General features: G+C 73.9%; 48 protein-coding genes and 2 pseudogenes (2 of these 50 cut by a window edge). 25 read left to right on the top strand and 25 right to left on the bottom strand.

From position 1 onward, the window contains the following. The 3 genes from AB0G84_RS20585 to AB0G84_RS20575 form a co-directional block, all read left to right on the top strand. Positions 1–310 carry the final stretch of a VOC family protein gene (locus AB0G84_RS20585; protein WP_361322382.1) on the top strand. 482 nt of this gene lie to the left of the window's left edge, so 310 of the gene's 792 nt are visible here — the last part of the coding sequence; its start codon lies off the left edge, out of view; the stop codon is at positions 308–310. An 86-nt stretch (positions 311–396) separates the two neighbouring features. Next, positions 397–1,500, top strand: a complete 1,104-nt coding sequence (locus AB0G84_RS20580; protein ID WP_361322379.1) for a DUF1266 domain-containing protein — start codon at positions 397–399, stop codon at positions 1,498–1,500. A gap of 407 nt (positions 1,501–1,907) precedes the next feature. Then, positions 1,908–2,852: a YihY/virulence factor BrkB family protein gene (locus AB0G84_RS20575; protein WP_361322376.1), complete on the top strand. Its 945-nt coding sequence runs from the start codon at positions 1,908–1,910 to the stop codon at positions 2,850–2,852. A 15-nt stretch (positions 2,853–2,867) separates the two neighbouring features. On the opposite strand, the gene AB0G84_RS20570 is transcribed toward AB0G84_RS20575, so the two are convergent. Further along, the gene (locus AB0G84_RS20570) at positions 2,868–3,179 is read right to left on the bottom strand and encodes a 4a-hydroxytetrahydrobiopterin dehydratase (protein WP_361322373.1); all 312 of its coding nucleotides are present in this window, start codon (positions 3,177–3,179) and stop codon (positions 2,868–2,870) included. Between the two features lie 112 nt (positions 3,180–3,291). On the opposite strand from AB0G84_RS20570, the gene AB0G84_RS20565 reads away from it, so the two are divergent. Beyond that, on the top strand, positions 3,292–4,104 hold the full coding sequence (locus AB0G84_RS20565; RefSeq protein WP_361322370.1) for a helix-turn-helix transcriptional regulator: 813 nt from the start codon (positions 3,292–3,294) through the stop codon (positions 4,102–4,104). Positions 4,105–4,206: 102 nt separating this feature from the next. Here the strand turns inward: AB0G84_RS20565 and AB0G84_RS20560 are convergent, their stop codons facing one another. After that, positions 4,207–4,599 (bottom strand): nuclear transport factor 2 family protein, encoded by a 393-nt coding sequence (locus tag AB0G84_RS20560; protein ID WP_361322367.1) that lies wholly within the window; start codon positions 4,597–4,599, stop codon positions 4,207–4,209. Positions 4,600–4,851: 252 nt separating this feature from the next. Between AB0G84_RS20560 and AB0G84_RS20555 the strand changes: the two genes are divergently transcribed. Then, complete coding sequence (locus AB0G84_RS20555) at positions 4,852–5,355, top strand: NUDIX domain-containing protein (protein ID WP_361322364.1); 504 nt, start codon at positions 4,852–4,854, stop codon at positions 5,353–5,355. 124 nt (positions 5,356–5,479) lie between these two features. Here AB0G84_RS20555 and AB0G84_RS20550 read toward each other — a convergent pair whose 3' ends face one another. The 5 genes from AB0G84_RS20550 to AB0G84_RS20530 form a co-directional block, all read right to left on the bottom strand. Further along, positions 5,480–7,570 carry a serine/threonine-protein kinase gene (locus tag AB0G84_RS20550; RefSeq protein ID WP_361322361.1) on the bottom strand — a complete coding sequence of 697 codons (2,091 nt, stop codon included), beginning with the start codon at positions 7,568–7,570 and terminating at the stop codon, positions 5,480–5,482. A gap of 53 nt (positions 7,571–7,623) precedes the next feature. After that, complete coding sequence (locus AB0G84_RS20545; RefSeq protein WP_361322358.1) at positions 7,624–9,813, bottom strand: protein kinase; 2,190 nt, start codon at positions 9,811–9,813, stop codon at positions 7,624–7,626. A gap of 4 nt (positions 9,814–9,817) precedes the next feature. Next, a complete protein-coding gene (locus AB0G84_RS20540) occupies positions 9,818–10,690 on the bottom strand; it encodes a serine/threonine protein kinase (protein WP_361322355.1) in 873 nt (290 codons plus the stop codon). A gap of 154 nt (positions 10,691–10,844) precedes the next feature. Continuing rightward, positions 10,845–12,290: an amino acid permease gene (locus AB0G84_RS20535; RefSeq protein ID WP_361322352.1), complete on the bottom strand. Its 1,446-nt coding sequence runs from the start codon at positions 12,288–12,290 to the stop codon at positions 10,845–10,847. Between the two features lie 84 nt (positions 12,291–12,374). Continuing rightward, positions 12,375–14,537, bottom strand: coding sequence for a phage holin family protein (locus AB0G84_RS20530; RefSeq protein ID WP_361322349.1), 2,163 nt, complete (start codon positions 14,535–14,537; stop codon positions 12,375–12,377). 225 nt (positions 14,538–14,762) lie between these two features. On the opposite strand from AB0G84_RS20530, the gene AB0G84_RS20525 reads away from it, so the two are divergent. Continuing rightward, positions 14,763–15,539: an MBL fold metallo-hydrolase gene (locus AB0G84_RS20525; protein ID WP_361322346.1), complete on the top strand. Its 777-nt coding sequence runs from the start codon at positions 14,763–14,765 to the stop codon at positions 15,537–15,539. Further along, a complete protein-coding gene (locus AB0G84_RS20520; RefSeq protein ID WP_361322343.1) occupies positions 15,536–16,231 on the top strand; it encodes a VTT domain-containing protein in 696 nt (231 codons plus the stop codon). The genes AB0G84_RS20525 and AB0G84_RS20520 overlap by 4 nt, the downstream gene beginning before the upstream one ends. A 9-nt stretch (positions 16,232–16,240) precedes the next feature. Here the strand turns inward: AB0G84_RS20520 and AB0G84_RS20515 are convergent, their stop codons facing one another. The 3 genes from AB0G84_RS20515 to AB0G84_RS20505 form a co-directional block, all read right to left on the bottom strand. After that, a complete protein-coding gene (locus tag AB0G84_RS20515) occupies positions 16,241–17,359 on the bottom strand; it encodes an MBL fold metallo-hydrolase (RefSeq protein ID WP_361322341.1) in 1,119 nt (372 codons plus the stop codon). A gap of 68 nt (positions 17,360–17,427) precedes the next feature. Next, positions 17,428–18,630, bottom strand: coding sequence for an aminotransferase class I/II-fold pyridoxal phosphate-dependent enzyme (locus tag AB0G84_RS20510; protein ID WP_361322338.1), 1,203 nt, complete (start codon positions 18,628–18,630; stop codon positions 17,428–17,430). A gap of 115 nt (positions 18,631–18,745) precedes the next feature. Beyond that, the gene (locus AB0G84_RS20505; RefSeq protein WP_361322335.1) at positions 18,746–19,192 is read right to left on the bottom strand and encodes a GNAT family N-acetyltransferase; all 447 of its coding nucleotides are present in this window, start codon (positions 19,190–19,192) and stop codon (positions 18,746–18,748) included. 47 nt (positions 19,193–19,239) lie between these two features. On the opposite strand from AB0G84_RS20505, the gene AB0G84_RS20500 reads away from it, so the two are divergent. The 4 genes from AB0G84_RS20500 (at position 19,240) to AB0G84_RS20485 (ending at position 23,674) form a co-directional block, all read left to right on the top strand. Next, positions 19,240–20,718: a phosphatase PAP2 family protein gene (locus AB0G84_RS20500; protein WP_361322333.1), complete on the top strand. Its 1,479-nt coding sequence runs from the start codon at positions 19,240–19,242 to the stop codon at positions 20,716–20,718. A 124-nt stretch (positions 20,719–20,842) separates the two neighbouring features. Beyond that, entirely contained in the window at positions 20,843–21,658 is an 816-nt protein-coding gene (locus AB0G84_RS20495) for a class I SAM-dependent methyltransferase (RefSeq protein WP_361322330.1), read from the top strand. A 405-nt stretch (positions 21,659–22,063) separates the two neighbouring features. After that, the gene (locus AB0G84_RS20490; RefSeq protein WP_361322327.1) at positions 22,064–23,278 is read left to right on the top strand and encodes a CapA family protein; all 1,215 of its coding nucleotides are present in this window, start codon (positions 22,064–22,066) and stop codon (positions 23,276–23,278) included. Positions 23,279–23,314: 36 nt separating this feature from the next. Then, positions 23,315–23,674, top strand: coding sequence for a VOC family protein (locus AB0G84_RS20485; RefSeq protein ID WP_361322324.1), 360 nt, complete (start codon positions 23,315–23,317; stop codon positions 23,672–23,674). A 39-nt stretch (positions 23,675–23,713) separates the two neighbouring features. Here AB0G84_RS20485 and AB0G84_RS20480 read toward each other — a convergent pair whose 3' ends face one another. The 6 genes and pseudogenes from AB0G84_RS20480 to AB0G84_RS20455 all read right to left on the bottom strand — a co-directional run bounded on the left by AB0G84_RS20480 (position 23,714) and on the right by AB0G84_RS20455 (position 28,486). After that, entirely contained in the window at positions 23,714–24,637 is a 924-nt protein-coding gene (locus AB0G84_RS20480; protein WP_361322321.1) for an NADP-dependent oxidoreductase, read from the bottom strand. Positions 24,638–24,801: 164 nt separating this feature from the next. Beyond that, positions 24,802–25,116, bottom strand: a pseudogene (locus AB0G84_RS20475) (arginase family protein); the annotation flags it as partial. 51 nt (positions 25,117–25,167) lie between these two features. After that, complete coding sequence (locus tag AB0G84_RS20470; RefSeq protein ID WP_361322318.1) at positions 25,168–25,548, bottom strand: glyoxalase superfamily protein; 381 nt, start codon at positions 25,546–25,548, stop codon at positions 25,168–25,170. 4 nt (positions 25,549–25,552) lie between these two features. Next, the gene (locus AB0G84_RS20465; RefSeq protein ID WP_361322315.1) at positions 25,553–26,116 is read right to left on the bottom strand and encodes a GNAT family N-acetyltransferase; all 564 of its coding nucleotides are present in this window, start codon (positions 26,114–26,116) and stop codon (positions 25,553–25,555) included. A 47-nt stretch (positions 26,117–26,163) separates the two neighbouring features. Beyond that, entirely contained in the window at positions 26,164–27,573 is a 1,410-nt protein-coding gene (locus tag AB0G84_RS20460; RefSeq protein WP_361322312.1) for a CoA transferase, read from the bottom strand. A 25-nt stretch (positions 27,574–27,598) separates the two neighbouring features. Then, complete coding sequence (locus tag AB0G84_RS20455) at positions 27,599–28,486, bottom strand: DUF2867 domain-containing protein (RefSeq protein WP_361322309.1); 888 nt, start codon at positions 28,484–28,486, stop codon at positions 27,599–27,601. Positions 28,487–28,537: 51 nt separating this feature from the next. On the opposite strand from AB0G84_RS20455, the gene AB0G84_RS20450 reads away from it, so the two are divergent. From AB0G84_RS20450 to AB0G84_RS20425, 6 genes are all read left to right on the top strand, one after another. Further along, entirely contained in the window at positions 28,538–29,155 is a 618-nt protein-coding gene (locus AB0G84_RS20450) for a TetR/AcrR family transcriptional regulator (RefSeq protein WP_361322306.1), read from the top strand. A 169-nt stretch (positions 29,156–29,324) separates the two neighbouring features. Further along, positions 29,325–30,512, top strand: coding sequence for a cytochrome P450 (locus AB0G84_RS20445; protein ID WP_361322303.1), 1,188 nt, complete (start codon positions 29,325–29,327; stop codon positions 30,510–30,512). Between the two features lie 40 nt (positions 30,513–30,552). Continuing rightward, positions 30,553–30,747, top strand: a complete 195-nt coding sequence (locus AB0G84_RS20440) for a ferredoxin (RefSeq protein ID WP_361322300.1) — start codon at positions 30,553–30,555, stop codon at positions 30,745–30,747. 136 nt (positions 30,748–30,883) lie between these two features. Beyond that, on the top strand, positions 30,884–31,186 hold the full coding sequence (locus tag AB0G84_RS20435) for a trypco2 family protein (RefSeq protein WP_361322297.1): 303 nt from the start codon (positions 30,884–30,886) through the stop codon (positions 31,184–31,186). Further along, positions 31,183–34,107 (top strand): NACHT domain-containing protein, encoded by a 2,925-nt coding sequence (locus AB0G84_RS20430; RefSeq protein ID WP_361322294.1) that lies wholly within the window; start codon positions 31,183–31,185, stop codon positions 34,105–34,107. The genes AB0G84_RS20435 and AB0G84_RS20430 overlap by 4 nt, the downstream gene beginning before the upstream one ends. Positions 34,108–34,149: 42 nt before the next feature. Next, positions 34,150–35,010 (top strand): DUF6801 domain-containing protein, encoded by an 861-nt coding sequence (locus tag AB0G84_RS20425; RefSeq protein WP_361322291.1) that lies wholly within the window; start codon positions 34,150–34,152, stop codon positions 35,008–35,010. Positions 35,011–35,099: 89 nt separating this feature from the next. On the opposite strand, the gene AB0G84_RS20420 is transcribed toward AB0G84_RS20425, so the two are convergent. The 5 genes from AB0G84_RS20420 to AB0G84_RS20400 form a co-directional block, all read right to left on the bottom strand. Further along, positions 35,100–36,917 carry a CocE/NonD family hydrolase gene (locus tag AB0G84_RS20420; RefSeq protein WP_361322288.1) on the bottom strand — a complete coding sequence of 606 codons (1,818 nt, stop codon included), beginning with the start codon at positions 36,915–36,917 and terminating at the stop codon, positions 35,100–35,102. 177 nt (positions 36,918–37,094) lie between these two features. Continuing rightward, entirely contained in the window at positions 37,095–38,036 is a 942-nt protein-coding gene (locus AB0G84_RS20415) for an LD-carboxypeptidase (protein WP_361322285.1), read from the bottom strand. Further along, entirely contained in the window at positions 38,033–40,063 is a 2,031-nt protein-coding gene (locus AB0G84_RS20410; RefSeq protein ID WP_361322282.1) for a prolyl oligopeptidase family serine peptidase, read from the bottom strand. The genes AB0G84_RS20415 and AB0G84_RS20410 overlap by 4 nt, the downstream gene beginning before the upstream one ends. Positions 40,064–40,115: 52 nt before the next feature. After that, positions 40,116–41,480: a M20/M25/M40 family metallo-hydrolase gene (locus AB0G84_RS20405; protein WP_361322279.1), complete on the bottom strand. Its 1,365-nt coding sequence runs from the start codon at positions 41,478–41,480 to the stop codon at positions 40,116–40,118. Next, the gene (locus AB0G84_RS20400; RefSeq protein WP_361322558.1) at positions 41,473–42,306 is read right to left on the bottom strand and encodes a M55 family metallopeptidase; all 834 of its coding nucleotides are present in this window, start codon (positions 42,304–42,306) and stop codon (positions 41,473–41,475) included. Before AB0G84_RS20400 ends, AB0G84_RS20405 begins: the two co-directional genes overlap by 8 nt. Before the next feature lie 359 nt (positions 42,307–42,665). Between AB0G84_RS20400 and AB0G84_RS20395 the strand changes: the two genes are divergently transcribed. From AB0G84_RS20395 to AB0G84_RS20385, 3 genes are all read left to right on the top strand, one after another. Next, positions 42,666–43,547 carry a helix-turn-helix domain-containing protein gene (locus AB0G84_RS20395; RefSeq protein ID WP_361322276.1) on the top strand — a complete coding sequence of 294 codons (882 nt, stop codon included), beginning with the start codon at positions 42,666–42,668 and terminating at the stop codon, positions 43,545–43,547. Positions 43,548–43,667: 120 nt separating this feature from the next. Then, positions 43,668–44,546 (top strand): serine hydrolase, encoded by an 879-nt coding sequence (locus tag AB0G84_RS20390; protein ID WP_361322273.1) that lies wholly within the window; start codon positions 43,668–43,670, stop codon positions 44,544–44,546. A gap of 639 nt (positions 44,547–45,185) precedes the next feature. Beyond that, positions 45,186–45,575 (top strand): hypothetical protein, encoded by a 390-nt coding sequence (locus tag AB0G84_RS20385; protein ID WP_361322270.1) that lies wholly within the window; start codon positions 45,186–45,188, stop codon positions 45,573–45,575. 19 nt (positions 45,576–45,594) lie between these two features. Here the strand turns inward: AB0G84_RS20385 and AB0G84_RS20380 are convergent, their stop codons facing one another. The 3 genes from AB0G84_RS20380 to AB0G84_RS20370 all read right to left on the bottom strand — a co-directional run bounded on the left by AB0G84_RS20380 (position 45,595) and on the right by AB0G84_RS20370 (position 50,008). Further along, complete coding sequence (locus tag AB0G84_RS20380) at positions 45,595–46,545, bottom strand: alpha/beta hydrolase (protein ID WP_361322267.1); 951 nt, start codon at positions 46,543–46,545, stop codon at positions 45,595–45,597. A 247-nt stretch (positions 46,546–46,792) separates the two neighbouring features. Beyond that, complete coding sequence (locus AB0G84_RS20375) at positions 46,793–49,153, bottom strand: MFS transporter (RefSeq protein ID WP_361322555.1); 2,361 nt, start codon at positions 49,151–49,153, stop codon at positions 46,793–46,795. 411 nt (positions 49,154–49,564) lie between these two features. Beyond that, a complete protein-coding gene (locus tag AB0G84_RS20370) occupies positions 49,565–50,008 on the bottom strand; it encodes an SRPBCC family protein (protein WP_361322264.1) in 444 nt (147 codons plus the stop codon). 183 nt (positions 50,009–50,191) lie between these two features. On the opposite strand from AB0G84_RS20370, the gene AB0G84_RS20365 reads away from it, so the two are divergent. From AB0G84_RS20365 to AB0G84_RS20355, 3 genes and pseudogenes are all read left to right on the top strand, one after another. Next, positions 50,192–51,334, top strand: a complete 1,143-nt coding sequence (locus AB0G84_RS20365) for an Rv2578c family radical SAM protein (RefSeq protein WP_361322261.1) — start codon at positions 50,192–50,194, stop codon at positions 51,332–51,334. A 186-nt stretch (positions 51,335–51,520) separates the two neighbouring features. Further along, positions 51,521–52,063, top strand: a pseudogene (locus tag AB0G84_RS20360) (GNAT family N-acetyltransferase); the annotation flags it as partial. A 320-nt stretch (positions 52,064–52,383) separates the two neighbouring features. Further along, positions 52,384–52,971: a GNAT family N-acetyltransferase gene (locus AB0G84_RS20355; RefSeq protein ID WP_361322257.1), complete on the top strand. Its 588-nt coding sequence runs from the start codon at positions 52,384–52,386 to the stop codon at positions 52,969–52,971. Between the two features lie 318 nt (positions 52,972–53,289). Here AB0G84_RS20355 and AB0G84_RS20350 read toward each other — a convergent pair whose 3' ends face one another. Continuing rightward, positions 53,290–54,000 (bottom strand): HEAT repeat domain-containing protein, encoded by a 711-nt coding sequence (locus tag AB0G84_RS20350; RefSeq protein ID WP_361322254.1) that lies wholly within the window; start codon positions 53,998–54,000, stop codon positions 53,290–53,292. A 387-nt stretch (positions 54,001–54,387) separates the two neighbouring features. Between AB0G84_RS20350 and AB0G84_RS20345 the strand changes: the two genes are divergently transcribed. Beyond that, on the top strand, positions 54,388–56,208 hold the full coding sequence (locus tag AB0G84_RS20345) for a 3-hydroxybutyryl-CoA dehydrogenase (protein ID WP_361322251.1): 1,821 nt from the start codon (positions 54,388–54,390) through the stop codon (positions 56,206–56,208). 136 nt (positions 56,209–56,344) lie between these two features. Beyond that, positions 56,345–56,642, top strand: the start of a protein-coding gene (locus AB0G84_RS20340) for a TetR family transcriptional regulator (protein ID WP_361322248.1). It continues 503 nt past the right edge of the window; the window shows 298 of its 801 coding nt (coding positions 1–298); it begins with the start codon at positions 56,345–56,347; its stop codon lies beyond the right edge, outside the window.

Below are 56,642 nucleotides of genomic sequence, written 5' to 3'. Positions count from 1 at the left end.
CCGCTCCGCCCTCGGCATCGAGAGCAACCCCATGGAGGGCGCCGAGAACTACTACGCCCTGACGGTGAACGACCGCCCCGTGGGCGGCATGCAGCCGATGTCCGAGCAGATGCCGCCGGACACCCCCTCACACTGGCTGGCGTACTTCTCCGTGGCGGACGCCGACGAGACCGTCGCCAAGGTGACCGCGGCCGGCGGGGCGGCGCTCCAGCCGCCCTTCGACATGGTGGCGGGCCGGATGGCCGTGGTGACCGACCCGCAGGGCGCCACCTTCGCCGTCATCAACCCGAAGCCGATGAACGAGGGCTGAGACCCCCGTCGGGTGGGCATCGGGGGTTGCCGAGCCGGCAACCCCCGATGCCCACCCGCGCCGCGGTGACCGTAGGGTCTTGGCCCGTGGCTACTCCGGGATGGATGCCGCCGACGGACACCGAGCGGCGGCTGTACGAAGCGACGGCACGTGGCGACCTGGACGGACAGGTCGCGGCGATCGCCGGTGAGGATCTGTATTTGGCGGCGCCGCAGCCGGGACAGGACCCGCTGCCCGTCTACGACGACCCCGCGACGGGCGGGAGGTGCATCCCGGTCCTGACACGCGGCATGCTGCCGCCGTGGCAGCCGCAGCAGTTCTTCGACCGGATCTCGCTGGAGGAGCTCGCTGAGGACTGGCCGAACGACAAGTGGCGGCTCGCGGTGAACCCCGGGACGCCGTGCGCGGCCCTCCTCTCCGCGGTCCCGGCCCGGCGCACCGCCTGGCGGCGGATCCGCGCCCAGGTGGGGGTGCGCCCCGGCGGGCTGCTGGTCACCCACTTCGGCGGCCCGCTGCACGGCCCGCTCGCCCAGGGGCTGGCGTGCGGCGCACCGCTCGCGGTGCACCACAGCCTGCCCTGGAACGAGCTCGGGACGGCCTTCCTCGACCATGCCTCGGACGCCCGGACGCTGCACGAACAGTGGTCGGTGACCGACCCGGCCACCTGGCAGCAGCGCCTGGACCAGCTGCTCGCCGGGCAGTTCGTGCCGGCCGGCACGGAGGCGGCGCTGCGGGCCCGGTCCGGCGGGCCGGACGCCGACGCCGGGACCTCGGCCGCGCCGGAGACCGGCGGGCCGCAGGAGACCGGCGGGACCGCGGAGTCACCGGAGCTCCCCGAGCTGGTCACCGCCTACGAAGAACGGTTCCGCACCGCCGGTGTGCTGCCGGCCGAGGGCCGGGTGACGTCCCTGGTGGCGCTGGACCTCGCGCACGCCGTCGGCCTGGTCCGCTGGGGCCTGGGCGCCCGCCTGTGCGCACCGCAGCAGGCGGAGCAGGCGGTCATGCGGGTCGGCGTGCGGGCCCGGGAGGCGTACGGCTCCTGGGAGGAGTTCGGCGCGGGCTATGCGCTGGGACGGCTGCTGGCCTTCGACAACGGCTGGTTCGGGCCGCAGTACGCGGAGACCCTGCACCTCCACCAGGTCCTCACCAAGGACCCGGCCTCGCCGTGGCAGGGACTGCCCTTCGCCTGACGGACGGGGGCGGACCGGCCCAGATGCGGCGGACCGCGCTCCGGGTCGTACGTGCACCCCCCCCGGCGCCCCGCACGTCCCGCCCTGCGACGCCTGCGACGCCCTACGGCGCCCCGCGGCGTTAACGGGCACCCCCTCGTTCCCTCGTACGGGTGATGTGGTCACCGGGATCTGCCGGGTGACGGCCGTCTGCGGAAGCCGGGCCACCGACCGGCCGGCGCCGGGGCGGCACCGGCCGGTCAACCGTCACCCGCCTCCACGGCGGACGCCCCGGAGGCGGTGCCCTCGCCCCTGCCCGGGCAGGAGGACCCGGCGAGGGCGGCCGCCGTCCCCGGTACCCACCGTGTCGTGGACGGCCACGGCGGCGGGGGATGATGCAGCAGGTAACGAAAGAGGACGGAGACGACATGAGCGACAGCGGTATGCGCCGCGGGCTGGACCGGACGCTGCTGGACCGCGCGCTCGGTGCGGCCGGGCCGCGGAAACCGCTCGGCCGGCCGACCTGGGCCCAGTGCCGCACCGCGCTGCGCCGTACGCCGCTGTCCGTGTGGCACGACGATGTGACGGACTGGGCCGCCAGCCTGACGTACTACTCGGTGCTGGCGCTGCTGCCCTCACTGATCGTCACGGTGTCGCTGATCGGCCTGGCGGACCCGCCGGCCACCGAGCAGCTCATCAACCAGATCAGCGCGATCGCCCCGGCCGACTCGGGCCCGACCGTCCACCGTGCGCTGGTCAGCATGGCGCGCCAGAGCACCGCCGCCTGGGTGGTGATGGTCGGTGCCCTGGTCAGTGCGCTGTGGTCGTCGTGCAGCTACCTGGCGGTGTTCCGCCGCGCGCTGCACTCGATGCACCGCGCGAAGGACGACCGGCCGCCGTGGCGGAAGGCGCCCCGGATACTGATGACCGCGCTGCTGCTGATGGCGCTGCTGATCAGCAGCGCGGTGGCGCTGCTGGTGAGCGGGCCGATCGCGGCCTGGGCAGGCCGGGCGCTGGGGCTCGGCGACGCGGGCGAGGCGACCTGGAACCTCCTGAAGTGGCCGCTGCTGATGGTTTTGGCGACGGTGCTGGCGATGGTGCTGTTCCGCTCCGGCCCGCCCAGTTCACGCGGGGTGCGCCGGGCGGTGCCGGGCGGTGTGGTCGCGGTGCTGCTGTGGCTGGTGTCGTCCGCCGGCTTCGCCTTCTACGCCTCGTACGTCGGCACCTTCAACCGCCTCTACGGCTCGCTCGCCGGGTCCGTGGTGTTCCTGATCTGGCTGTGGTTCTCGCACCTGTCGCTGCTGTGCGGCGCCCAGTTCAACGTCGAGCTGGCGCGCGCGGGGCGGGTGGTGAAGCCGCGCTCGGGCGACTGAGCGCGGCCCGCCGGGTCAGCGGGCGCCGTGCGCCGGGGCGATCTCCTCGATACGGCGGGCCAGCCCGAAGTCGAGGTGGGTGATCCGGCCGCCGATGCTGTGGGTGTTCACCGCGACCCCGAGCCGGTTGTACCCCAGCGCCAGGTCCGCGTGGTGACCCAACTCCTCCTGGATCTGGGCGATGTGCATGACCATCACGGCCGCCGGGAGGTGCCCGTGAAAGGCGTAGCTGCGGCGCAGCAGGTCGCCCTCGGCGGACCAACCGGGCAGGTCCGCCAGCCGCTCCTCGATCTCCTGCGCACCGAGCGGTTCCAGCTGAGCGTTCATGGTATTCACCTCTCGCCGTCTGCCGATGACTCCCCGTATACCGGACGACTCCCCTGGAGCGACACCACCCTTCGATCGTACGGCGCGCCGCGCATCGACTACCGTCCCTCCCATGACGACTGCTGCCGCGCCCTCACCGACGACCGCGGGCGTGGGCGGGCTGCTGCGCGCCTGGCGGGACCGACGCCGGATCAGCCAGCTCGAACTGGCGCTGCGCGCCGATTCCTCCGCACGGCACATCAGCTTCATCGAGACCGGCCGCTCCCGCCCCAGCCAGGAGATGGTGCTGCGGCTCGCCGAACACCTCGACGTGCCCGTGCGGGAGCGCAATGCCCTGCTGATCGCGGCCGGCTACGCCCCCACCTTCCCCGAGACCCCGCTGGACGACCCCGCCATGGCCGCCCTGCGCACCGGCATGGAGCGCCTGCTGACCGGTTACGAACCGTTCCCGGCGCTGGTGGTCGACGGCGTCTACGACGTGCAGGCGGCCAACCGCGGTATCACCCTGCTGCTGGAGGGCGTCGATCACTCGCTGCTCCGCCCGCCCCTGAACGCCATGCGGATCACCCTGCACCCGGACGGCCTGGCCCCCCGCATCCGCAACTTCCGTGAGTGGCGGGCCCATCTCCTGGCCCAGATGGACCGCCAGCTGGCCCTGATGCGGTCCGCGCCGCTGCGCGCCCTCTACGACGAGGTGAGCGGCTACCCGCTGCCTCCGGGCGGGCGCGAGGAGGCCGCGGGCTCCGGCCAGGCGCCCTTCGCCCTCCCCATGCGGATCGAGCACCACGGCACCGTGCTGTCCTTCATCTCGACCATCGCGACCTTCAACACCCCCATGGACGTGACCGTCTCCGAACTGGCCCTGGAGACCTTCCTCCCGGCCGATCCGGAGACGGCGGCGTACCTGCAGACGACCCTCACGTAGCAGGCGACCCTCACGTAGCAGGAGACTGGGCCCCGCTGCGGCCGCCCCGACGAGCGGCCACCAGCGGGGTGCACGGTCGCCCCTCTCCGCCGAGACCCGGGCCTACCGGGCGGCGGCCTCCGTCCCCGGCACCCGGTCCAGGAACCCCAGCACGGACCGGATCCGCCCGTCCTCCCCCAGCCGCGCCACATCGGACCCGGCCACCGGCGCCGCCCCGTCCGCCGCGCTGACCAGCTCCCACCGGAACCGCACCAGGTCGTGGTGCCCGTCCACGTCGCCCACCTGCCGGAACTCATGGCCGGGGAACTGCCCGTGCGCCCCGGCGATCAGCGCCGTCAGCCCCTCGTGCCCCGCCACATCGGCCAGCGGGTCGGTGTAGCCGGCGCCCTCCTCGAACGCCGCCGCCACGGCCTTCCCCAACTCGCCCTCCCCCACGGCGTTCCACGCCTCGAAGTACCGCGCCACCGCCAGCTCGTACCGCTCGCCCTGCTGCATGTCACTGCCTCTCTTCCTCATGCGCCTCGTCTGCGCGGGGAACCTCAGGTGCGGTGCCCAACTCAGGCACCGTTCGCCCCGCTCCAGCACTCCAACGCTCCGACACCGGCCCACGGGCCGGAGTGCGCCGGCCCGTGAACCGATGCCTTCAGCCTGCCGTTTCGGGGGACGGGGGGCGATTACGCGGGAGGTAATGGCGGCGCCCCCAGGAATACGGGGGCGAGGGCGGCACCCGAGGAATACCGTGGGGCCATGACGGATGAACAGTTAAGTGTCGTCGTGGACAACGGCGTTGAGGTTCCGGTGCCCGCCGAGGGGGAGGTCTGGACGGTCGGGGCGATCATCCTTGACCGGGACGGCAGGGTGTTCGTCCAGAAGCGGAGCGCCGACCGGCGGCTCTTCCCCGGCTGTTGGGACATCGTCGGCGGACATGTCGAGCCCGGCGAGTCCCTTCTGGACGCCCTCGGCCGCGAGATCGCGGAGGAGACCGGCTGGCGGCTGCGGCGGGTACGACACCTGCTCGGGGTCATCAGCTGGACCGGAGACGACGGCCGCGGGAGGCGGCGGGAGGCCGACTACGTCGTCGAGGTCGACGGGGACCTGGACCGCCCCGCGCTGGAATGGTCCAAGCACACCGCCTACGACTGGTTCGGCCCCGACGACCTGCCGCGCCTCAAGGAGAGCCGGGCCGCGGGCGACACCATCATCCACGATGTGATCGCCGAGGCGCTGCGGGTACGACCGGACGGGCTCTAGGCAGGGGTCCGGCAGGGTGGTGCGGCGCTACGGGTGCGGCGATCCCGGCGGTGACGGTGTCGGGGCAGCCGTACCCTCGCCCGTCAGGTCGGGGGGGGCGGCGGCTCTGAACTGCTTCGTCCGGTCAGTACACCGGAAGGGCCAGCAGCGTTGACCGGTTGAGGACGAAGAGGCGGTTGTGGTCGGCGGTGGCGGAGCGGTACTGGCCGTCGGTGAGGGGGTAGGTCTGCGGGCGGCCGGTTCCGGAGCGGGGGATTCCTGAGCGGGGGAAGCCGCTCACCCCGGTTTCCTCGCTCTCGACGATCCAGACGCTGTTCCCCTGGACGACCGGGGGGCGCCAGGGCGGGACGACACCGGCGACCATCATCGGATCACCGGCCTGCTTGCCGTTCCGGTCCAGCGACCGCAGGGCCTCGCAGTCCAGGGCGTAGATCACCCCGCCGGCCACCGCGGGCGGGCCCCACCCGTCGGTGCTGCGGTCCCGCCGGGGCGGCCGCAGCGGCTCCTGGGCCCACCGCTCCCGGCCAGTGGCGACCGCGACCGCCGCCAGGCTGCGGCCGCCGAAGTAGACGGTGCCGCCATCGACGGCGGGCCGCAGGGGTCCCGCTGCCTGCCCCTTGCGGACCCAGGCGCGGGCACCGTCGTCGGCGCGGACGGCGGCCACGTCCCCGGCGGCGTTGCAGAGCACCAGGTGGCCGGAGCCGAGGGCCGCGGCGGGGTGGCCGCCGGAGAGCGTCACCGGTGGCTTCCGGGTCCAGCGCACCTTTCCGTCCGTGCCCACGCAGCGCAGCCGGCCGTCGGTGGTCAGCAGGTGGACGGCGTGGGCGTCGGCGGCCAGCAGTACGGCCGCCTGCGCATCCACCGTCCACCGGGGGGATCCGGTGGCGGCCACATAGGTGCGCAGGGTTCCCTCGGCGTCGGCGGTGGCCACCAGCCGGTCTCCGAGGGACAGGTAGCCGGCGTCCGCCTTCGCCTCGCGGGCCCGCCACCGCTCCCGGCCGTCGGTGACCCGGCGGGCCGCGATGCCGCCCCCGGCGGCCCCGTACACCACCACATCGCGCACCGGCAGCGGGGCCGGCGACCTGGCGTCGGCCACGTCCGGGAGCGGGCCCCACAGCGGTCGCGGGGATCCCCCGGCGGAGCCGAGCGGCGCTTGCTGCACCCGTGCGGCCGGGGGGATGTCGAAGGGGTCGGGCGCGGTGTCACGGCTGAGCCACCAGGTGGTGCCGCCCGCCGCGGCCAGCAACGCGCCGCCGCCCGCCGCGCACAAAACCGTCCGCCGGGTGAGGCAGCTGCCTTCGGGTGCGGTGGCCGGCCCGGCGCCTGTCGTACCGGACGTCAGGCGTCGGGCCGTCGCCTCCCGTTGCCGGATCTCCTGCCCCAACTGCCCTGCCCGCCACAGCCGTTCGGGCTGTCGCGGGGCCGCGGCCGCCTCGGCGAGCTGGGTGGACAGCGGGCGGGCCGCCGGATCCTTGGCGAAGCAGGGCGTGACGAGGTACCGCAGGCCCTCCGGAACGGCCTCCAGGTCGGGGCTGCCGTGCACCACCTCGTACAGGACGGCGGTGATCTCCGCGCCGGTGTACGCCGGCCGGCCGCCCGCGGCGAAGGCGAGCACGGCGCCGAGCGAGAAGATGTCGGCCGGCGGCCCGACGCGCTGCCCGAGGACCTGTTCCGGCGCGCCGTAGCCGGGTGTGACCGGGATCTGGCCGGTACGGGTGAGGGTCAGGCCGTGTTCCGGGCGGGCGATGCCGAAGTCGATCAGGCGGGGACCGTTCGAGGTGAGCACGACGTTGGGGGGCTTCACATCGCGGTGCACCAACCCCCTGGCGTGCACGTCCTGGAGCGTGCCGGCCAGGGAGCGCGCCAGCTCCCGCACGGCGGCCTCGTCGAGCGGCCCGAAGCGCGCGACCGCGTCGTCCAGCGTGGGGCCGGCCAGGAACTCCGTGGCGATCCACGGCCTGCCGCCCTCCAGTTCGGCGGCCAGCACCCGGGCCACGCCGTTGCTGGTCACCGCCTGCGCGGTGTGCGCCTCACGCAGGAAACGCTCTGCCAGGTGCCCGTCGTGGGCGAGCTCCGGCAGCAGCACCTTCACCGCGGCGGGGCGTTGGGAGGCGTCCTGGCCGAAGTACACCTTGCCCATGCCGCCCTCGCCGAGGACGCCGTGCAGGCGGTAGGGGCCCAGGCGCAGCGGATCTCCCTGGCCGAGGGGTTTCACAGGTCGTCGTCCTTCTGGATCGGGAAGCTACGGGATCGGGCCCGCGGGGGCCGTCAGGTGAGCGGGAGGGCGAGGGTCCGCTTCTCCTGACGGACGTAGAGCCGGCCGCCCTTCGGATCGGCGGTCAGCACGAGGGGGGCGGTCTCGTACGTCCAGACGGCCTGATGGGCGCGCATGTCGAGGGCGCGCAGCCCCTTGTCGTCGGCGCAGTAGGCGAACCGCTTGCCGATTGCCGGGGCCACATCGGGTTTGCTCTTGCGGCCGGAGAGCCCCTTCTCCTGCCAGTTCAGCGTGCCGGAGGCGGCGTCCACGGCGATCAGCCCCTGATCGCCCTCCGTGCAGTAGACGACGCCGTCGTGCAGGGTGGCTGCGCCGTACCGGCGGGTCGTCCCGTCCGCGCCGCCGGCCTTGCTGCCGTTGCGTCCGTTGCCGAACAGCCAGGCCAACTCGCCGTCGGAGAGCCGGCGGGCGGTGAGGTACTCGCCGCTCAGGTAGACGTGCTGGTCGTCGACGACCAGCCGGGTCGGCGGGGTGCCGTCGAACGTCTCGGCGTTCAGCCAGAGCCGGCGGCCGCTCTTCCGGTCGTACGCGGACAGGTCGATGAAGTGCGAGCCGTCGCTCGGGCTCCCGCACAACACCACCCGGGACCCCGTCACGGCGCCGCACAGGGCGGGCGGGCGGCCGGTCAGCTGCGGCCCCTCCACCGGGCTGCGCCACCGCTCCTTGCCCGAGTCCAGGTCGGCCGCCACCAGGTACCAGCGCTTGCCGGACGCGGCCCGGGCCACCAGGTAGGCGACGCCGTCGGCCACCCGGACCAGTTGGTTGTACTGCTCCTTGCCGGCGAACGCGGCGAGGTCCACCAGGGGTTTGCCCAGCTGCCCGTCGGTCTGCGAGACCTCGCACACCGCCAGCGACGCCGCCTTGTCCTCGTGGTCACGCAGGCCGTAGATCCGGGTGCCGTCGGTCGCCGACCGCCAGGGGTCGGCGATGTTCGCCTGCCAGGTCGACGCGCCCGACTCGGCGTTGAAGCCGTTGAGCACGATCCCGGCGCGCATCGCCAGGTTCCGGCCCACGGTCATCACCTCGCCCCCGGTCTCCGGGCACCACAGAGCCGCGCTCCACAACGGTGCGGGGGGCTTCGGCTTGTCGACGGCGTCGTTCTTGGTGGTGCCGGTTCCGCCGCCCCCGGAGCGCCCGAACAGGGCCCAGCCCCCGCCGCCCAGGGCGCCGCCGCCGAGCAGGGCACCGCCGGCGACGTAGAGCAGCTGCCGCCGGGAGATGCCGGTGCCGGTGGGGGCGGTCTGCGGCGCCTCGGTGGGCGCCGGCGGTGCCGTGCGGTGCGGCAGCTCCCGCCACACCGCGTCGCTCCGCCGGGCGATCTCCCGCAGCACCGCGTCGGGCAGCAGCTCGGCGAAGCCGTCCCGGTCGGCCGGTGCGCCCGCGGCGCCGCCCAGCGCGGCCCGCAGTTCGGCGGTGGACGGGCGGTCCGCGGGGTCCTTGGCCAGGCAGCGGGTGAGCAGGGGGAGCAGCGACGGGGGGACCCCGCCGAGCTCCGGCTCGCCGTACCGGACGCGGTACAGCAGGTCGGTGGGGGCTCCGCCGCCGAACGGGCCCCGGCCCGTGGCGGCGAAGACCAGCACCCCGGCCAGCGCGAACACATCGCCCGCCGCCGCGTGTTCCCGGCCCGCCGCCTGCTCGGGCGACATGAACGCCGGCGTCCCCACGGCGCTGCCGAGGTCCGTCAGGTGCGCGTCGCCGAAGGCCCGGGCGATGCCGAAGTCGATGATGCGCGGCCCGTGCGCGGTGACCAGGACGTTGGACGGCTTCAGGTCGCGGTGCACCACCTCCGACCGGTGGAGCTGCTCCAGGCCGGCGGCCAGGGCCGCGCCGAGGGCCCGCACGGTCGGCTCGGGCAGTGGCCCGCCCGCTTCGACGGCGGTGTCCAGCGGCGGGCCGAGGACGTACTCCGTCGCCATCCAGGGGGTCGGTGCCTGGGGGTCGGCGTCGACGACCGCCGCACCGTGCTCGGAGCCGATCACGCGGGCCGCGTCCGCCTCTAGCCGGAAGCGGGTCCGCAGCGTGGTGTCCGCCGCGAGGCGGGTGTGCAGCGTCTTCACCGCGACCGTGCGCCCGCCCGCCGAACGGGCCAGGTAGACGGTGCCCATGCCGCCCCCGCCGAGGCGGGCGAGGAGCCGGAACGGCCCGACGGTGTGCGGGTCGTCGTGCAGAAGGGGGGAGATCATGGCCTCAGCGCTCCTCGGTGGGGAGTGCGGCGGCGAGGAGTTCCGCCGACTGACGGGACAGCGCCGCGACCACCCGGCCGGGCAGCGAGACCGGCTCCGTGGAGCCGGCCAGCGCGCCGTAGGCCGCGCCCGGCAGCAACTCCCCCAGCACTCGGGCTGGTTCGGGCCGTCCCTCGGGGTCGCGCGACCGGCACGCCGTGATCAGGTCCCGCAGGCCGGCCGGGATCTCCTGGCGCTCGGGCACGGTGTGTCCGGTCGCCGCGTAGGCCAACACCGCGCCCAGTGCGTAGACGTCCGCGGCCCGGTCGACCGGTCCGCCCGCCGCCACTTCCGGGGCGAGGCAACCGGTCTCCAGTCCGGTTGCCGGGGTGTGCAAGGCCCCGGCCGCCGGGGTCGCGCGGGTCGCGCCGAAGCAGCCGAGCAGCGGTCCGCAGGCGGTCAGCAGCACGCCCGCCGGACAGACGCCGCCGTGCACGAGGCCCAGGACGTGGGCGGAGGCCAGGGCCTCGGCCAGCGTGCCGCCGAGCGTGCGGACCACCGGCTCGGGCAACGGGCCGCCGTGCGCGGCCAGGACGGCGGGCAGCGGCAGTGCGGGCCGGTAGGGGGTGGCGTACCACGGGAAGGCCGGTGTCCCCCCGAGGTGGACGACCGGCCAGAACCCGGGCTGGACCAGCCGGGACGCCTGCTGCGCCTCGGCCGCCCACCGTGCCGGGTCACCGCCGGCCGGTGGCAGGCACACCAGGACGGTGTGCCCGCCGTCGGCGCTGCGCGCCAGATAGCGGCGCTCGGGCACGCCTCGGCTGCCGTCGGCGTCGAGCCGGGCCACCGTGACGAATTCCCCGATCCGGGCAGGGTCGTCCTGCCGCAGCCTCTCCACTCGACTTCTCCCCCGTCAGGCTCGTATCGGACGCGAGCCTATCCCCGCGGGGAACGGGCCTTCGACGGGGGCACCGCGTCCGGGGTACGGAGCGTCAGGGGGCGGGCGGTGGCGCGCGCTCCGTCGCCGAACGGGGCGGCGTGCCGGTGTGCCGTCAGGGGGTGCGCGCGGGCGCAGCGGCCTCGTCGGCGGGCTGCGGGGTGGGCCCGTCGGCCGGTTCCGCGGCGGCGGCGCCCTCGGACGGCGCCGGGGCAGCCGTACCGGACGCGGCGGCCTCGGCGTCCTGTTGGCGGGCGGTACGCCGGGCCGCCATCCAGGCGTAGACGAGGATGCCGGCGAACAGGAACAGCACGCCCTGGTAGATGGCCGCATAGCCGGCGCCGGCGACGAGCCAGAAGGTGAAGCCGAAGGCGGCCAGCGCGAGGGTGAGGTCGCGGGCGAAGCGGCCGGGGCGGACCCGGTCGCGGCGGCCGGTGAGGAGGAAGTAGATCTGGGCGCCGGCGGCCAGGAGGTAGGGGACGGTGGCGGAGAAGGTCGTGATGAGGACCAGGATCTCGAAGACGCCGCCGGAGCCGATGAGGTAGTTGATGACGGTCAGGGCGCTGGCGAGGACACCGGCGGCCAGCACGCCGAAGGTGGGCACGCCGCGCCGCTTGACGAGGAAGGCCGCGGGGAACAGGCCGTCCTTGGCGGCGGCATACGGGGACTGGGCGCTCATCAGCGTCCAGCCGTTGAGGGCGCCGATGATCGAGACCACCGCGGCGCCGGCGACCAGCGTGCCGCCCCAGTGCCCGCCGAACATCGCGTCCACCGCGTCCGAGAACGGCGCCGTGGACTTCACCAGCTTGTCGTGCGCGACGGTGCCGAAGACGGCGAGGGTGCCCAGCAGGTAGACCACGGCGGCGCCGAGGGTGCCCAGGACGGTGGCCCGCCCGACGTTGCGCTCCGGGTCGCGGACCTCGCCGGCACTCATCGCGGCCGACTCCACCCCGACGTACGAGTAGAGCAGGATCGCGGCGGCCGCCGACATGCCGCCCAGGGCGCTGCCGCCACCCGCGTTGAAGGAGCCGAGGTTGTCGGGGTCGAAGAAGAAGAGGCCGACGACCGCGATGAAGAGCAGCGGGACGAACTTCAGGACGGTGGAGACCAGTTGGACGGCGCCGATGTAGCGGGTGCCGGCGAGGTTGGCGAGGGCCGGCAGCCAGAGGGAGCCGAGCGCGACCGCGAGGTCGGTGCCGGCGGAGGCGTGGCCGGGGGCCAGGACGTGCACATAGCCCACCGCGGCGACCGCCAGTGCGGCGTTGCTGACCCAGGTCATGGTCCAGTACGACCAGGCGGAGAGGAAGCCGGCGAAGTCGCCGAAGGCCTCGCGCGCGTAGACGTAGGGGCCGCCGGTGTCCGGGTGGCGCTCGGCGAGCCGGCCGAAGACCAGGGCGAGGGCGATGGCGCCGATGGTCAGCACGCCGAGGGCGACCAGGCTGACGGTCCCGTAGGGCGCCACCGAGGCGGGCAGCAGGAAGATGCCACCACCGATGATGTTGCCCATCACCAGGCAGGTGGCGGTTCCCAGGCCGAAGCGGCGGGTGTGCCGGTCGTTCATGGCAGGGTGGGCCTCTCGTTGTGCGCTGTACACCCGGGATTACCGAGCCCGCTCATGGTCGGTGATCAGCGGGCCGCGCCCAAATCAACGGGAATCGTGCGGCGGGGTGGGGGGTGGCGGCGTAAAACCTTCTGGGGCGGGTGCCCGGCGCCGCAGGTCGTCCTTGCCTGGTTCCAGGGGCGGTTGCGGCCCGTCGGCCTCGCGCAGCCAGCGGCGCAGCACCCGGTGCACCGCTTCGGCGCCGGTCAGCGGGGTGCCGTCGGGTGCCGGCGGGGTGAGTTCCGCCGGCCAGAGCAGGAAGGGGTGGCTCTGGGCACCGCCCATGCCGCCGTGCGAGCCGATCTGCTCCTCGAAGGCGTACACGGCGCCGGTCGCGGGGGCGCAGGCGGAGTTGATCATGAGGTCGGCGGTGTGCCGGAAGCGGTCGGTACGGCGCACCGCCCCGGCCGCGTCCGCACCGAACGGGGCCAGCGGGTCGCGGCCGATGACGTGGCCGGTGTCGAGGTGGTGTTCGGCGCCGGCCGGGCCGAGGACGACCGGGCCGTGTGCCGCGGAGCGGACGAGGACGAAGCCGATGCCGGGGTGGTTGGCGAGGGTGGTGAGCAGGGCGGGGTGGCGGCGGTCCAGTTCCTCGCGGGTGATCCGGCCGGGTACGTCGGGGAAGGACACCAGGCCGAGATTGCCGGAGGCCAGTACGACGGGCTGGGCGGGGGTGTCGGGGGCCCGGGGCGCACCGGGCCCGTGGGGCGCGGCGGGCTCCTGCGCCTCCTCGGGACCGTCGGTCTCCTCGGGGCGGTGGAGGGCGGCGCGCGCCGCCTCCCGGGCCTCGGCACCGCTCGGGGTGCGTCCGGCCCGGCGCCGCACCGGGAGGCCACAGCCGGCGCGTACGAGGTCGGCCAGGCTCAGCCCGTAGTGCGCCCGGAAGGTCGGGCCGTGGCTCTGGCCGTGGTCGGAGAGCAGCACGATGCGGTAGGGGCGGGGGGCATGCCGGGCGGCCCTGGCGATCAGCGCCAGGGCGCGGTCGAGGCTGCGCAGGACCTGGTGGGTGTCGCGGTGTGCGGGACCGGAGTGGTGGGCCACCTCGTCGTAGCCGACCAGGTCGGCGTAGACGGCGGTGCGGCCGGCGAGCAGGTCGCCGATGACCGCGGCGACCACCACATCGCGTTCGACGACGGTGGCGAAGGCCCGGATGACGGGGTAGAGGCCGCCGCGCCGGACCCGCGGCAGCTCGCGGCGGAGGCGGGTGCGCAGCGACTGGACGACCTCGCGGACGACCTCGGCGACGAAGGACACGGCGGTGCGGGTGGCGTTGGCCGGGTCGGAGAAGTACGCGAAGTAGCCGGAACGGGAGCGGTGGTGCCGGCCGCGCCGGGCCGCCACCGACATCACCAGCGCCACCTGATCGGCGCCGCCGCTGAAGAGGTTGCCGCGGCTGGCGCCGTCGTGCGAGAGCAGCCCGCCGTCGCCGGTGCGCTCGACGGCCCGACGCTGGAGCTCGGCGGCGCCGGAGGGCCGGTTGCTGACGACCAGGGTGGCGGTGTCCTTCTCGTACCAGCGGAAGGCCGGCAGGTCCTCGTTGCTGCCGTGCAGCAGGGCGAGCTGGCTGGCGCCGGTCTGGCTGGACCAGTCGGTGCGCCAGGGGGTGAGGCGGTGGCTGGTGCGCGTCCAGTGGGCGACGGTCGCCATCAGCGGCCGCTCGCCGCGGGTGGCCGCCCGCAGCAGGTCGTGCCCCAGGCCGTCGAGCTGGAGGAAGACCGTGCCCGGGGTGGCCGGGCACGGCGCGGCCCGGCGGCCGCGGCGCCGCCCGGCCAGCCGGACCAGCCTGCGGTGGTAGGCCTCGTCGTTGCGGACGGCGAGGAAGGCGGAGGTGGCCGAGGAGGCCGCGGACATCGCGGCCGCGACGATCACCGCGGTCTGGGGTGCGGCCTGGCCGCGCCCCTCGGGGATCAGGTCGAGGGCGAGCAGCAGCAGCGAGCCGTTGAGGAAGAAGACCAGCAGCCCGAGGACGAGCGCCGGCACCAGCAGCAGGGCGCGCACCAGCACCGGCCACACCAGCGCGCTGAGCAGGCCGAAGGCGCCGGCGCCCAGCGCGGCGGTGAGCGCGGTGCGGGTGAGGCTGTCGCCGCCGGCGGACTGCAACCGGAAGTCGGGCAGCAGCGCGGCGAGCAGGAGCAGGGTGAGGCTGGACACCAGCCAGACCGCGAGCACCCGGAACAGGGCGCCGCCGAGCGAGGTCCACCGCGGCATCCGCACTCCGTCCGCCTGGCGCTCCGGCCCGCGCCGGCTGCTGCGGGCCTCCCGCCCAGCGTGGCACAGCGGGCCCGGTGAGGCGGGGGACGGGGACGGGGGCCTGCGCGCGCCGGTCGGCCGGTGGACGGGACGCCCCCCGCGCCGGACGGCCGGTGGCCCTCCCGGTCCGGCCCGTCGCCCGCCCGGCACCCGTACACCGCCCCCGTGCGGGAGGATCGGAGGATGGAGGTCACCTGGTGGGGGCATGCCACTGTGACGGTCGAGGACTCCGGAGTGCGGGTGCTGACCGATCCGCTGTTCGTGCGCCGGCTGGCCCATCTGCGGCGCCGGCGGGGCGCGCTGCCGCCGCCGGAGGCCGCGCGCGCCGACCTGGTCCTGGTCTCGCACCTGCACGCCGACCATCTGCACCTGGCGTCGCTGGCCCGGCTGCTGCCCGGGACCGACCTGGTGGTACCGCGCGGGGCGAGCGCCGCGGTGCCGGGGCTGCGCCGGGTCGCCGCGGCGCGCGGCCTGCGGATCACCGAGCTGCGGGCGGGCGAGGAGTACGGGACCGGCACGGTGACGGTGCGGGCGGTGCGGGCCGCGCACGACGGGCGGCGACTGCCGTACGGACCGCGCCGGGTGCCGGCGCTCGGCTATGTGGTGCGCGGTACGGCACGGACGTACTTCGCCGGCGACACCGGTCTGTTCGAGGAGCTGACGGACGAGGTCGGGCGGTGCGATGTGGCGCTGCTGCCGGTGGGCGGCTGGGGTCCGTTCCTGGGGCCCGGCCATCTGGACGCGCGGCGGGCGGCGCAGGCGGCGGCGCGGCTGGCGCCGTCCAGTGTGGTGCCGGTGCACTACGGCACGTACTGGCCGATCGGTCTGGATGCCGTACGGCCGCATGAATTCCATGCCCCCGGCGTCGAGTTCGAGCGTCAGGTGGGGCTGATGGCCCCGCAGGTGACGGTCCATCGGCTGGGGCACGGTGAGTCGGTGCGGCCCAGGACCGGGCGATGAGCGGGCTGCTGGCGGGGGTCGGGCCGGCCGTGGCGACGGCCGTGGTCGGCGGGCTGGCCTCGGCCGGTGGGACGGTACCGGGTGTGCCGCCGGAGTCGACGCAGCAGGCGGTGGGCTATCCCTCGCTGTTCCTGCTGGTGGTGCTGGGGTCGCTGGTGCCGGTCGTGCCGACGGGGGCGGTGGTCAGCTCGGCGGCGGTGGTCGCCTTCCACCACACCGCGCCCTACTCGCTGCTGCTGGTCTTCGTGGTGGCGTCGTGCGCGGCGTTCCTCGGCGATGTGGGGCTGTACTGGCTCGGGCGTCGGGGCAGCGGCTCCCGCAACGGCTCGCGCTGGCTGGCCCGGCTGCGCGCCCGCGCCGCGCCGGAGCGGCTGGCGCTGGCGCAGCGCAAGCTGCACGAGCACGGCGTGCTGGTGCTGGTGCTGTCGCGGCTGGTGCCGGCCGGTCGGGTGCCGGTGATGCTGGCGTGTCTGCTGGCGGCGATGCCGCTGCGCCGATTCGTCCGGGGGGACGTTCCGGCCTGTCTGGCCTGGGCCGCGATGTACCAGCTCATCGGGCTGCTGAGTGGATCGCTGTTCGGCAAGCCGTGGCAGGGGGTGGTGATGGCGGTCGGGCTGACGGTGGTGATCAGCGCGGCACCGGCCCTGTGGCGGCGCATCGGACCGGCCGGGCACCGCGGAGGCACCCCGTAGGCCGTGCCGTCAGGGGGCGGCCGGCACCGCGTCGGCGTCGGACACGTCCGTCAGCACCCGGGACGCCCCGACCGGCAGGTCCCAGAGGTCCTCGCGGGGACGGCCGGTGGCGGCCCAGGCGGCCCGGACGCGGCGCAGCGGCTCCAGCGGCGGCTCGGACGACAGCAGGAAGGTCGACCAGTGCATCGGCACCAGGGCCCGGGCGCCCAGGTCCTGGCAGGCCCGTACGGCCTCCTCGGGGTCGGTGTGCACCGGGCCCAGCATCCAGCGCGGGTCGTACGCCCCGATGGGCAGCAGCGCGAGGTCAATGCCGGGGTAGCGGCGGCCGACCTCCTCGAACCAGTGGCCGTAGCCGGTGTCACCGGCGAAGTGGAGGCGCCGCCCGTCGGGCGCGGTGAGCAGCCAGCCGCCCCACAGGGAGCGGCAGGTGTCGGTGAGGGTCCGCTTGCTCCAGTGGTGGGCGGGGACGAAGTCGAGGCGTACCGGGCCGCCGGGTCCGGGCAGTTCGACCGCCTCCCACCAGTCCAGGTCGGTGACGTGGGTGAAGCCGCGCCGGCGGGCCCAGCGCCCCAGTCCGGCGGGGAGCAGCAGCGGGGTGTCCCGCGGCAGCCGCTTGAGGGTGGGGACGTCGAGGTGGTCGTAGTGGTTGTGGCTGATCACCACGGCGTCGACGGGCGGCAGGTCCTCCCAGCGGACGCCCACGGGGGTGACCCGGGCGGGCGTGCCGAGGATCTTGCGGGACCACACCGGGTCGGTCAGTACGGTCAGCCCGCCGATGCGGATGATCCAGCTGGCGTGTCCGGCCCAGGTGAGGGCGACGGTGGTAGCGGTGGCGGCCGGCATCGGGCCGGGCTCGAAGGGCAGGTGCGGGATCTCCCGGAGGGTCTCGGGGGCGGGGCGCAGCTTGCCCTCCCGGGCGATTCTGGCGAGCGCGCGGACACCGGGCAGCGGGGCGGTCAGCCGGTCGGTGAAGTCCCGGGGCCAGCTGCGGACCTCGCGCAGCGGGCGGGGTTCGGGGAGCGGCGGGGCGGCGTGCGGCCGGGCCGGTGCGCGGTCCGGCCCGGTGTGCGGGAGCTTCTCGGTGCCGGCGGGCTGCTCGGCGAGGGAGCGCTCGGTCTGTTCGGTCATCGAGGGGCTCCATTCGGTGGAGAACCGGGGCGGTTCGGCGGATCGGGGGTGGCGCCCGGGCCCGGCGGTCAGCCGTCGACGGGTGCGGTCAGGGCGGCCAGCGCGCGCGAGAGAGCGGTCAACGCCTCGGTGATGTGCGGGAGTTGGAGCGGGTCGGGGGCATCCAGGACGCGTTGCCGCAGCTCCCGGTCCGCACCCAGCAACGCCCCGGTGTCCAGCCGCACCCGCAGCGCTCCCGGGGCGTCGCCGAAGTGGTGGCCACCGCGCGCCGCCCAGGGCGCCAACGCCCTTTCCAGCGCGGTGGATTCGACGATGCCGTGGGCGGCGAGGGAGCGGCGCAGCTGCTCCAGGTCGGGGTAGAGGTAGCTGCCGGAGCGCGGCGGGCGGCAGACGGCGCCGGCCTCGGTGACGAGGCGGTGGAGCGCGGGGGCGAGCGCGCCGTGGACCCGGGCGACGGTGGCGGTCCGGTCCCGTACGGCCGGGGGTTCGCCGAGCGCATGGGTGACCGCGCAGGCCAGCGGCCCGGGGAGCGGGCTGCCGAGCGCGCCCAGCGCGTCCAGCGCGGCGGCCCGTAGGACGGCGCCGCGGTCGGTGTCCGGGAAGCGGGCCAGCGCGACGGGCCAGGAGGCGGGGGCGAGGGTGGCCCGCAGGTCGGCGAGGACGACGACGGCGTCGGGCAGCATCTCGGCGGGGCTGAGGACGACGGTGTCGTGCGGATCGTGCAGCAGGTCCCGCCGGGTCTCATCGCTGACGATCCACAGCCCTTCCCCGGCCGCCGCCTCGCAGACCTCGTGCAGCTGCTCGGGCGCCGGGCAGGTGCCGGTCGGGTCGTCGGCGACGGACAGCACCAGCAAGCGCGGGCTGTCGCCGTGCATCCGGGCCCGGCGGACGGTCTCCAGCAGGGCGAACGGGTCGGGCATCCCACCGGATTCCACCGGTGCGGGCGCGTGGTGCACCGGCCGCCCGAGCAGCCGGGCGGGGGGCGCGTACGACGCGGAGCAGGGTCGCGGCAGCAGCACCGCGCCACCGGCGGCGGAGTAGAGCGCGAGCAGCAGGGCGCTCGCGCCGGGCGCGGCGAGGACCTGCCCGGGGTCGGTGGCCAGGCCGCGACGGCCCCAGTAGCCGCAGGCGGCGGTGCGCAGCGGACCGGAGCCGCCCGGCGGGTCGGCCTCGGTGCGGTCCGCGGCCGCGGAGAGGTGTGCGGCGAGGTCAGCAAGGACCGGCAGGCCCACCGGCGGATCCGGCTGCGGATCCGGCGCGGTCCGCTGCATCCGTACCTCCACTCCACGACGGCGGGGCGATCGTGGGCCGATCACATTTTGCACAGCCCCGACCACCTTGGCAGATCGCAGGGGTGGCGCCCGGGGGCGACACGTCAGCGGGGTCCTATTGCGCCGCGGGGGCCACCGCTTCGTAGTGATGGACCGTCACCACTCCGCCCGCTCCCCAGTCCTGCTGCTCGCTGCCGCGGCGGATCCAGCCCCGCCGTTCGTAGAGGGCGACGGCCGCAGTGTTCGCGGCGTGCACCTCCAGTACGGGGCGCAGTCCGCGCGCCGCGGCCGCCTCCTCGACGGTGCGCAGCAGGCGCGCCCCCAGTCCGGTACCGCGGGCGGCGGGCGCCACGTACAGCCGGCTGACCTCGGCTCCGCACAGCGCCGCATGGCCGACGACCCGGCCGGCGTCCTCGGCGACCCAGGCGGCGGTCAGCCCGTCGGGGCGCAGCCAGCCCGCCGGGTCGTCCGGCCAGACGTGCGGGTAGCCGCTGTGGGTGTGCACCTGGGCCAGCGCGGCCACGCAGGCGTCGAGGTCGGCGTCCAGTCGTGTTCTGATCACCGGAGCAGGGAAGCACGTTGTGCCCGGTTCGGGGTATCAGGAGCGGCATGCGATCCCTCCTGACCAAGCTCGACCGGCGCACCTTCCACCAGATCGCCACCCGTGAGTGGCCCGGGGCCCAGCGCGTGCTGCCCCGGCTGACCCGCTGCGCCGATCACGGGCTGCTGTGGCTCGGCCTCGCGGCGGGCGCAGCCGCACTGGGCGGCCGGCCCGCCCGACGGGCCGCCGTGCGCGGTGTGGCGTCCCTGGCCGTGGCGTCAGCCACGGTGAACACGCTCGGCAAGGGCTCGGTGCGCCGGGCCCGTCCGCTGCGGGACGCGGTGCCGCTGATGCGGCAGCTGTCCCGCCAGCCGAGCACGTCCTCCTTCCCGTCGGGGCACGCGGCCTCTGCGGTGGCGTTCGCGACCGGCGTCGCCTTCGAGAACAAGTGGTGGGGGCTGGCGCTGGCGCCGGTCGCCGCGTCGGTGGCGTTCTCCCGCGTCTATACGGGTGTGCACTATCCGGGTGATGTGTTGGCCGGTGCGGCGCTGGGGGCGGGGGCGGCGTTCGCGGTGCGGGGCTTCGCGCCGACCCGGTCCCAGATGGCGCCGCCGGCGCGGCCACGGGCGGAGGCGCCCGCGCTGCCCGGCGGCCGCGGCCTGGTGGTGGTGGCGAACCAGGCCTCGGGGCAGCGGACCGGCGTCCGCACCGACCGGGCCGACGAGGTGCACGGGGTGCTGCCGGAGGCCGAGGTACTGATGTGCGGCGGGCCGGACGGGGAGCCACTGGACAAGGTGCTCGACGACGCGGTGGCGCGGGCGAGGGAACTGGGCGGTGCGCTGGGGGTGCTCGGCGGGGACGGCACGGTCAACGCCGCGGCGTCGGCGGCGGCGCGGTACGGACTGCCGCTGGCGGTGCTGCCGGGCGGCACGCTGAACCACTTCGCGTACGACCTGGGCGTCGAGACCGTCGCGGAGGCGGCACGGGCCGTGGAGACCGGCGAGGCGGTGGCGGTGGACCTGGCGCGCTTCCGGGTCGGCGGGCAGCAACCGCAGCACTTCCTCAACACCTTCTCGATCGGGGTGTATCCGGAGCTGGTGCGGATCCGGGAGCGGTGGGCCGGCCGGATCGGCGCCTGGCCGGCCGGGGTGCTCGCGGCGTGGGAGGTGCTGCGCTCCGCCGAGCCGCTGACCATGACCATCAACGGCCGGCGGCGCGCCGTCTGGCTGCTGTTCGTCGGCAATTGCCAGTACCGCGGGCTGGGCACGACGCCGGTGCGCCGGCACGACCTCGCGGACGGGGTGCTGGACGTACGGGTGGTGCACGGCGGGCGGCTGGCCCGCACCCGGCTGCTGGTGGCGGCCCTAACGGGCACGCCGCGCAGTTCGCCGGTACTGGGTGAGGCGCGACTGCGGCGGCTGCGGATCGGCGGGCTGCCGGAGGGCGGGAGCATGGCGTTCGACGGTGAAGTGGCCACGTTCTCGGGCGAGATGGTGCTGGAGAAGGAGCTGGAGGCGCTGACGGTCTACCGCCTGCTGCCCGAGTAGGCGACCGTACGGCCGGCGTGGACGATCGACCCCTTGATCGCATGGTGAGACACATTCTCTCATGATGCGAGATCGATCGTACGGTGGTGAGAGCAGCACACCTCCGCACGCAAAGGGGCTCGACATGCCACAGGAGACCGCCGTCTACACCCATGGCCACCACGAGTCGGTACTGCGCTCGCACACCTGGCGCACCGCCGCCAACTCGGCCGGCTACCTGCTGCCCCATCTGCGGCCGCACCTGCAGATCCTGGACGTCGGCTGCGGTCCCGGCACGATCACCGCCGATCTGGCGGCGCTGGTACCGGACGGGCAGGTCACCGGCCTGGAGCGGGCGCCGGGCGTGCTGGCACAGGCACGCGCCGCGGCCGCCGAACGGGGCGTGGGCAACGTCCGCTTCACGGTCGGCGACGTCCACGAGCTGGACTTCCCCGACGACAGCTTCTGCGTGGTGCACGCCCATCAGGTGCTACAGCACCTGGGCGACCCCGTCCAGGCGCTGCGCGAGATGCGCCGGGTGACGAAGCCGGGCGGACTGGTGGCCGTCCGCGACGCGGACTACTCGGCGATGACCTGGTACCCACAGGTGCCGGGGCTGGACGACTGGCAGCAGCTGTACCTGCAGGTGGCCCGGGCCAACGGGGGCGAGCCGGACGCCGGGCGGCGACTGCACGCCTGGGCCCGGCAGGCCGGTTTCGCACCGGAGGCGATCACTGCCACCGCCGGGACCTGGTGCTACCGGACGCCGGAGGAGCGGTCCTGGTGGAGCGGACTGTGGGCGGACCGCACGGTCGACTCCGGGTACGCCCGGATCGCGGTGGACGGCGGGCACGCCACCGGGCAGGAGCTGGACCGGATCGCCCAGGCCTGGCGTACCTGGGGCACCGACGAGGACGGCTGGTTCGCCGTCCTGCACGGCGAGATCCTCTGCCGGGTCTGAAGCGGCGTCGAGCCTGGACCTGAGCCGGGTGGCGCGTACCGGACCCGGGCGCGAACCGGACCCGGGCGCGAACCGGACCCGGGCGCGAACCGGACCCGGGCGCGAACCGGAGCCGGGCGCGTACCGGAGCCGGGCGCGAGCCGGAGCCGGGCATGAACCGGACCCGGGCGCGCACCGGCCCCGGGGCCGTCCGCCGTCAAACCTGAGCGTCCACACCGGGCCGTCCACACCGGGCCGTCCACACCGGGCCGTTCGCACTGGGCCCTCCGCACTGGGCCCTCCGCACCGGTTCGTTCGCACCGGCTCGTTCGCCCTGACACGGACGGCCCCGCTCCGTCGCCCCGACGGCGCAACCCCACCCCCTCCCCGGGAGATAAATCCTATTTATCCCGATAGGGATAGGGCGTGACCCGACAACGACCGGCTCCCCCCGCCCCGCTGACCTCCATAGCCGCGCTGCTCTCCATAGCCGCGCTGACCGCCGCCCTGGCGGCGGGCTGCGGCACCCGGCAGGCCGACGGCCCCGACCGCCCCTCGCCGCCCGCCCGGCCGGGCGCCGCCCAGGCCTCCGCGGCCACCGGCTTCACGCTCCTGGCCACCGGCGACGTCCTGCCGCACAACGAGATCATCCGGCAGTCCGGCAGCAACGCCCACGGCCACGGCCACGACTTCCGCACCATGTTCGCCGGGGTCAAACCGGTGGTCTCCGGCGCCGACCTGGCGATCTGCCACATGGAGACGATCTACGGCAGGGACGGCGGCCCGTTCACCGGCTACCCCTCCTTCAAGTCACCGCCGGAGGTGGCCACCGCCCTCAAGGACGCCGGCTACGACTCCTGCTCCACCGCCTCCAACCACACCCTCGACGACGGCGCGGACGGGGTGCGCCGCACCCTCGGGGCGATGGACGCGGTCGGCCTGCGGCACGCCGGCTCGGCCCGCTCCGCCACCGAGGCGACCCGGGTCAATCTGCTCACCGCCGGCGGCGCCAAGGTCGCCCAGCTCTCCTACACCTACGGCACCAACGGCATCCCGCTGCCCCAGGGATCGCCCTGGGCGGTCAACCTGATCGACCGGCAGAAGATCCTCGCCGACGCCCGCGCGGCCCGTAAGGCCGGCGCCGATGTGGTGGTGGTCAGCATCCACTGGGGCACCGAGTGGCAGCAGCCAATCGACGAGCAACAGCGCACCCTCGCCCAGGCGTTGACCGCCTCGCGCACCGGCGGCCGGCCGGACGTCGACCTGATCCTGGGCACCCACGCGCACGTCCCGCAGGCGTACGAGAAGGTCAACGGCACCTGGGTCGTCTACGGCATGGGCGACCAGCTCGCGGGCCATATGTTCAACCACAGCGACCAGCCGGACGGCCGCGGCAACCTCAGCTCGATGGCCCGGTTCACCTTCGCCCCGCCGACCGTGCCCGGCGGACGCTGGACGGTCCGCAAGGCGGAGTTCATCCCCCAACTCACCGATGTCAACGACGGGTTCCGGGTGGTCAACCTCAATGCGGCGCTCGCCGCACAGCCCGGGCGGGGCGACTACGCCAGGGCCCGCGACGCCATCAGGGAGGTCGTGCTGTCCCGGGGCGCGGCGAAGTCCGGTCTGATCATGGCCAAGTGATCGCGTACCGGAGGCACCCCAACTAGGGTTGCCCGCATGGACATTCTCGGGACCTCATTGCGGGTGTGCGTCAGCGATCTCAATGCTGCGATCGGCGTCTACGAACGGCTGACGGGCGCGGAGGCGATCCGCTTCCAGCGCGGCGCGGTGGCGGTCGCGGCCGTCGGGTGCTTCTTCCTGATGAGCGGCCCGGAGGCGGAGCTGTCGGTGCTGCGGAAGATCACCGCCACGCTCGCGGTGAACGACGTGGACGAGGCGGTGGCCGACCTCAAGGCCGTCGGCGCCGACATCATCGCCGGGCCGCTGCCGACGCCCATCGGCCGCAACCTCGTGGCCCGCCACCCGGACGGGTCGGTCTTCGAGTACGTGGACCGCCGGCAGGAGGCGGAGGCCTGAGCGGCCCCGCCCGCCGGCGGCCCCGCATCCGGCGGCCGCTCAGGACACCTCGAGAACGATCTTTCCGCGGGTCCGGCCCTGCTGGCTGCGGAGGAGCGCCTCGGCGGCCTCGGACAGCGGGTGGACCGCATCGACGTGCACGGTCAGCTTCCCGGCGTCCGCGAGGTCGCCCAGCGCCGTGAGGTCGGCACTGTCCGGGCGCACCCACACCATGTGGCCACCCTTCGCCAGGACCTCGCCGTCGGCGACGGACACCACCCGGCCGCGGTCCTTGAGCAGCTCCTGCGAGACGTCGACGGCGCCGCCGCCGACGAAGTCCAGGGCCACGTCCACGCCTTCGGGTGCCAGGGCACGCACCCGGTCGGCGAGGCCCTCTCCGTAGGTGACCGGTTCGGCGCCCAGGGACCGTAGGAAGTCGTGGTTGCGCTCGCTGGCCGTGCCGATGACGCGGGTGCCCTGGGCGACCAGGATCTGGACCGCGAGCGAGCCGACGCCGCCGGCCGCGGCGTGCACCAGGGCCGTCTCGCCCGCCTTGGTACTGACCCGCTTGATCGACTGATATGCCGTCAGTCCGGCCAGCGGCAGCCCCGCGCCCTGCTGCCAGCTGAGCGCGGACGGCTTGCGCGCCAGGGTCCGTACCGGCGCGGCGACCAGTTCGGCGAAGGTGCCCTGCTGCACCGCGTCCTTGCGGACGTACCCGATGACCTCGTCACCGACGGCGTACTCGGTGGCGTCCGCGCCGACCGCCTCGACCACGCCCGCCACGTCCCATCCGGGGATCATCGGGAAGTGGACGTCCATGATCGGGTCCAGATAGCCGGCGAGGATCTTCCAGTCGACCGGGTTGACCCCGGCCGCCTTGACCCGGACCAGGACCGAGTCCGGGGCCACCTTGGGGTCGGGCAGGTCGCCGAGGACGAGAACGTCGGGACCGCCGTAGCTCTGGGTGCTGATTGCCTTCATGCCCGAGCCCAACGCGTCAGCGGGCGGGAACATTCCGGGCGGGCGGGAACGGTCACCGGATCGGCGCACCGACCCGATGGCGCCGAGCGTCCGGCGCGTCCCACAGGGCGGCCAGAGCGAAGCCGGCGTCCCCTCCGCGCCCAGCTCCTCGCCGCCGGGCGGGGTCAGGGCTGCGCGAAGGTGTCCTCGAGGAGACCGGCGAGCAGCACCGCGCCCGCCCCGTCCGGGTCGCGGTCCGGGTCGTAGATGGTGACGTCGACGCCGACGCAGCGCGGTGAGGCGGCCAACGGCGCGAGCAGCGCCCGCAGTTCGTCGGTCAGCAGGCCGTCTGGGTCGGGGCTGTCCACGGCCGGCATGACGGACGGGTCCAGGACGTCCGCGTCCAGGTGGATCCAGAAGCCGTCCAGCGGGGAGTTCTGCAGGTGGTCCAGCGCCTCCCGGGCGACGGCCTCCGGGCCGCGCCGCCGGATCGCGCCGACCGCCGGGCCGGCCGCGGCGGCCGGTCAGTGACGCGCCGGATCCGGCTCGGGTCAGCGGCGGTCCGGATCCGGCTCGGTCAGCCGCAGTTGATTGCCGAAGGGGTCGGTGAGGGTCAGGCAGCTGCCGGTCCCGTCGTGTTCCAGGCCGGGCCGCAGATACGGGTAGTCCTTGGCGGAGAGCTCGGCGTGCAGCGCGCGGATGCCGGTGAGCTCGGCCCATACGGTCGAGCCGGGGGTGGCGTCGCCGTGGCGTAGGTGCAGCACCAGGCCGCCGCGGGACACCTGGGTGTAGAGCGGCATTCCGGGCTCGAAGCGGTGCTCCCAGTCGACCGTGCAGCCCAGGTAGTCGAGGTAGAACTCATGGGCCTTGGCCACATCGAAGATCCGGAAGACCGGCACGGTGCGGCGGAAGACGGGGTCCGTGGGTGCCATGGGGTCACTCCGTCCGCTCGTCGGGCGTCCCGACGGTCATCTCGCTGGTGAGGGCCCAGCGCTCGTGGTCGCGCCAGGCGCCGTCGAGGAAGAGGAAGTCCGGGGAGAACCCCTCCAAGCGGAAGCCGGCCCGCCTGACCAGGGCGATCGACTGTTCGTTGGTGGGCTGGATGTTGGCCTCCAGGCGGTGCAGGCCGAGCTCGGTGAAGGCGTACTCCAGGACCAGGCGCAGCCCCTCGCTCATCAGGCCGCGGCCCGCCGCGTGCGCGAAGGCGCCATAGCCGATCGCGCCGCAACGGAAGGCGCCGTGCACGATGTTGTTGATCGTGAGGTAGCCGGTGATCCGCCCGGTGGCGCGTTCGCAGATCAGGAAGCCCTCGCGCGACGGCTCCTGGAGCCGGTGCAGATAGCCGTCGTAGGCGTCATCGGTGGCCGGCGGGAAGAGCCAGGGGCGGTGCAGCCCGGTGCTCTCCCGCGCGGCGGCGGTGAACTCCTCGCGGTCGGCTGCGGTGAAGTGCCGGATGCCGACGCGCGGCCCCTGTGCCAGGTAGCGCTCGCTGGACGTCATCGCCCGATCGTACGGGCCACACCGGAGACGGCCGCCGAGCAGCCGCGCTACCGCCACACCGGTGGGTCCGCCGCCAGGGGGCCGGGCGGGGTCGCCCAGGTCGTCGGGCAGCCGTCGAAGGCGACCGGCGGCAGGGCGTGCCGTAGCCGGCCGAGCGGACCGTCGGTCTCCCGCAGGTACGGGGCGGGGCCGAAGGTGGGGCCGGCGGGGCCGGCCGGGAGTACCGCAGGCAGGTCGTGCAGCAGCCAGTGGGCGGTGCGGACCAGGGCGAGGGTGGCGAGGAACGAGCCGCCGGCGCGGGCCCGTTCGGTCAGGGCGCGCAGGACGGCGGCGGCCAGGAGGTAGCCCGTACCGTGGTCGAGCGCCTGGGCGGGTAGCGTGCCCGGGGTGCCATCGGGGTCCCCCTCGACGGCGGCGATCCCGGTGGCCACCTGCACCAGGCTGTCGAAACCGCGCCGGCCGCCCCAGGGGCCGTCGTCGCCCCAGGCGGAGAGCCGTGCCACCACCAGACCGGGGCGGCGTTCGGTCAGCGCCTCGGGGGTGAGGCCAAACCGGTCGAGCGCGCCGGGGCGGTAGCCGGTCACCACGACATCGGCGCCGGCCAGCAGTTCCTCGAAGGCCGCCCGGCCGGCTCGGGTGCCCAGGTCCAGGGCGGTGGAGCGCTTCCCGAAACCGGTGTCGCTGTGCGCCTCTTGACTCTCCGGCAGCTGGGGCGCGTCGATCCGCAGCACCTCGGCGCCGAGCAGGGCGAGCGTACGGGTGGCGACCGGGCCGGCGATCACCCGGGTCAGGTCGAGCACCCGCAGCCCGTCGGCCGGGAGCCCGGGGCGGCCGGCGGGCGGCAGCGGCCGGGGCGGTGCGGCGGCGTCCAGCGGGCCGAGGGTCAGCAGCGGGTGGGCGGCCGACGCCACGCCCTGCGGGTGGGCCGCCCACTCCTCCGGGCGGCGGGCCGCGACGGCGAGTCCGCCCGCCGCGTGGACGGTCTCCTCGATCTCCGCCGCCCGGCGGCCGGCGAGTTCGCCCTCGACCTCCGGCGCCCCGGCGGTACCGGGCAGGCCCAGTGCGTGCAGCAGCCGGGCCCGGTGGTGGGGGTAGTTGGCATGGGTGCGCACCCAGCCGTCGGCGGTGCGCCAGAAGCGGGAGAGCGGCGCGAACGCGGTCAGCGGGCGGCCGTCGACGCGCAGGTGGCGCTCGCTGGCGAAGGCGGTGGCGACCGCGCCGTCGTCGACGCGTACGGCCGGCAGCGGTCCGCCGTCCCGTGCGGCGGCCAGCTCGGCAGCGGCCAGCGCGCAGACCGCGACGGTGGCGCGGGCCAGCGCCCCCACCGGCAGCCGGGCCGGCAGCAGGCCGGGCGGTCCGCCGTAGGAGATCCGCCCGGTCAGGTCCGGATCGCCGCCGAGGGCCGCCCAGGCCTGCCCGGTACCGCAGTTGACCGTATCGCCGTGTCCCTGCCCCATACCGGAAGTCTGGCACGCCCCCGGTTCAGCCCCGCGCCGCCTCCCGCTCGCCGGCGCTCAGTGCCGCCAGTGCCAGCCGGCGGTGGATGCGGCGCAGCATCAGCCGGGCCATGACGGGGTGGAGGTGGCGTACGACGGCGAAGTAGAGCCGGCCCGCGGCGTTGTGGAGGCGGACGACCGTGCCGAGGGTGACCGTGCCGTCGGCGACCAGGATCGAGGCGCGGAAGTCCAGGTGCCGGGCGTCCCGCCCGAGCAGGACCTCGCCGTCGGTCCGCCCGACGACCGGGAAGGCCGCCCCGCGCAGCCCGCCCGCCCAGGCCTCGGGCCGCCGTGGCATGCCCGGCAGCAGCTCCATCTGCCAGGCGTCCTGGAAGTCGGTGCGCGGGAAGGCCTGGTGCGCCAGCCGGGCGGCGGCGGGGAGTTCGACGGCCCGGGGGCGGGCCCAGAGCGCGCGGTGCGCCAGCCGGGCGCGCAGCGGACGGCGGGCCGGGGCGGGGGTGCCGCCGGCGGCTCGTTCGGCGTTGTCCAGCAGCTCCTCGACGACGGTGGCGTGTCCGGAGCCGATCGCGAGGTGCCACACCAGGCTCGTCAGGAGGGTCTGGCGACTGTGCAGGACGTGCTCCACCCGACAGCGGTCCGGGCCGTCCGGGTACACGGCGACCTCGTGCCAGCCGCGGCCGTCGGGGAAGTCGAACCGGACCCGGCGGCCCGGCTCGTGGACGGAGACGCGGTAGCGCATCGGACCGTGTCCGCCGTCGGCGCCGACCGCCAGGGGGCGGTCGAACCGCATCGCGGGCCAGGCGGGGGTGGGGAAGAGCGGGTCGTCGTCGGCGCCGAGCCGGTCGAGCAGGGCGCCGACGGTCTCGGCCGGGGCGGGGACGGTGCGGGTATGGACCTCACGGACGGTACGCACGGAGCACCTCCATACGGTGGCGTATGTTTGTCCGTACGGTACCGTACGGACATGGCGCAACGGCGGGCGAGGGACTCCGAAAGCAACGGCGCGCGGCAGCGACTGACCGCAGCAGACTGGGCCGATGCGGCCCTGGCAGCCATGGGCGAGGGCGGGCTCGCGGCGGTGGCCGTGGAGCCGCTGGCCGCCCGATTGGGCGCCACCAAGGGCAGTTTCTACTGGCACTTCACCAACCGGGACGCCCTGATCGAGGCGGCCCTGGAGCGCTGGGCGGAGGTCCGCACGGAGGCCGTGATCGCCGAGATCGAGGCCGAGCCCGACCCGGGCGGGCGGCTACGCCGGCTGCTGCGGCACGCCGCCGGCCGCGCACCCCAGGACCCCCTGGAGGTCTCCCTGCTGGCCTCCGCGGCGCAGCCCGCGGTCGCCGCCGCGCTGGCCCGGGTGACCGAGCGGCGGATCGGCTACCTCACCGCGCTCTTCACCGAGTTGGGCTTCCCCGAGGACGAGGCCCGCCACCGCGGCCTGCTCGCGTACACCGCCTATCTCGGACACACCCAATTGGGGCACGCGGTACCGCAGAGCCTGCCGGCCGGCGACGGCGGCGAGCGCTATGTGGACGCCATCGCCGAGGCGCTGACCCGTCCGCCGGACCGCCACCGACCCTCCTGACGGAGCAACTCCTTCCGCTCTCAACCAAGTTGGCCGAACTACTCATAGACGCACCCGGTGCCCCCGGCATGAAGTGGAGATCGGCGCGGCGGATACGGCGCGCTTCTGGGTTGACATCGCACAGACGCGAGGCTCGAGTCCACTCGAAGCCCTCGTACGGGAGGAATTCGTGTCCGAAGCCATCCCCTACTTCCAGGACCGCAGCTGTCCCTACCATCCGCCGACGGGCTATCAGCCACTGCGCGCGGCGGGCCCCCTGAGCCAGGTCACCTTCTACGACGGCCGCCGGGTGTGGGCGGTGACCGGCCACGCCGAGGCTCGGGCGCTGCTGAGCGACCAGCGGCTCTCCGCCGACCGGCAGAATCCGGCCTTCCCCGCCCCGGTGGAGCGCTTCGCAGCGATCCGTCAGGTGCGTACCCCGCTGATCGGGGTGGACGATCCGGAGCACAACACCCAGCGCCGGATGCTGATACCCAGCTTCAGCACCAAGCGGGTGGCCGCGATGCGGCCGGAGATCCAACGGATCGTGGACGAGCTGCTGGACCGGATGCTCGCCCAGGGGCCGCCCGCCGAGCTGGTCTCGGCCTTCGCGCTGCCGGTGCCCTCGATGGTGATCTGCTTGCTGCTCGGGGTCCCCTACGCCGACCACGAATTCTTCGAGGAGCAGTCCCGGCACCTCTTGCAGGGGCGCACCTCGCAGGAGGCGGAGGACGCCCGGACCCGACTGGAGGGCTACCTCAGCGGGCTGATCGCCGAGAAGGAACACCGCCCCGGCGAAGGGCTGCTGGACGAGCTGATCGCGGACCGACTGCGGCCCGGGACGCTGGAGCGCGAGGAGTTGGTCCGGCTCGCCATGATCCTGCTGGTGGCCGGCCATGAGACCACCGCCAACATGATCTCCCTGGGCACCTTCACCCTCCTCGAACACCCCGAACAGCTGGCGCAGTTGCGGGCCGAGGAGAACCTGATGCCGGCCGCCGTGGAGGAGTTGCTGCGGTTCCTGTCCATCGCCGACGGGTTGCTCCGGGTGGCGAAGGAGGACATCGAGATCGGCGGGCAGCTGATCCGGGCCGACGACGGGGTGCTGTTCCCGGCCTCCCTGATCAACCGGGACGAGGGCGCCTATCCGGCACCGGACGAGCTGGACCTGGACCGCTCCGCCCGGCACCACGTGGCGTTCGGCTTCGGGATCCACCAGTGCCTGGGGCAGAACCTCGCCCGCGCGGAGCTGGAGATCGCCCTGAGCTCCCTCTTCGCCCGGATCCCCGATCTGCGACTCGCCGCGCCGGCTGCCGAGATCCCGTTCAAACCGGGCGACACTCTGCAAGGAATGATCGAACTGCCGCTGGCCTGGTAGCGGCCATGCCGGCGGACGAACGAAACGAAAGGGGTCCGGAATGCGGATCGCCATCGACACCGACGTCTGCATCGGCGCCGGCCAGTGCGCCCTGACCGCTCCGGGGGTGTTCACCCAGGACGACGACGGCTTCAGCGCACTGCTGCCCGGCCGGGAGGACGGCGCGGGTGACCCGCTGGTGCGGGAGGCCGCCCGCGCCTGCCCGGTGCAGGCCATCGCGGTCGAGGCCGACTAGGTCTGCTGTTCGCACAAAAGACCGACCACGGGCGGGGCGCCCCCAACATCGCGGCGACTGTGTCGAATCGCACCGTACGGGCGGTTGACAGGGCTAGAGTCGTTGGTGACTGACGACTTGTATCGGCGTAGGGGGCGTGGTGATCGAGTTAGCCAGTGTGATCAGGGACCTGCGGGAGGAGTTGAAGCAGGCGGTCGTCGCGGCAGAGGGTGAGACGCTGCACTTCGAGTTGGGGACGATCGAGCTGGAATTGACGGTCGCGCTGGAGCGAACCGGGCACGCGGGGGCGAAGGTCAGGTTCTGGGTGGTCGAGTCCGGTGCGGACGCGACGGTGAACGCCACCTCGACGCAGCTGATCAAACTGGCTCTGCGGCCGACCCTCGAAGGGTCGCTCAACCCGGTGTTCGTCTCCGGCCGCGCCGGCCGGAACGAGCAATGAGTACTGCGGACGGCAGCGCATCGGGGCCACCCGGGCCGGACGAACTCGACGTACGGCGAGTGGTCCAGGTCGTCATCACCCGGCGCGGCGGCGAGGAGTGGCGCGGATCGGGTTACCGCGTGAGCGCGGATGCGGTACTCACAGCCGCGCATGTGGTGCGCGACGCGGTCTCGGTCACGCTGCGCTTTCTCACCGAGGACGGCGATGTAACGGAGTTGTCCGGCGAGCCGGAGCCGCTGTGGGAGGACTCCGATGTCGATGTCGCGGTACTCAAGATCCCGAACGATGCGGGCAGCAGTGGGCTCCCCGCCGCCGAGGTCCCGCCGGTGCGGTTCGGCCGCATCACCCAGCCGGCGGATTGCGAAGCGCTGGGGTTCCCCAAATTCAAGCTACGCCCCGCTATCGCCTCGCCGGAGCTCAACAGGGCCCCCTGGTACCGGGATTCCCACCATGCACAGGGCAAGACCACGCCGTGGGCCGACCTGCGCACGGGCACCCTGGAGATCTCCGTGGGCGCTCCGGGGCCCGATCCGGAGGGCCGTTCCCCCTGGGAGGGGATGTCGGGAGCCGCCGTGTGGAGCGGTGGGTGCCTGATCGGAGTGGTCAGCGCGCATCACCTCACCGACGGAGCCGGCAGGCTCACGGCAAGCCGGGTGCAACGCTGGTACAAACGCCTCACCCAAGACCAGATCGAGGAACTGGGCGAGCTGATCGGCCTGCCGGCCCGCGCCGTCCACCTCACGCGACTCCCACCGCCGCCGCCCCATCCTCCGCTGACCGAGGGTGATCCCGCCGAGGCCCTCGCTGGCGAGGTGTCCAAGCAGTGGCGCAAGGAAGAGGAGCAGCGTCGGGTGCACGACCCGTTCCCGCTCCCCGTGCGCTTCCGGTGTACCGACCGGGATGTCGTCGACAACTGGGCCAACATCCGCAAGCTCCCGCGCAGGCTAGCCGCAGAGCCCCTCCCGCTGGACGGCGAACTCGACCAGATCGTGGACGCGTACCTCTCCGTCCCGTCCTGTCGGCTGGTGGTGCTGGGTGAGGCCGGGTCGGGCAAGTCGATCCTGACCCTGCGTTTCCTCGTCGACTGGCTCGATGCCCGCATCCCCGGCGACCGGGTACCGGTGATCTTCGGCCTGGGTTCCTGGGATCCGGCCGCGACATCGCTGCGCGACTGGATGTGCGCCCAGCTGGTGCGTGACCACCCCTTCCTCGCGGCTCCAGCCGTACGCGGAGGCAATCTGGCCCGCTTCCTGCTCGACACGGGCAAGATCCTGCCCGTTCTCGACGGTTTCGACGAGATCCCCAGCGGTCTGCACGGTATGGCGCTCACAGCGCTCAACCAGGCCACCACCATGCCGTTGCTCCTCACCAGCCGCCCCGACGAATACACCAGGGCCGTCAACGACTCCGAAGATTCCGACGTGCTCACCGCCGCCGCAGTCATCGAGTTGGAGGGCCTCGCCGTAGACGATTACGCCGACTACCTGGTGCGCGCCAGCCGGACGATCAGAGGCGGCGGCGCGGACCGTACCGTATGGGATGCCGTCCTGGCCCGATTGCGCGAAGGGCCGTACACCCCGGGCACGGCGCACCTCGCGGAGGTTCTCTCCACCCCGCTGATGGTCTCCCTGGCCCGCACCATCTACAGCGACGCTCCCCGACGCGACCCCGAAAAGCTGCTGCACTTCCCCACGCCCGAAGCCCTGCAGGACCATCTCCTGGCCGCATTCGTCCCCGCCGTCTACAGACCCGCGCCGCATGACGATCGTGACGCCCACGGTCCCCGTCATCGCCGCCACCGCCGCCACTGGACGCCCCAACAGGCCCAGCACTGGCTCGGCTACCTCGCCGCGCACCTGGAGCAACTCGAGACCCATGACCTCGCCTGGTGGCAACTGGGCACCACGATGCGCCGTTCTTCGCGCATGCTCGTGATCGGGTTCCTCGCCGGGCTGGCTTTGGGGGTGCCGACCGGGATCGGGAACCTGCCCGTGGACTTGGTCGCGACCACGCGTGGGCCCGGGTTCGCGATCGTGCGAGGGCTTTTGGTCTTGCTCCTGCACGGGCTGGTGGCCGGGCTGGTGTTCGGCTTGGTGTACGAGTTCGCGCCCAGAGGGGCGGCGTCCAAGCCGTCGACTCTGCGCATACAGATCTTCGGCGAGACCCGGCGCAATGGTTCCGAGATCGCCCGGAGGTTCATGCTGGGGCTCGCGTTCGGGGTACCTACCGCAGTCGTGCTGGAGCTCATGGACAGATTGGTCGTCGGGCCGCTGGGGTTCGACGACGGACTGGACGGCGGGCTCAGGGGGGCGTTGCTATTCCCGGCGGAGCTCGGATTCGGCGCCGGAATCGCGCTTGCCGTCATGGCATGGCTCGAAACTCCCATTGACACCACATCCGCTATCAGCGCCTCGGAACTGCTGAGGACGAACCGCAAGAACGCATTCGTCCATATGCTCGTGTGGTTGCTCGTGCTCGGCGTACCGGCCGGGATCGCCATCGGCCTCACGCCCGGGCAGGGGGTGGGCAGGCTCGCGTCCGGGCCCGTGCTCGGGCTGCTGGCCGGGCTCGTCTTCGGGATCGAGGCCGCCTTCGGGGGCGGGCTCGGGTACGGGCTGAGTTTCACCGCTTGGGGGCAGTGGGTTGCCCTGTCGCGTATGTGGTTGCCGCTGACTCGGCGTCTGCCCTGGGCAGTGATCGCATTCCTGGACGACGCCCATGACCGAGGCGTGCTGCGTAAGGCCGGTGCGGTCTACCAGTTCCGCCACGCTCGGCTCGAAGCCCACCTGGCCCACGTCTACAGGACGCGCCAGGACCGCACCGGCAGCCGAGTTCACCCGGTCGGTGAGCCGGAAACCACGGGAGGGCGGAAGAGCGTCGCCATGGACGGGGCGATACACCCCACAGGCGTTGACCGATGAATATCGCAACCGATCACGCGATCGACTGACGGAGGACAGTTCATGAGCATCGGGCACAGCTTGGGAAGGCCAAAGGCGAGGTTCGCCCTTGGGGTCGTGACGACAGCAGGAGTTGCGGTCGGAATCGTCGGCGTTTCCGGGGCCGGCACCGCATTCGCGCACCCGGTTTCGACCACGCTGAATTACACCTGCTCAGCATTCGGGCTCAGCCGGCCCATCCCGATGGAGATCCGCGCGGATGTCCCGGATGCGGTCGCGGTCGGCAAACCCAGCCCGAAATTCGCGTTCCGCGCGACGACGACGGCGAGCAAGGAGGACACCCGCCTGATCCACGCGTCCCTCGGGGACCTGAAGTCCATCGAGGGCACGGTGGGCACGAATGTCGAACTGCGCTCGCAGCAGGGCAACTTCACAGTCCCCATGCGCTTCGGCATCAACAAGGTCACCGTTCCCAAGGCCGACCGCGCCTTTGCCGTCACGGCGACCGGCACCGCCCCCTCCCGCACCTTCCACAAGCCGGGCACGGTGCGGATCGCGGTCGGCGACCTCAACCTGAAGCTCGTCGGGAAGAAGGCGAACGGCAAACCCCTGGGCAGGGTCGACCTGGCGTGCAAGCTCGATGCCCACCAGTCGCCGGTCGTAGGATCGTTCGCGATCACAGGGACAGGTGCGGGGACCGGCTCGTCCGCGTCCGGCGCTTCGGGCACGGGCGCCACGACCGGTTCGGCCTCCGCCGGGGCGTCGGCTCTGTCGCCATCCCATGGCGACGCCACGGTGCAGGGCACCACCGCGAACACCGGCCAGGACTCCAAGGATCTGATTCTGCTGGCCGTTGGCACTCTCGTCGCGGGCGGCGGCGTCTTCCTCCTCGGCTCACGGCTGAAGCACCGCCTTCGTGGGTGACGACCGTCGTGCGTGACGGTCGGTAGGCGGTGTCCTTGCACCGATGTCCTTGCCGTCGGCGCCATGGACATCTGGCGCCCCCGCATCCGCTACCCCAATGTTCCCTGGGTGACGGGCAGTTGCAGGACACCGGAGTCCTGCGGCGTACTGCTGACCGTCACCGGCTTCACTCCGCGGTTGCCGGCATAGGCGTCGTCACTCGCCGCGAGCACCAAGCGCAGGCGGTGCCCCGGCCCGTACCGGTGCACGATGCCCGGCAGTTCCACGGTGAACCGGCGGGTCACGTCGGGCACCCGGGCCGGGGCCACCATCCGGTGCACCAGCGTCGCGCGGCCGTCCGGCGCCACGTCGTACAGCTTGGCGAAGAGCACCAGCCGGTCCGCGGCGTCCGAGGAGCCCTGTACCTTCTCGGTGCGCGGTGAGGCCACCTTCAGCGTCACGGTGGGCGCGCCCACCACGTCCACCGGCAGTCCGGTCACCGGCGCGGACGTCCAGGCCAGGAAGGTGCCCCTGCCGTCCCGGGGCGCCCGGTCCGCCAGGCCGAGCAGCCCGGACAGCGAGCTCTCCGAATGGCTGGTCGCGAGGCGCAGGTTGCGGTACGTACGGCTGCCGCTCACCACCTGGCCGCGCTGCCCGACGAGGCTGCCGTCACCGGAGAGGTACAGCCGCCGGCTGGCCGCGGGGAGGGCCGGTGCGGTGCCGTAGACGTCCTGGCCGGCCGCCCAGTCCCGGTAGTACGCGAAGGCCGGCCCGGTGTCGGCGGCCGCGCGGTGGCGGAGGTACCGGTCGAACCAGGCCAGGATCCGGCGCCCGACGTAACTGGTCTCCAGATTGCCCCGGGCCAGGTCGAGTTCGCCCACGGCCGGCTGCTTCATCCCGCCGCTGTGGCCCCAGGACTGCCAGATCATCCTGGCCGGGGTGCCCTGGGCGGCGAGGGTGCGGTAGGTGGCGGTGGCCTCGTTGAGGTTGAAGAGGGTGTCCGCCTCGCCCTGGACCAGCAGGGTCGGTGCCGTGACGGACCGCAGGTAGGAGACCGGGGAGACGCTGCGCGCGTAGCCGAGCACGGCCCTGGTCCGCTCGGACGGGAAGCGGCCGGAGTCCAGCAGCCGCTTGGTCTCGCAGGCCTGCGCCACGAAGTGCAGACAGCCGGCGCCGCCGGCCCGGGTCCGGTCCAGCCGCGGGTGCCGCAGCCCCTGCGCCTCCCCCAGCAGGAAGAAGCCGTTGGTCCACTGCCACTTGTACGCCCCGGGCAGCGACCCGCTCACCCCCTGTGTGCGGCCGGTGTTGTTGGGGGCGAGGGAGTAGCCGAGGTCGTTCCAGGTGATGAGCGGAACGAGGGCGTCGACGCGGTGGTCGACGGCGGCGGTGGCCAACTGGATCGCCCCGCCGTAGGACCCGCCGATCATGCCCGCCCGGGGGTCACCCGCGGCGTCCTGGGTGACGTAGTCGACCCGGGTGCCGTCGTCGGCCGTCCGGGTACCGGCCAACAGATCGAGGAGCTGGCTTGCCGCCTGCCCGTCGATCCGGGGGTCGTCGAGCGAGATCGGGCAGCCGGTGCGGCCGAAGCCCAGGCCGGAGTAGGCCAGCGCCACATAGCCGCGGGCGGCGAAGGCCTTGGCGACCGCGTCGGTCGAACCGTCGGCCTTGCTGCCGCCGAAGCCGTTGGTGGTCACCACGGCGGGCGCCGGGTGGGCGGCGTCGACACCGGCCGGGCGATAGACGTCGGCGTCCACGGTGCAGCGGTGCGCTCCGGCGCGGACGGTGACCTTCAGCGGGGTGACGGCGTACGGGGCGGCGGCGGCGCCGGGGGCGGTCAGCAGGAGCGGCGCGGTGAGGGCGCCGCCGGCCAGCAGGGCGAGGGAGGCGCGCAGCGGACGGTGGGACACGGCTCGGGGAGCGCGGGGCACCAGGACCTCCACAGGGACACGTCGTACCGACCAGCCGGCCAAAGCGGGCTCATGGTGTGATACCGGTCACGGACGTGTCAACGTTCCCGATGCGCGTCCCCGTTCGGACGTCAGTTCGCCACCGGTGCGGGGTCGGTGGCGCGTTGGGACGCTACGGGATGGGCGCCGCCAAACGGGTCAGCGCAGGGCCGGAGCGGCGAAGGTGAGGGTGCCGGCGGTGGCGTCCAGCTCGGCGGTGCGGCCCAGCGGCACGGTCAGTGCGGAGTCCCCGTGGCCGAAGCCGAACTCCTCGACCACCGGCACCCCCAGCCCGCCCAGCCGGTCCACCAGCACCTCCCGCACCCGCTCGTAGGGGCCGCACCGGGCCCAGGAGCCGAGCACGATCCCGGCGACGCCGTCCAGCCGGCCGGCGCGCAGGAGCTGGGTCAGCGCCCGGTCGAGGCGGTACGGCGGCTCCCCGACGTCCTCCAGCAGGAGCAGCCCGCCGGCCGCGCCGGGCCGGGCGTGCGGGGTGCCCAGCTCGCTGGCGAGCATCGCCAGGCAGCCGCCCATGGTGACGCCGCGGGCCCGCCCGGGCACCAGCGGCCGGGCGGTGGGCGGGGCCAGGGTGCGGACGGTCTCCGGCGCGAAGAGGGTGCGGCGCAGGTGGGCGCGGGTGGCGTCGTCCTTGAGGAAGACCTCCCCCGCGGCGGCCGGTCCGTGCAGGGTGGCGACCTCGGCGCGCACCGCGAACGCCTCGTGCAGCACCGTCACATCGCTGAAGCCGACCAGCGCTTTGGGGGCGGCGGCCCGGAGCGCTTCCCAGTCCAGCAACTCGACCATCCGCTGGGCGCCGTAGCCGCCGCGCGCGGCGAACACCGCCTTGACCGACGGATCGCACCAGGCGTCCTGGAGGTCACGGGCCCGGTCCTCGTCGCGGGCCGCGAGGTGGCCCAGGGTGGGGTGGCTGCCCAGGACGTGCGGCGCGGCCACCGGGTCCAGGTCCCAGCCGCGCAGCACGTCCAGCCCGCGGTCCAGCCGCTCGGGCACGATCGGGCCGCTGGGGGCGAGCACCACCACCCGGTCGCCGGGCCGCAGCCGCGGCGGCCGGCGCAGCTCCGCGGTCACCGGGCCGGTCATCCGCGCAGCTCCAGTACCGGGACGTCGTCGCGGCGGAAGCCGAAGGTCTGGGCGTAGAGGGAGAGTTCGGCTTCCAGGGCGCGGACGAGGGTGTCGGCGCGGCGGAAGCCGTGCCCCTCGCCGGGGAACGACAGGTAGGCGTGCGGGGTGCCGTTCCCGGCGACCGCGGCGAGCAGTCGTTCGGCCTGCTCGGGCGGGCAGATCACATCGTCCAGGCCCTGCAGCAGCAGGAACGGTGCGGCAATCCGGTCGGCGCGGTGCAGCGGGGAGCGCTCGCGGTAGCGGTCGGGGACCTCGGCGAGCGGGCCGATCAGCGACTCCAGGTACTGCGACTCGAAGTCGTGGGTGCCGCCGGTCGCCCAGCCGGTCAGGTCCAGGACCGGGTAGCTGATGGCGCCGCAGGCGTAGAGGTCGGTGGCGGCCAGCGAGGCGGCGGTGGTCCAACCGCCGGCGCTGCCACCGCGGATGGCGAGCCGGGCGGGATCGGCGGTGCCCTCGTCGGCGAGCGCCCGGGCGACCGCCGCGCAGTCCTCCACGTCCACCTCGCCCCACCGGCCGCGCAGCCGCTCCCGGTAGGCGCGGCCGTAGCCGGTCGATCCGCCGTAGTTGACCACGGCGACACCGATGCCGCGGGAGGTGAAGTAGGCGACCTCCAGGTCGAGCACCAGCGGGGACCGGCTGGTGGGGCCGCCGTGCGCCCACACCACGAACGGCGGCCGCTCACCGTCGGGCGCACGGTGGTCGGGGCTGTGCGGCGGATGGACATGGGCGTGCACGTCCCGCCCGCCGGGCCCGGTGAAGGTGCGGCTGTGCGAGCGGGGGTAGTAGGCCGGGTCCAGCGCGTCGGTGTGCCGGCAGGCGATCTCCCGGGCGCGTCCGGTGCAGGTGTCCAGCTCGACGATCTCGTACGAGCGGTGCGGGCCCGCGGCGATGCCGAGGACCCGGCTGCCGTGCACGGCGAGGGTGGGCGCCCACTCCGTCCAGGGGCCGGCCGCATCGACCAGTTCCCCGGTGACCGGGTCGAGGATGCCCAGGCAGGTGGCGCCGCGGCCGTGGATGACGGCGAGGGTGCCGTTCTCCATCGGCAGGAACCAGCGCTGGCCGACGGTCCACAGCGGACCGCCGAACTCCTCCTGGCGAGCGGGGCAGAGCCGGTGGCGGGCCCCGGGGGCGTCCTCCGCCGCCTCGGGGTCGATCCCCTGGAGCTCCCACCATCCGTCGCGGTCCGAGACGAACAGCAGCGTGCCATCGGTGGCCCACTCGACCTGGGCGACGGACTCCCCGGCCGCGCCGTGCTCCGCCGTGCCGGGCGCGGTGGCGCCGATCAACGGGCGGACGTCGGTGAACTCCGCGGTCTCCGGGTCGATCCGGGCGACCATCACCGTCGTGTGGTCCCAGGGCATATGGGGGTGGTCCCAGGCGATCCAGGCGGCCCGGCGCCCGTCCGGCGAGATCCGCGGGCCGGTCACGAACCGGTGCCGCTCCCCGCTCAACTCCCTTACGGCGCCCCGGTCCTCGGCCGCGGAGCCGTCCAGCGGCACCGCCGCGATCACCCGTCGGACGTCCGTCGGCCGGTCGCCGGTGAACTCCTCCAGCACGCACCAGACCTCGCCGAGGTCCGGGCGCAGCACCGGGTCGGCCCAGCGCAGTCCGTCGCCGACGCCGGAGAGCGGGGTGAGCGGCCGGGGCGGGGCGCCGGTGTCCGGTGCGCAGACGTAGAGCCGCTGGTCGGCGAAGTCGCTGAAGACGACGAGCGGGCCGTGTGCGGTGACCGCGCCGGCCCAGGGCTGGCCCCCGTACTCCAGCACCCGGGTGCGGACGTTCCAGGGCGCGGGCAGCACCGGTTCCTCGGTGCCGTCGTGGCGGCGGCGCAGCAGGGCGCGCCGGCCGCCCTCGGCGGGCCGTGGCGCGGTCCACCACACCTCGTCGCCGACCGCGCCGACGAACGCCGGCCGGCCGTCGTGTGCGGCGACCAGGGCGGCATCCATCGGGGACGCCCAGGCGCCGTAGGGGGCGGTGGTCACCATGCTGCGTTTCCTCGTTTCCTCTTGTGCACCGGTGGGGGCGGTGGGGGCGCGGTCAGGCCGCGCGCAGGAAGTGGTCGAGCACCCGGACACCGAAGTGCAGGCCCTCGACCGGTACGCACTCGTCCACGCCGTGGAAGAGCGCCTGGTAGTCGAAGCCCTCGGGCAGCTTCAGCGGCGAGAAGCCGTAGCCGGTGATGCCCAGCCGGGAGAACTGTTTGGCGTCCGTGCCGCCGGACATGCAGTACGGCACGACGTGGCCGTCCGGGTCGAAGCGTTCGATCGCCGCGCGCATCGCGGCGTACGTCGGGGAGTCGACCGGCGCCTCCAGGGCGACCTCGCGGTGGTGGTAGTCCCAGTCGACATCGGGCCCGGTGAGCGCGTCCAGGGTCGTACGGAACTCCGCCTCACCACCGGGGAGCACCCGGCCGTCCACCTGGGCGACGGCGGACCCGGGGATCACATTGACCTTGTAACCGGCCGCCAGCATCGTCGGGTTGGCGCTGTTGCGGACGGTCGGCTCGACCAGCTTGGCGGCCGGCCCGAGCTGTTCCAGGAGCGCGTCGACATCGAGGCCGGGCGCCTCGACGTCGACGTCGAGGGCGTGCAGTGCGGCGAGTTCGCGCAGCGCGGCCCGGACGGTCGGGGTGAGCCGCAGCGGCCAGGAGTGGGCACCGATCCGGGCCACCGCCGCCGCGAGCCGGCTGACGGCGTTCTCCCGGTTGACCTTGGAGCCGTGCCCGGCCCGGCCGTGCGCGGTGAGCGTGAGCCAGGCGGTGCCCCGCTCCCCCGCCGCGACCGGGTAGAGCCGCAGCCCGCCGCCGGCGTGGAAGGTGAACGCGCCGGACTCGCTGATGCCCTCGGTACAGCCCTCGAACAGGCCGGGGTGGTGGTCGGCGAGGAATCCCGAACCGTCCTCGGCGCTGGCCTCCTCGTCGGCGGTGAAGGCCAGCACGAGGTCCCGCCGCGGGCGGACGCCGGTGCGCGCCCACTGCCGTACGACGGCGAGCACCATCGCGTCCATGTTCTTCATGTCGATGGCGCCCCGGCCCCAGACCACCCCGTCCCGGACCTCGCCGGAGAAGGGGTGCACGCTCCAGTCGGCGGGCTCGGCGGGCACCACGTCCAGATGACCGTGGACCAGCAGGGCGTCGGCGGCGGGGTCGGTGCCCTCGATCCGGGCGACCACGTTCGTCCGGCCGCTGCTGCGCTCCAGCAGGGTCGGTTCGAGGCCGGCGTCGGCCAGCCGCTCGGCGACGTACTCGGCGGCGGGGCGCTCCCGGCAGGTGCCGTCGCCGGCGTTGCTGGTGTCGATCCGGATCAGCTCGGAGGTGAACCGCACCACTTCGTCCAGCGCCTGGCGGTCCGCACCGGGGGGCTGCTCGCCCCCGGGGCCCGCGGCGGTCCCGGCCTCAGCCATATTGCTCCTCCACGGCGGACGACACCACGGTGGTGACCGTCTTGAAGCACCGGATGGCCTCGTACATGGTCCCAGCGGTGTACGCCACGCGGCGTTCCCCGCTGTGCTCCACGCCGGGGACACAGGTCGCGGCGCCCACCAGGTGCTCGGCGTCGAACTCCACCTCGACGCGGAACGGGCCGCGCCGGGCCGGCTCCTGACGTACCGCGAGCGCCGCGCCCTTGTGGGCCGCGGCCCGGATGTCGGCGGCGGTACGGGCCGGCGGCCGGCACACCGCTGCGTAGCGGGACACATAGTCCTTGACCGCGACGCCCGGCGCCTGCGGGGCATAGCCCAGCGCGTCCTGGCAGGTGCGGTCGTCGCCGGTGACCAGCACCACGGGCACGCCGTACTCGGCGACCACGAGGGAGTTGAGGTAGCCCTCGCTCGCCCGGGTCCCGTCGACCCAGACGCCGGTGATCGAGTTGGCGAGGTAGGTGTGGGCGAGGACGCCTTCGGTGCCGGCGCCGGTGTGGTAGCCGACGAAGGCGATGCCGTCGACGTCGCCGTGCTGGACGCCCTCGACCATGCTCAGCGACTTGTGCTTGCCGGTGAGCATCTGCGCGCGCTCGTCGAGCTGTTCCAGCAGCAGGTTGCGCATCGACCAGTGCGCCTCGTTGATCAGGACCTCGTCGGCCCCGCCGTCGAAGAACCCGGCGATCGCGGCGTTCACGTCGGACGTGAACATATGGCGGCACCGCTCCCACTGGGGGGTGCCGGGCAGCACATCACCGGGCCAGGTCACACCGGTGGCGCCCTCCATGTCGGCGGAGATGAGGATCTTCACGGTCACCAGTCCTCTCGCAGCGTGGGGGCGGTACGCACGACTTCCGACCTCACTCGTTCCCCTCGGTTCCCGGCCGTCCGGCGGACTCCCCACGGTAGCCGGACGGTTCGGGATGACGCCCCGTCCGGCACCGTTCGGGGCCGTCCTGTTGGGCCGCAGACCCGTTGCCCGGCGAGTGCGGCAACCCTCGAATGTTCGTGTGGCGCAGCATCCCATAAAGTTTCTGTCGCAAAGCGGAAGGACTTCCGCCAGAATTCCGACCGAGTACCGACCGACTTCTGTCACCTCCCGAAGGCACTTGCCAGGTGGGGTAGAACATGCCGGACCGGCCTCCCACATGATGAGACAGAGGCAGAACTATGAACAAAACCCCCAACGTCGTCCGGTTAACACAGGCCCCCGCCCCCCTGACCGACAGCGACGACGAGCAGCTCTCCCGGCTCACCGAGCTGATCACGCAGGCCCTTTGCGAGCGCAATCCGCGCTTCCGGGAAGTCCTCGAACACGGCGCCCACACCCACGTCACCCGGCTGATCGCGGAGGTGCTGGGCAGCGGCCGCCCGCTGCCCGAGACCGTCCGCGCGGTCATGCTGCGGACCGACACCGACATCCACCTCGTCGCCGCCGCACTGGGCGACTGCCTCGTCAGCGCGCCGGGCGAGGCGCCCGGTCTGCTGATCCCCGGCGCGCTCGCCGACGGCGCGGACGGCCGGGCCCGGCTCAAGGGCGTCCTACGGCACCGCGCCGCCGCGGTCGGCCACGCGGTACCGGCCCACGAGGCGCTCGCCTCGGTGCGCGCGGCGTCCCGGCTGCTCGACCTGGCGTCCGCGCACGACGGCCCGGGCGCCGGAGCGATGTTCGTCGACGACCACCTCTCCTCCCTCGTCCTGCTCCAGGACGAGACGCTGACCCGCAGCCTCATCGCCCGCCGGCTGCGCCCGCTCGCGGGGCTGTCGCCGGAGCGGTGCGAACGCCTGGAGGCCACGCTCCTGGCATGGCTGGGCGGGATGGGGGCGCCGGAGGTGGCCAAGGAACTCAGCATCCATCCGCAGACGGTGCGCTACCGGATGCGGCAGCTGGAGAAGCTCTTCGGTGCCCGACTACGTGACCCCCGGACCCGCTTCGAGATCGAGATGGCGCTGCGCAGCCGGCGGCTGATGGCGAGCGCCCACCACCGCCGCGCCTCCGTGGCCCGACGCCGCAGGAGCACCACCCGGCCCCGCCGCGCCCTGCCCCGTTAAGGGGCGGGGCGCGGCCCCGCCGGTTTGGCGAATGTCACACCACACCGCACCGCTCAAATGCGGACATTCAACCTATTTCGCCCGACGTGACCGCAGCCGTGCCACGTATCGTCCACCTCCATGCACGGAACACGCAGAGCGACCCGGCCCCGCCGTGGGCTGGCGGCGCTGGTCGCCGCCGGATCGCTGCTCACGGTGCTCACCACGGCCACCCCCGCCTCCGCCAGCACCGCCAGCGCCCCGGTCGGCGGCGGCGCCGAGGTCGTGTGCACCTCGAAGCGGCCGGGCCTGGCGCCGACGCTCTCCCATGACCTCGCCGACGCCCTCGACGGCCGGCGGGGCGCCTCGGCGCTGGCCGTCTACGACCGTCCCAGCGGCACCCGCTGCGCGTTCCAGGCAGGCGACCACTTCGATTCGGCGAGTGTGGTGAAGGTCACCGTGCTCGGGACGCTGCTGCGGCAGGCCGAGGAGGCGCACCGCAAGCTCACCCCACGCGAGGTCCGGCTGACCACCGCCATGATCACCAGGTCGGACAACGACTCGACCACCGCGCTGTGGCGCCAGCTCGGCACCGGAAAGGTCCAGCACTTCCTGACCCTGGCCGGGATGCGGGACACCGTCCCCGGCCGGGGCGGGGCCTGGGGTCTGACCCAGATAACCGCCGCCGACCAGCTCGCCCTGATGCAGCTGCTCACCGCGGAGAACACCGTGCTCGCCCGGTCCTCCCGCGGCTATGCGCTGGACCTGATGCACCGGGTCGCCCCCGACCAGCGTTGGGGGGCTCCCGCCGGCGCCCCGGCCACCGCGACCGTGCACGTCAAGAACGGCTGGCTACCGCGCAAGACCAACGGCTGGCGGGTGAACAGCGTCGGCACCTTCACCGGCCACGGCCACGACTACGGCATGGCCGTACTCTCCACCGGTAGCCGCACCATGGACTACGGCGTGGCCACCGTCGAGAGCGCCGCCCGGGTCGTCCACCGCGATCTGCAGCGCTGAGCGCACGTTCGCCGTCTTCACTGCCTCTGCCCTACTGAGGGTCCTCGCCATCGGGCTGGTCATGGGCCCGGTCGCCCACGGCATCGCGCAGTAGTTGCCGGACTCCGCGAACAGGTCGGTATCCGAACGCGTTTGCGGCGGCGGTCGAGTCGTGCTCGTCCAGCGGCCGGGAACCCGGTCCACGCCGCGGACCACCCAGCCAGCTGCGTCGAGTGCCGCAGCCAGGGCCGCTCCGACCCGGCCCGAACTTCCGGTCACCGCAACCAGCCCAGCGGGGACTCTTTTCGTCGCTCCGTGCACGCGTCCGACTGTACGGCGTGGAACCGGTCTCCTGAGATGGCACGGCTAAGAGGGGGCGGCGTGCGGGGTGTGACTGCGGCTACAAAGCCGAGTACCTGATGCCGCTGCACACAACGAACCTACGCAGCGGGCCCGCGCCAAGTCACCGGTTCCCCCGTCCTGTTCGGGGCAGGCCGGATCGGACCAACCGCGTCCAGATCGTCTAGAAGATCACTTACGGGACAGCCCTTCGCGTGCCCGCCGCCCCGATCCCCGCCGGCCCGCGCACCGCAGCCCCGTCCGGTACCCGGCCCGATCCCCCCACCGGTCCCCCGCCAGTCCCCGTGCGAGCATGCCCCGATGAGCGAACAACTGGCCCTCATCGCCCGCTCCCTGCTGGTCGACGTGCTCACCGTGCTCGCCGCCGCCCCCGCGGAGCAGGTGGCGTGGATGGAGCGGCACGACGTCGAAGCGGACGATCTCGCCATCGGCTTCGACCATGACTACCAGTTGGTCCCCACCATGGTGGCGGGGGAGTTCCTCGACCCGTCCGCCGTCCCTGACCTGCGGGCGATCGACGGCGTCCTGGACGCGATGAGCGGCCCGGAGAACGCCGCCCGCTGGACCACCGACGCACTGGCCACCGACCCCGGATGGTCCCGGGTCCGCACGCTGGCCCGCCAAGTGCTCGTATGCCTCAACGGCGACTGGCGGCTGCCGATGCCGACGTTCCACGCCGACCGCTACTGAGCCCGGGCGACCGCCGCCCCTACCCCTGCCCCTGCCCCGTATGGACCGTTGCACCGCGATCCGGTTCGACGCGGGCCGGTTCGACGCGGGCCGGTTCGACGCGGGCCGGTTCGACGCGGGCCGGTTCGACGCGGGCCAGGAAGGCCGCCACTGTCCGGGAGAACCACTCCGGGTCGTCCAGCCACGGGAAGTGGCCGGCGGCCGGCTGGACGGCCACTTCGGCGTGCGGCAGCAACTCCGCGACGGTGGCGGTGATACGGGGCAGCGGACCGCCGTCCCACTCGCCGGCCAGGAGCAGGACCGGCGCGTCCAGGGCCGCGAGGGCGGCGCGGGTCGCGGCGGGGTCGAAGGCACCGGCCGAGGCGTAGAGTTCCCCGGCCGACTCGTTGGTCTGCGCCACCTCCTGCGCGGCGTGGGCCCGGGCGCCCGCGTCCCAACGGCCGTAGAAGAACGGGGCGGCGGCGTCCCACTGGGCGTCGGTCGCGGTGCCCGCCCAGAGGGCGTCGAAGGCGTCCCGGGCGGCGGCGAACCACGGCTCGGACGTGCGCAGGGCCGCCGCCTCCCGGCGGTGCGCCACGGTGAAGTCGACGCCGAGCGCCCGGGCGCGGGCGGTGATCATCGTGAGGGTGCGCAGCCGCTGCGGATGCCGGGCCGCGTAGTGGAGGGCGAGGTCGCCGGCCGCGGAGTGCGCGAGCAGATCGACCCGCTCCAGCCCGAGGTGTGCGCGCAGGGCCTCGACATCGGCCACCTGCCGATCGCAGCGGTAGCTCGCCGGGTCGGCCGGGACCTCCGAGTCACCGGTGCCGCGCAGGTCGAGCAGGACCAGCCGGCGGTGCGTGGAGAGCCCGCCCAGGTCGCCGAGGTAGGCGGAGGCACGCATCGGGCCGCCGGGGAGGCAGAGCAGCGGCTCGCCCTCCCCCACGACGTGGTAGGCGAGTTGGGTGCCGTCAGGGGCGGTGAAGGCGGACATGGCGCCATCGTGGCCAACACCGCTGATCATGACAAGCGGATTGCGGCTTTGCCGCCGTGGCCGGCCCGACGGACGGACACGCGGCCAGACAGACGGGCGAGCGGGCGAGCGGGCTGGCGGGCTGCCAGACGGGCGGGCGGCGGATCGGCGCCCCTGCGGTCCGGCGGCGCGGCGACGCTGCGACGCGACCCGCCGCGGTACACGCCGCGCCGCCGTTCCGCCGCCCGCCCCGCCCACCCGCCTCCGCTCAGTCCTCGTGGCCCAGTTGGAGGTCGCGTTCGGTGCGGCCGCCGCCCGCGACCTGCAACACGGTGGCCACCGGCGGATATCCGGCAGCGATCACGGTGTACTCACCGGCTGACAGGTCCACGAAGCGGAACAGCCCGTCGGGCCCGGTCGTCGCGGTGTCGACCACGTTGCCGGCGGCGTCCAGGAGCGTGACCCGGGCGTCCTCGACCGAGCGCCCGCCGCCGGCCCGTACGGTGCCGCGCAGCACCGCACCGCCGGCGAGTTCGATGTCCTGGCGGGTCTCCCGGGACGCCTGGACGGTGACCGGAAGGGCAGCGGGGCGGTAGGCGGGGGCGCTGGAGGCGAGGGTGTACTCGCCGGCCACCAGCTCCCCGATGACATAGCCGCCCTCGCGCCCGCTACGGGTGGTCGCGACGACCTCGCCGCGTACGTCGGTGAGGGTGACCATCGCGTCGCGCACCGGCGTGCCGTCGGCGGTGGTGACGGTGCCGGCCAGCCGCCCGGCGCCGCCGAGCACCACGTCCAGCTCGACCGGCCGCTCGCCGACGGTGACGCTGACGGCCTGCGGCTGGTGCCCGCCCGCCGCCGCGATCAGGACGTACGAGCCGGCGCCCGGCGTGCTCATCGCGTACCGCCCGTCCTCGCCGGTGGCGCCGCGGCCGACCTGCCGGCCGGCCACGTCGATCAGGGTGAGCGCGGCGCGCGGGACGGTGGAGCCGTCGTGGTGCTGGACGGTGCCGCAGACCGGCACCCCCGCGTGACCGGCCGTCGCACGACCTCCCGAGCGGGCGTAACCACCGGACGGAGTACGGGAGTCGGCGGCGGAGTCGGCCGCGGAGCGGGCCTGCGGCACGGCGAGGGTTTCGGCCCCGTCGCCGTACGGCGGGTGCGGGGTCGGGGCGGTCTGCGGGGCATGGGAGGCGTGGGACACCAGCGGTTTCTCTTTCCGGAAGAAGGCGAGCACAAGACCCAGGACGAGCACCGGCACGAGGTACCAGAAGATCCCCGGCACGGCCTGCGCAACGGCGGCGGGAGGGCTGTCCCGCAGCGGCTCGGGCAGTGCGCGCACCAGCTGCGGGACGAGCGACCCGGGGGTGGACGGACGGTCCGACGGCGGCAGCCGGAGGCCGAGTTGGCGGGCCAGCCGGTCGGCGAAGAGGGCGAGGAAGAGGGCCGTACCCACGGTGCCGCCGAGTCGCCGGACGCCGTGGCCGGCGCCGGGCGGGCCACCCGGGCCCAAGCGGCGTACGGAGTTCCGCGCGGCACGCAGGAGCACCGGCAGGACACCGCCGAGGCCGAGCCCGACGACACCCGCCCAAAGGGCGTGGACCTCGGCGGTGTCCCGCACCCGCTCCGTCAACAGCCACGTCCCGGCCGCCACCAGCGCGCAGCCCAGGACGCAGAGGATCCTGGTGCGAGCCGTGCGACCGGTGCGGCCGAGCAGCCGGCCGGAGGCGGCGGACGCCAGGGCGATGCCCCCCAGCAGGGGCAGCATCAGCAGCCCGGACCGGGTGGCCGGGGTGCCGTCCGCCCTCCCCAGCAGGCCCGGCAGCAGACGCACCGCGCCGGACAGGGCGATGCCGACGGCGGCGCCCACCAGGCCCGTGAGGTGGAAGACCACGTCGCGGAAGAGCCGCGGCGGGAGCAGCGGCACGATGGCGAAGTACTCGACGACCAGGAACAGCAGGGCGGTGCCGAGCGCACCGGCGCCGAGGCTGAGGATGACCGTCGAGTCCCAGGCGTACGCGGTGCCGCCCCAACCGGCGATCAGGACCAGGCAGCTGGTGAGGGCGGCGAGCAGCAGCGCCCCCACGCGGTCCGGCCGGGGACGGACGGCGGGCCGGGGCAGCCTCAGGCCGACGGCGAGGAGCAGGAACGCCAGCGCACCGACGGGGACGTCGGCCCAGAAGCACCAGCGCCAGGAGGCGTGGTCGGCCAGGAGCCCGCCGAGCAGCGGCCCGGCCACGGCCGCGAGCCCGAGGACGGCCCCCGTCAGCCACCCGAAGCGACCCCGCGAGCGGGCCGGTACGACATCGGCGAGGACCGCCTGCACACCGATCAGCAGCCCGCCGCCGCCCGCGCCCTGGAGCGCCCGGAGGGCAACCAGTTCGTCCATGGTGCGCGACCAGCCGGCCAGCGCCGATCCGGCGGTGAAGAGGAAGATCGCGAGAAGGAGCGCCGGCTTGCGCCCGACGTGGTCGGCGAGCCTGCCGTGGAGCGGCAGGCCGAGGGCGGCGGCGAGGAGGTAGGAGGTCACCGGCCAGGACACCGCGCCCGGACCGTGCAGCTCGCCGGTGATCTCCGGCAGTGCGGGGGCGGCGACGGTCAGGCCGAGGGCCGCGAGCAGCGCGGCCAGCATCAGGCCGAGGACGACCGTGCGGAGGCGGCGGGGGCCGTGCGGAGCCGGCGCGCCGCCCCCGGGCCCGGCGGGCCGCTCCTCGGCGGCCGGAGCCGGTGTTGCGCCGGGTGCGGGCGGGCCGGTCAGCCCGGCCCGCGCGCTCAGGGTGGTCCCACCCACGTGCAGCTCCCCTCATCACGCCTGTTGTCGCCCAATTTCTCGCATTGGGCGACAACAGCGATCAAGCGGGGAAAATAGGGATCCGCAGGGCAGGAACCGACCTCAAGTGCGGTATTCCGCCCGCCCCTTGGGCTCCCATCAGGGCTTTCCGTCCGGCCGCGACCCGGCGGGCCGCACACCCGGCCTCACCGGAAACCACCCGAACCGGTGAGCGTGACGGGACGCACCCAGGGTGACGGAGGTGACGCCAACTCACTTCTCCGTCTTGGCGGCGAGGTTAGCGAGGATCGCGTCGTAGATCCGGCCGAGCCCCTTGGGCGCGAAGGTCCGCTCGAAGAAGCCGCCGATACCGCCGGCTCCCTGCCAGGTGGTAGTGACGACGACCCTGGCGCGCCCCTCGCCGGCCGGGGTGACGACCCAGGTGGTCACCATCGAGGAGTTGCGGTCCTTCTCCACGAGCTGACCGTCGACCGGTTCGTCGACCTCCAGCAGGCAGTCCCGCACCCGCTTGCTGGTCGCCTGGAGCTTCCAGTGGACGAGCGTCCCCTTGCCGTCGCCGCCCTCGCGGACCTCGTACTCGCTGAAGTGCTCGGGCAGCAGCTGCCGGCGCGTACCGGTGTAGTCGGCGAGTGCGTCGAACACCGCCTCCGGGTCTGCCGCGATCTCACGCTGCGTGGTGGCCTCGACCTGCCCCATGCGTCTTCCTCCAGTACTCGGCTGCCGGTGCTGCGGTGCGCCGCAGTCGGCTGCCGGTCCTGCGGTGCGCCGCCCAGCCAACCACCCCCGGTCGGCACGCCAAAATCCGGGGCCACACCCCAGAAGGGAACACCTGTTCTATTATGGCGCCGGGGGGCTCGGCAGCACGCAGAAGGAGGCCCGATGCGCTGGGACAACCTGGGCGAAAGCCCCTCCGCACTGTTCGGCACGGACGTCGTCAGCCGGACCGTCGACACCCCCGAATTCCGCGGGATCACCTTCCACGAGGTGCGGGCCCGCTCGATCGTCAACCGCGTACCGGGCGCCTCCCGGATGCCGTTCGAATGGACGGTGAACCCCTACCGCGGCTGCAGCCACGCCTGCGTCTACTGCTTCGCCCGCAAGACCCACAGCTACCTGGACCTGGACACCGGCCTGGGCTTCGACTCACAGATCGTGGTGAAGGTCAACGCGCCCGCGCTGCTGCGCCGGGAGCTGTCCGGCCACCGCTGGCACGGCGACCACATAGCGATGGGCACCAACGTCGACTGCTACCAGCGCGCCGAGGGCCGCTACCGACTGATGCCCGGCATCCTCACAGCCCTGCGCGACCACGCCAACCCGTTCTCGATCCTCACCAAGGGCACGCTGATCCTGCGCGATCTGGAACTGCTCCGGCAGGCCGCCGCGGTCACCGACATCGGCATCTCGGTCTCCGTCGGCTTCCTGGACCGCGAGCTGTGGCGCACCGTCGAGCCCGGCACGCCGGCCCCCGAGCGCCGGCTGGAGGTGGTGCGCACCCTCACCGCACACGGCATCCCCTGCGGCGTCCTGATGGCACCGGTGATCCCGTTCCTCGGCGACGCACCGGACCAGCTGCGGACCACGGTCCGTGCGCTCGCCCAGGCCGGCGCCGGCTCCGTCACGCCCCTGGTGCTCCATCTCCGGCCCGGCGCCCGGGAGTGGTTCATGGCCTGGCTGGGCCACCACCATCCGCACCTGGTGCGCCGCTACGAGACGATGTACGCGAACGGCGCCTACGCCCCCACGTGGTACCAGCGCCGCATCACCCGCCAGGTCCACGAACTCGCCGCGGAGTACGGCATCGGCCCGTCCCGCCCGGGCTCGTTCCGCCGCGTTCCGGAACGGACCCAAGAGCCGCAGTCGGCACCGGAGCCCCCGCCAGGACCGTCCCCGCACCCGGCCAGCGGGACGGCACCGACATCGGCATCGGCACCGACATCGACACCGGAGCGGCACTCCGCACCGCCCTCCCGGCGGACGGCCAACGCCGATACGGGCCCCACCCAGTTGACACTGCTCTGACCAGTTGACACTGCTCTGAGCGCCGCCCGGCACCTACTGCCCCGGCCCCGGGGAGGGGCTGCCGCGGCGGTCGCTCCCGGGCCGAAAGCCACACCCCGGACAGGTCAACCGGCCCGGCTGCCCACCTCACGTCCCCGGACCACCGGTCCGGCAAAACCCTTTGACAGGGCCCCTAGCCTCGCCGGCATGGACAGCTCCCCGCAGGAACCACAATTACAGCGCGGCCCCGTGCGGCTGCCGCGGACGCCCGTACGGATTCGGGAGATGACGCGGGACGATGTCGCGGCGGTCTCCGCGGTCCGGGTACGGGGCTGGCAGGCCGCCTATCGCGGGCTGATGCCCCAGGCGTACCTGGACGCGATGAGCGTCACGGCGGACGCCGAGCAGCGCCGGTCATGGTTCGGGCGCCGGTCGCCGGACGTGGTCGACCTGGTGGCGGAGTCGGCCGGTGAGGTGGTCGGCTGGGCCTGTGTCGGCCCGGCCCGGGACCCCGATCTCGCCCCGGACGCGGGGCAGTTGCCCGCACCCCGGCCGGACGCAGGTGAACTGCTCGCCCTGTATGTGACGCCCCGACTGATCGGGACGGGCGTCGGGCTCGCACTGCTGCTGGCCGCCACGGACCGGGCCCGGGCGCACGGTTACCACGCGCTGTACCTGTGGGTGGTCCGCGGCAACTCCCGTGCCCGTCGGTTCTACGAGCGCGCCGGCTTCATCCCGGACGGGGCGGAGGAGGCGTACGAGGTGGGCGGGAGCAGCGTGCCCGAGGTGCGCTACCGGCGCCCGCTGGGCCCGGAAACCCCCCGCCACCGAGCCCAGCCGCCTCCTGAGGCCCCGAACAGGTCCTGGCGGCCGTGCGCCACCTGCGGGTCGCCCTGGCCGCAGCACCCCTCGCCGTACTGTTCGACAGCGGCCGGACCGCCATGCACCGCACCCTGCTGAAGATCAGGATACGACTGGATACGACTGCCCCGTGAGTGATCTCCGTTGACTGGCTGGCCAGTTGGAGGGAGCTGCTGGGCCGTGCCGGGTCGCGGGAGATGATGCCGCTCATGACGTTCGCGATTACGCCCGCCATCCCCGCCGGGGCCCTCTCCGCTTCCGCCCAACCCTCCTTAACGTCACCAGGCGCTGAGGTGCTGCTGCGGCCTTGGGAGGCAGCTGACGCCCCCGTCCTGCAGCGCGCCTTTCAGGACCCGTCCATCCAGCGCTGGCACACGCACCACGTCACGTCCCGGGAGGAAGCCCGGGAGTGGATCACGGCCTCCCACCGGTCCTGGCAGCAAGAGCGGGCCGCTCAGTGGGCCGTCTCCCGGGCCGACGGCGGTGAGGTACTCGGCCGGATGGCCCTGCGCTGGATGAACCCCCTCCACGGCCTCGCCGAGTGTGCGTACTGGGTCCTGCCGCATGCCCGCGGCATCGGTCTCGCCCCGCGTGCCCTCGCCACATTGGCCACCTGGGCGCTGGACGAGGCCGGCTTCCACCGCCTGGAACTCGCGCACTCAGTCGCCAACGAAGCCTCCTGTCGTGTGGCCGCCAAAACCGGCTTCGCGCTGGAGGGCACCCGACGCGGCGCGCATCTGCAACTGGACGGCTGGCACGACATGCACCTGCACGCCCGGGTCCAGGGCGACGCCTGAGCTGCCACCCCGCGAGGGCGAAGGTGGTGCAGGCGGGCGATGCCGAGCATCGCTCCGCCCTCAGACGACAGGCCCCACGGCCTGCCCCGCCCGCCCCATCCGCACCCTCGCGACGCTGCGGGGCCACCAACCCGCCAGAGCACCCCTCGTTCAGCCCCCGGTGAACGGAACCGTCCAGGACGACTCGGACGCCGCGATCGCACGGCCACGCCAGGGGCAAGTACGGCCACGCCAGGATCATGTTGCGCGCGACCGGCGGAAATCGGCACGTACGGCGCCTCGATGCGACCGTTCCGCCACGGCCTGTCGCGGTGCCGTCTAGTGAACGCCGCTGCCCTCCCCCGCGCCCTCTCCCGCAGCACGCGCCCGGCCCTCTCCCCCGTCGCCTCCGCCTCCCCCGTCCCTCTTCCGTTCGCTCTCCCCCGGCGCCTCATGCACCCCCAGGCGCGCCAGGGAGGCCGCCGCGGCGGCGGCGAGCCGGGGGTGGGCGACGGCGGCGGTGAGGGTGGGGACGGCGCGCCGGTCGCCCAGGGCACCCAGGCCCTCGACACAGGCGAGCGCCACCCGCCAGTAGGGGTTGTGGGGGGTCAGCAGCCGGTCCAGGGTCGCGATCAGGGCCGGTACGGACTGCGGTGCGCGGAGTTCGGCGAGCAGCCGGACCGGGTGCAGCGCGTACGCGGTGCGCAGCGGGTTGGTGGCGAGGGCGGCCGCGGCGCGGGCGGTGCGCGGGTCGCCGAGCCGGCTGAGCGCGTGGGCGGCGGTGGCACAGCGCACCGGGTCCCGGTAGTTCAGCAGTAAGACCAGTGTCTCGAAGGCACGCTTGTCGCCGGCGCAGCCGAGGATGAAGGCGGCGATCTCCCGGGCCCACAGGGGACGCTCGACGGCGACCAGCATCCCGGCCAGTTCCTCCCGCCCGGCCGGGGTGTTCTTGCGGGCCAGCCCCAGGAGTCGCTCGTAGGCGACCAGATCCTGCGGGGAGCGGAGTTCGGCCCGCACCCGGTCCGTCAACTCGTGGAATTCCTCTTCCATTTGCCACTTCCCTCCCACCGGCTGTCCCGGCCCTGCGACGTGGCCCGCACCACAGCCTAATGACCCGGACTACCCCTGGCGCTTCGGTTACCCACCGGTTAACCTGCTGGCACGAGCAGTACCCCTGCTCGGGCGGCCTGGTGACGCAGCCGCCACAGAGTGAAGTCGGTTCGGCACAGCACGACATCAGTACGGAGAAGACGGTACGGCCCCGGGACAGGGCCCACCGCGTCTCCCGCACCGCAGGCGCTGTCCGCAGCGCTGCGCATTCGGCGGCCCATGGCCGCAGCTCCGCTACCGCACGTGCGCCTTGCCTCGCGCCTGCGGGGGCACCCCTCAGTCGTCACTTCTCCCCTGTTTCAGGGGAACACCCTCAGGAGTCTCGCGATGGGCCCTCACTCCACCGCTGATCTTTCCACCGAAGCCTCTCCACTGTCCCTCGCCACCGTGGCCGTCGTCGGTCTCGGCACCATGGGCACCGGCATCGCCGAGGTGCTGACCCGGGCCGGACGCGAGGTGATCGGCATCGACACCGACGAAGCCGCGGCCCGCCGCGCGGTCGCCGGTCTGGAGGCCGCCACCGCCCGCGCGGTGCAGCGCGAGCGGATCACCGAGCGGGAGCGCCAGGACGTCCTGGCCCGCTTCCGCACCTTCACCGACCTGCAGGCCGCCGCGGACGCCGACCTCGTCATCGAGGTGGTGCCCGAGGACTACGAGCTCAAGCGCCAGGTCCTCACCGCACTGGACGGCATCGTGCGCCCGGAAACGATCCTGGCCACCGGCACCAACGCGCTGTCCGTGACCCGTCTCGCGGCCGACTCGCAGCACCCCGAGCGGGTGTTGGGCGTCCACTTCTTCAACCCGGCGCCGGCCATGAAGCTGGTCGAGGTGGTCTCCTCGGTCCTCACCGCGCCCACCGCCGTCGCGGCCGTCACCACGCTCGCCCGCGAGCTGGGCAAGGACCCGATCGCGGTCGGCGACCGGCCCGGCTTCGTCGCCGACGGCCTGCTGTTCGGCTACCTCAACCAGGCCGCGGCGATGTACGAGGCCAAGTACGCCACCCGCGAGGACATCGACGCCGCCATGCGGCTCGGCTGTGGGCTGCCCATGGGCCCCCTGGCGCTGCTGGACCTGATCGGCGTGGACACCGCGCGTACGGTCCTGGAGGCGATGTACGCCGAGTCCCGGGACCGGCTGCACGCCCCCGCCCCGATCCTGGGCCAGCTGGCCGAGGCCGGGCTGACCGGCCGCAAGGCGGGCCGTGGCTTCTACACGTACGAGGCCCCCGGCAGCGCCACGGTCGTCCCGGACGCGGAGACTCCGGCGACCGGCGACGGTCCCGGTGCGGGCCGTACGGTCTCCCAGGTCGGCGTCGCCGGGTCCGGGACGATGGCCAGCGGCATCGCCGAGGTCTTCGCCAAGGCCGGCTACGCGGTCGTGCTGGCCGCCCGCAGCCTGGAGAAGGCGGAGAAGGCCAAGGCCAGGATCGCCAAGTCGCTGGGCCGCTCGGTGGACAAGGGCCGGCTGACCGCCGAGGCCCGGGACGCCGCGCTGGCGGCGATCACCCCGGCCGGGTCGCTGGACGCGTTCGCCGAGGTGGACCTCGCGGTCGAGGCGGTGGCGGAGGACCTGGCGGTCAAGCAGGAGCTGTTCGGCACGCTGGACAAGGTCTGCAAGCCGGGCGCGGTGCTGGCCACCACGACCTCCTCGCTGCCCGTCGTCGCCTGCGCCCGCGCCACCTCGCGCCCGCAGGACGTCATCGGCATGCACTTCTTCAACCCGGCGCCCGCGATGAAGCTGGTCGAGATCGTGCGGACGGTGCTGACGGCCGACGACGTGCACGCCACGGTGCGAGAGGTCTGCGCCACGGTCCGCAAGCACCCGGTGGACTGCGGTGACCGCGCCGGATTCATCGTGAACGCGCTGCTGTTCCCGTACCTGAACAACGCGATCAAGATGGTCGAGGAGCACTACGCGTCCCTGGACGACATCGACGCCGCGATGCGGCTCGGCGGCGGCTACCCGATGGGTCCGTTCGAACTCCTCGACGTGGTCGGCCTGGACGTCTCCCTGGCCATCGAGAAGGTGCTGCACGCGGAGTTCCGCGACCCCGGGCTGGCCCCGTCGCCGCTGCTGGAGCACCTCGTCGCCGCGGGCTGCCTCGGCCGCAAGACCGGCCGCGGCTTCCGTGAGTACGCCCGGCGCTGACCCGTGGCGGCGCCCCCGCCCGGCGGGGGGAGGCTGGGGTGGACTGCTGGAACCGACCGGCGGTCCACCCCAGCCGGCAGGGGCGGAGGTGGCACCTCATGCCGCAGGTCGCGTAAATATGCAGTACCGTCCCCACATGTCCCAGCCCGCTCGCACCCAGCCCACAGACCCCGACGCCGGCACGCCCGGCACGCGCCGCGCGGCCGCACAACGGCTCAAAATGCGCCGCGAATTGTCGTCGGCGGCCATGGAGCTGTTCGCGACCAAGGGCTACGAGGCCACCACGGTCGATGAGATCGCGGCCGCCGCGGGCGTCGCCCGGCGCACCTTCTTCCGCCACTTCCGCTCCAAGGAAGAGGCGATCTTCCCCGACCACGACGACACCCTGGTGCGCGCCGAGGCCGTCCTGGACGCCGCGCCGCCGCACGAGAACC

This window comes from Streptomyces sp. NPDC020742 (assembly GCF_040641675.1).
In the GTDB taxonomy this organism is placed as follows: domain Bacteria; phylum Actinomycetota; class Actinomycetes; order Streptomycetales; family Streptomycetaceae; genus Streptomyces.
The sequence above is the reverse complement of the archived record's forward strand: the minus strand, read 5'-3'. Positions and strand labels throughout refer to the sequence as shown.

What these genes read in the sequence shown, in the direction of transcription:
- AB0G84_RS20575 (WP_361322376.1), top strand. Translation starts at nt 1,908, where the DNA reads ATGAGCGACAGCGGTATGCGCCGCGGGCTGGACCGGACGCTGCTGGAC.
- AB0G84_RS20570 (WP_361322373.1), bottom strand. Translation starts at nt 3,179, where the DNA reads ATGAACGCTCAGCTGGAACCGCTCGGTGCGCAGGAGATCGAGGAGCGG.
- AB0G84_RS20565 (WP_361322370.1), top strand. Translation starts at nt 3,292, where the DNA reads ATGACGACTGCTGCCGCGCCCTCACCGACGACCGCGGGCGTGGGCGGG.
- AB0G84_RS20560 (WP_361322367.1), bottom strand. Translation starts at nt 4,599, where the DNA reads ATGCAGCAGGGCGAGCGGTACGAGCTGGCGGTGGCGCGGTACTTCGAG.
- AB0G84_RS20555 (WP_361322364.1), top strand. Translation starts at nt 4,852, where the DNA reads ATGACGGATGAACAGTTAAGTGTCGTCGTGGACAACGGCGTTGAGGTT.
- AB0G84_RS20545 (WP_361322358.1), bottom strand. Translation starts at nt 9,813, where the DNA reads ATGATCTCCCCCCTTCTGCACGACGACCCGCACACCGTCGGGCCGTTC.
- AB0G84_RS20535 (WP_361322352.1), bottom strand. Translation starts at nt 12,290, where the DNA reads ATGAACGACCGGCACACCCGCCGCTTCGGCCTGGGAACCGCCACCTGC.
- AB0G84_RS20530 (WP_361322349.1), bottom strand. Translation starts at nt 14,537, where the DNA reads ATGCCGCGGTGGACCTCGCTCGGCGGCGCCCTGTTCCGGGTGCTCGCG.
- AB0G84_RS20525 (WP_361322346.1), top strand. Translation starts at nt 14,763, where the DNA reads ATGGAGGTCACCTGGTGGGGGCATGCCACTGTGACGGTCGAGGACTCC.
- AB0G84_RS20520 (WP_361322343.1), top strand. Translation starts at nt 15,536, where the DNA reads ATGAGCGGGCTGCTGGCGGGGGTCGGGCCGGCCGTGGCGACGGCCGTG.
- AB0G84_RS20515 (WP_361322341.1), bottom strand. Translation starts at nt 17,359, where the DNA reads ATGACCGAACAGACCGAGCGCTCCCTCGCCGAGCAGCCCGCCGGCACC.
- AB0G84_RS20510 (WP_361322338.1), bottom strand. Translation starts at nt 18,630, where the DNA reads ATGCAGCGGACCGCGCCGGATCCGCAGCCGGATCCGCCGGTGGGCCTG.
- AB0G84_RS20500 (WP_361322333.1), top strand. Translation starts at nt 19,240, where the DNA reads ATGCGATCCCTCCTGACCAAGCTCGACCGGCGCACCTTCCACCAGATC.
- AB0G84_RS20495 (WP_361322330.1), top strand. Translation starts at nt 20,843, where the DNA reads ATGCCACAGGAGACCGCCGTCTACACCCATGGCCACCACGAGTCGGTA.
- AB0G84_RS20485 (WP_361322324.1), top strand. Translation starts at nt 23,315, where the DNA reads ATGGACATTCTCGGGACCTCATTGCGGGTGTGCGTCAGCGATCTCAAT.
- AB0G84_RS20480 (WP_361322321.1), bottom strand. Translation starts at nt 24,637, where the DNA reads ATGAAGGCAATCAGCACCCAGAGCTACGGCGGTCCCGACGTTCTCGTC.
- AB0G84_RS20470 (WP_361322318.1), bottom strand. Translation starts at nt 25,548, where the DNA reads ATGGCACCCACGGACCCCGTCTTCCGCCGCACCGTGCCGGTCTTCCGG.
- AB0G84_RS20465 (WP_361322315.1), bottom strand. Translation starts at nt 26,116, where the DNA reads ATGACGTCCAGCGAGCGCTACCTGGCACAGGGGCCGCGCGTCGGCATC.
- AB0G84_RS20460 (WP_361322312.1), bottom strand. Translation starts at nt 27,573, where the DNA reads ATGGGGCAGGGACACGGCGATACGGTCAACTGCGGTACCGGGCAGGCC.
- AB0G84_RS20450 (WP_361322306.1), top strand. Translation starts at nt 28,538, where the DNA reads ATGGCGCAACGGCGGGCGAGGGACTCCGAAAGCAACGGCGCGCGGCAG.
- AB0G84_RS20440 (WP_361322300.1), top strand. Translation starts at nt 30,553, where the DNA reads ATGCGGATCGCCATCGACACCGACGTCTGCATCGGCGCCGGCCAGTGC.
- AB0G84_RS20430 (WP_361322294.1), top strand. Translation starts at nt 31,183, where the DNA reads ATGAGTACTGCGGACGGCAGCGCATCGGGGCCACCCGGGCCGGACGAA.
- AB0G84_RS20425 (WP_361322291.1), top strand. Translation starts at nt 34,150, where the DNA reads ATGAGCATCGGGCACAGCTTGGGAAGGCCAAAGGCGAGGTTCGCCCTT.
- AB0G84_RS20415 (WP_361322285.1), bottom strand. Translation starts at nt 38,036, where the DNA reads ATGACCGGCCCGGTGACCGCGGAGCTGCGCCGGCCGCCGCGGCTGCGG.
- AB0G84_RS20410 (WP_361322282.1), bottom strand. Translation starts at nt 40,063, where the DNA reads ATGGTGACCACCGCCCCCTACGGCGCCTGGGCGTCCCCGATGGATGCC.
- AB0G84_RS20405 (WP_361322279.1), bottom strand. Translation starts at nt 41,480, where the DNA reads ATGGCTGAGGCCGGGACCGCCGCGGGCCCCGGGGGCGAGCAGCCCCCC.
- AB0G84_RS20395 (WP_361322276.1), top strand. Translation starts at nt 42,666, where the DNA reads ATGAACAAAACCCCCAACGTCGTCCGGTTAACACAGGCCCCCGCCCCC.
- AB0G84_RS20390 (WP_361322273.1), top strand. Translation starts at nt 43,668, where the DNA reads ATGCACGGAACACGCAGAGCGACCCGGCCCCGCCGTGGGCTGGCGGCG.
- AB0G84_RS20385 (WP_361322270.1), top strand. Translation starts at nt 45,186, where the DNA reads ATGAGCGAACAACTGGCCCTCATCGCCCGCTCCCTGCTGGTCGACGTG.
- AB0G84_RS20380 (WP_361322267.1), bottom strand. Translation starts at nt 46,545, where the DNA reads ATGTCCGCCTTCACCGCCCCTGACGGCACCCAACTCGCCTACCACGTC.
- AB0G84_RS20375 (WP_361322555.1), bottom strand. Translation starts at nt 49,153, where the DNA reads ATGCTGGCCGCGCTGCTCGCGGCCCTCGGCCTGACCGTCGCCGCCCCC.
- AB0G84_RS20370 (WP_361322264.1), bottom strand. Translation starts at nt 50,008, where the DNA reads ATGGGGCAGGTCGAGGCCACCACGCAGCGTGAGATCGCGGCAGACCCG.
- AB0G84_RS20365 (WP_361322261.1), top strand. Translation starts at nt 50,192, where the DNA reads ATGCGCTGGGACAACCTGGGCGAAAGCCCCTCCGCACTGTTCGGCACG.
- AB0G84_RS20355 (WP_361322257.1), top strand. Translation starts at nt 52,384, where the DNA reads ATGACGTTCGCGATTACGCCCGCCATCCCCGCCGGGGCCCTCTCCGCT.
- AB0G84_RS20350 (WP_361322254.1), bottom strand. Translation starts at nt 54,000, where the DNA reads ATGGAAGAGGAATTCCACGAGTTGACGGACCGGGTGCGGGCCGAACTC.
- AB0G84_RS20345 (WP_361322251.1), top strand. Translation starts at nt 54,388, where the DNA reads ATGGGCCCTCACTCCACCGCTGATCTTTCCACCGAAGCCTCTCCACTG.